The 54,414-nt window shown below is 67.8% G+C and carries 50 protein-coding genes; 30 read left to right on the top strand and 20 right to left on the bottom strand.

Annotated features, from left to right (window positions below; genetic code table 11):
• The first annotated feature begins 286 nt into the window (after window positions 1-286).
• The gene (locus FHW79_RS29980) at window positions 287-565 is read left to right on the top strand and encodes a GapR family DNA-binding domain-containing protein (RefSeq protein WP_183182303.1); all 279 of its coding nucleotides are present in this window, start codon (window positions 287-289) and stop codon (window positions 563-565) included.
• A 74-nt stretch (window positions 566-639) separates the two neighbouring features.
• On the opposite strand, the gene FHW79_RS29975 is transcribed toward FHW79_RS29980, so the two are convergent.
• The 4 genes from FHW79_RS29975 to FHW79_RS29960 are packed head-to-tail and all read right to left on the bottom strand — an operon-like array spanning window position 640 to window position 5,268.
• Entirely contained in the window at window positions 640-1,998 is a 1,359-nt protein-coding gene (locus FHW79_RS29975; RefSeq protein ID WP_183182302.1) for a type IV secretion system protein, read from the bottom strand.
• A gap of 26 nt (window positions 1,999-2,024) precedes the next feature.
• Window positions 2,025-4,163, bottom strand: coding sequence for an ATP-dependent helicase (locus tag FHW79_RS29970; RefSeq protein ID WP_183182301.1), 2,139 nt, complete (start codon window positions 4,161-4,163; stop codon window positions 2,025-2,027).
• Complete coding sequence (locus FHW79_RS29965; protein WP_183182300.1) at window positions 4,163-4,681, bottom strand: peptidoglycan-binding domain-containing protein; 519 nt, start codon at window positions 4,679-4,681, stop codon at window positions 4,163-4,165. The genes FHW79_RS29970 and FHW79_RS29965 overlap by 1 nt, the downstream gene beginning before the upstream one ends.
• Complete coding sequence (locus tag FHW79_RS29960; protein ID WP_183182299.1) at window positions 4,678-5,268, bottom strand: hypothetical protein; 591 nt, start codon at window positions 5,266-5,268, stop codon at window positions 4,678-4,680. The genes FHW79_RS29965 and FHW79_RS29960 overlap by 4 nt, the downstream gene beginning before the upstream one ends.
• 385 nt (window positions 5,269-5,653) lie before the next feature.
• Between FHW79_RS29960 and FHW79_RS29955 the strand changes: the two genes are divergently transcribed.
• Window positions 5,654-7,786 carry a hypothetical protein gene (locus FHW79_RS29955; RefSeq protein WP_183182298.1) on the top strand — a complete coding sequence of 711 codons (2,133 nt, stop codon included), beginning with the start codon at window positions 5,654-5,656 and terminating at the stop codon, window positions 7,784-7,786.
• 97 nt (window positions 7,787-7,883) lie between these two features.
• Here the strand turns inward: FHW79_RS29955 and FHW79_RS29950 are convergent, their stop codons facing one another.
• Window positions 7,884-8,222 (bottom strand): hypothetical protein, encoded by a 339-nt coding sequence (locus FHW79_RS29950; protein WP_183182297.1) that lies wholly within the window; start codon window positions 8,220-8,222, stop codon window positions 7,884-7,886.
• A gap of 68 nt (window positions 8,223-8,290) precedes the next feature.
• Between FHW79_RS29950 and FHW79_RS29945 the strand changes: the two genes are divergently transcribed.
• The 10 genes from FHW79_RS29945 to FHW79_RS29900 are packed head-to-tail and all read left to right on the top strand — an operon-like array spanning window position 8,291 to window position 20,071.
• Window positions 8,291-8,707, top strand: a complete 417-nt coding sequence (locus FHW79_RS29945) for a hypothetical protein (protein ID WP_211108547.1) — start codon at window positions 8,291-8,293, stop codon at window positions 8,705-8,707.
• A gap of 14 nt (window positions 8,708-8,721) precedes the next feature.
• The gene (locus FHW79_RS29940) at window positions 8,722-9,051 is read left to right on the top strand and encodes a hypothetical protein (RefSeq protein ID WP_183182295.1); all 330 of its coding nucleotides are present in this window, start codon (window positions 8,722-8,724) and stop codon (window positions 9,049-9,051) included.
• A 37-nt stretch (window positions 9,052-9,088) separates the two neighbouring features.
• On the top strand, window positions 9,089-11,704 hold the full coding sequence (locus FHW79_RS29935; protein ID WP_183182294.1) for a hypothetical protein: 2,616 nt from the start codon (window positions 9,089-9,091) through the stop codon (window positions 11,702-11,704).
• Window positions 11,697-12,743: a hypothetical protein gene (locus FHW79_RS29930; RefSeq protein ID WP_183182293.1), complete on the top strand. Its 1,047-nt coding sequence runs from the start codon at window positions 11,697-11,699 to the stop codon at window positions 12,741-12,743. Before FHW79_RS29935 ends, FHW79_RS29930 begins: the two co-directional genes overlap by 8 nt.
• A 26-nt stretch (window positions 12,744-12,769) precedes the next feature.
• Window positions 12,770-12,985 (top strand): hypothetical protein, encoded by a 216-nt coding sequence (locus FHW79_RS29925; protein WP_183182292.1) that lies wholly within the window; start codon window positions 12,770-12,772, stop codon window positions 12,983-12,985.
• Window positions 12,986-12,987: 2 nt separating this feature from the next.
• On the top strand, window positions 12,988-13,707 hold the full coding sequence (locus tag FHW79_RS29920) for a VirB8/TrbF family protein (RefSeq protein WP_183182291.1): 720 nt from the start codon (window positions 12,988-12,990) through the stop codon (window positions 13,705-13,707).
• Window positions 13,704-14,876: a hypothetical protein gene (locus tag FHW79_RS29915; protein ID WP_183182290.1), complete on the top strand. Its 1,173-nt coding sequence runs from the start codon at window positions 13,704-13,706 to the stop codon at window positions 14,874-14,876. The genes FHW79_RS29920 and FHW79_RS29915 overlap by 4 nt, the downstream gene beginning before the upstream one ends.
• Before the next feature lie 10 nt (window positions 14,877-14,886).
• Window positions 14,887-16,599, top strand: a complete 1,713-nt coding sequence (locus FHW79_RS29910; protein ID WP_183182289.1) for a TrbI/VirB10 family protein — start codon at window positions 14,887-14,889, stop codon at window positions 16,597-16,599.
• Window positions 16,600-17,592 carry an ATPase, T2SS/T4P/T4SS family gene (locus FHW79_RS29905; RefSeq protein ID WP_183182288.1) on the top strand — a complete coding sequence of 331 codons (993 nt, stop codon included), beginning with the start codon at window positions 16,600-16,602 and terminating at the stop codon, window positions 17,590-17,592.
• Between the two features lie 49 nt (window positions 17,593-17,641).
• Window positions 17,642-20,071: a type IV secretory system conjugative DNA transfer family protein gene (locus tag FHW79_RS29900; protein WP_183182287.1), complete on the top strand. Its 2,430-nt coding sequence runs from the start codon at window positions 17,642-17,644 to the stop codon at window positions 20,069-20,071.
• Window positions 20,072-20,331: 260 nt separating this feature from the next.
• Here FHW79_RS29900 and FHW79_RS29895 read toward each other — a convergent pair whose 3' ends face one another.
• The 4 genes from FHW79_RS29895 to FHW79_RS29880 all read right to left on the bottom strand — a co-directional run bounded on the left by FHW79_RS29895 (window position 20,332) and on the right by FHW79_RS29880 (window position 22,250).
• Entirely contained in the window at window positions 20,332-20,589 is a 258-nt protein-coding gene (locus tag FHW79_RS29895) for a hypothetical protein (RefSeq protein WP_183182286.1), read from the bottom strand.
• Between the two features lie 31 nt (window positions 20,590-20,620).
• A complete protein-coding gene (locus tag FHW79_RS29890) occupies window positions 20,621-21,310 on the bottom strand; it encodes a hypothetical protein (protein ID WP_183182285.1) in 690 nt (229 codons plus the stop codon).
• 14 nt (window positions 21,311-21,324) lie between these two features.
• The gene (locus tag FHW79_RS29885; RefSeq protein ID WP_183182284.1) at window positions 21,325-21,528 is read right to left on the bottom strand and encodes a hypothetical protein; all 204 of its coding nucleotides are present in this window, start codon (window positions 21,526-21,528) and stop codon (window positions 21,325-21,327) included.
• A gap of 410 nt (window positions 21,529-21,938) precedes the next feature.
• The gene (locus tag FHW79_RS29880; RefSeq protein ID WP_183182283.1) at window positions 21,939-22,250 is read right to left on the bottom strand and encodes a hypothetical protein; all 312 of its coding nucleotides are present in this window, start codon (window positions 22,248-22,250) and stop codon (window positions 21,939-21,941) included.
• A gap of 521 nt (window positions 22,251-22,771) precedes the next feature.
• Here FHW79_RS29880 and FHW79_RS29875 point away from each other — a divergent pair.
• Together FHW79_RS29875 and FHW79_RS29870 are read left to right on the top strand one after the other, a co-directional pair.
• Window positions 22,772-23,803: an AAA family ATPase gene (locus FHW79_RS29875; RefSeq protein ID WP_183182282.1), complete on the top strand. Its 1,032-nt coding sequence runs from the start codon at window positions 22,772-22,774 to the stop codon at window positions 23,801-23,803.
• A gap of 4 nt (window positions 23,804-23,807) precedes the next feature.
• Window positions 23,808-24,725, top strand: a complete 918-nt coding sequence (locus FHW79_RS29870) for a ParB/RepB/Spo0J family partition protein (protein WP_183182281.1) — start codon at window positions 23,808-23,810, stop codon at window positions 24,723-24,725.
• A gap of 232 nt (window positions 24,726-24,957) precedes the next feature.
• Here the strand turns inward: FHW79_RS29870 and FHW79_RS29865 are convergent, their stop codons facing one another.
• The 4 genes from FHW79_RS29865 to FHW79_RS29855 all read right to left on the bottom strand — a co-directional run bounded on the left by FHW79_RS29865 (window position 24,958) and on the right by FHW79_RS29855 (window position 29,280).
• Window positions 24,958-25,266: a helix-turn-helix transcriptional regulator gene (locus FHW79_RS29865; RefSeq protein WP_183182280.1), complete on the bottom strand. Its 309-nt coding sequence runs from the start codon at window positions 25,264-25,266 to the stop codon at window positions 24,958-24,960.
• Window positions 25,267-26,250: 984 nt separating this feature from the next.
• Entirely contained in the window at window positions 26,251-27,189 is a 939-nt protein-coding gene (locus tag FHW79_RS29860) for a replication protein RepA (RefSeq protein WP_183182279.1), read from the bottom strand.
• A gap of 754 nt (window positions 27,190-27,943) precedes the next feature.
• Window positions 27,944-28,078, bottom strand: a complete 135-nt coding sequence (locus FHW79_RS33435; RefSeq protein WP_282184050.1) for a hypothetical protein — start codon at window positions 28,076-28,078, stop codon at window positions 27,944-27,946.
• The gene (locus tag FHW79_RS29855; RefSeq protein ID WP_183182278.1) at window positions 28,075-29,280 is read right to left on the bottom strand and encodes a hypothetical protein; all 1,206 of its coding nucleotides are present in this window, start codon (window positions 29,278-29,280) and stop codon (window positions 28,075-28,077) included. Before FHW79_RS29855 ends, FHW79_RS33435 begins: the two co-directional genes overlap by 4 nt.
• 524 nt (window positions 29,281-29,804) lie before the next feature.
• On the opposite strand from FHW79_RS29855, the gene FHW79_RS29850 reads away from it, so the two are divergent.
• Window positions 29,805-30,713 (top strand): recombinase family protein, encoded by a 909-nt coding sequence (locus FHW79_RS29850; protein ID WP_174436327.1) that lies wholly within the window; start codon window positions 29,805-29,807, stop codon window positions 30,711-30,713.
• Window positions 30,714-30,991: 278 nt separating this feature from the next.
• On the opposite strand, the gene FHW79_RS29845 is transcribed toward FHW79_RS29850, so the two are convergent.
• A complete protein-coding gene (locus FHW79_RS29845; RefSeq protein WP_174436333.1) occupies window positions 30,992-32,770 on the bottom strand; it encodes an SLC13 family permease in 1,779 nt (592 codons plus the stop codon).
• Window positions 32,771-33,331: 561 nt separating this feature from the next.
• On the opposite strand from FHW79_RS29845, the gene FHW79_RS29840 reads away from it, so the two are divergent.
• Window positions 33,332-37,963 carry a chemotaxis protein CheB gene (locus FHW79_RS29840; protein ID WP_247884677.1) on the top strand — a complete coding sequence of 1,544 codons (4,632 nt, stop codon included), beginning with the start codon at window positions 33,332-33,334 and terminating at the stop codon, window positions 37,961-37,963.
• Window positions 37,964-37,992: 29 nt separating this feature from the next.
• On the opposite strand, the gene FHW79_RS29835 is transcribed toward FHW79_RS29840, so the two are convergent.
• Window positions 37,993-38,505 (bottom strand): OsmC family protein, encoded by a 513-nt coding sequence (locus tag FHW79_RS29835; RefSeq protein WP_174436326.1) that lies wholly within the window; start codon window positions 38,503-38,505, stop codon window positions 37,993-37,995.
• Window positions 38,506-38,651: 146 nt separating this feature from the next.
• Here FHW79_RS29835 and FHW79_RS29830 point away from each other — a divergent pair, with 146 nt between their 5' ends.
• From FHW79_RS29830 to FHW79_RS29795, 8 genes are all read left to right on the top strand, one after another.
• Entirely contained in the window at window positions 38,652-39,581 is a 930-nt protein-coding gene (locus FHW79_RS29830) for a LysR family transcriptional regulator (RefSeq protein WP_174436325.1), read from the top strand.
• A 218-nt stretch (window positions 39,582-39,799) separates the two neighbouring features.
• Window positions 39,800-40,213: a DUF2382 domain-containing protein gene (locus FHW79_RS29825; protein WP_174436324.1), complete on the top strand. Its 414-nt coding sequence runs from the start codon at window positions 39,800-39,802 to the stop codon at window positions 40,211-40,213.
• A gap of 55 nt (window positions 40,214-40,268) precedes the next feature.
• Window positions 40,269-41,108, top strand: a complete 840-nt coding sequence (locus FHW79_RS29820; RefSeq protein WP_174436323.1) for a YsnF/AvaK domain-containing protein — start codon at window positions 40,269-40,271, stop codon at window positions 41,106-41,108.
• 79 nt (window positions 41,109-41,187) lie between these two features.
• On the top strand, window positions 41,188-42,117 hold the full coding sequence (locus FHW79_RS29815; protein ID WP_174436322.1) for a hypothetical protein: 930 nt from the start codon (window positions 41,188-41,190) through the stop codon (window positions 42,115-42,117).
• Between the two features lie 373 nt (window positions 42,118-42,490).
• Window positions 42,491-43,069, top strand: coding sequence for a phasin family protein (locus tag FHW79_RS29810; protein WP_174436321.1), 579 nt, complete (start codon window positions 42,491-42,493; stop codon window positions 43,067-43,069).
• 80 nt (window positions 43,070-43,149) lie between these two features.
• A complete protein-coding gene (locus tag FHW79_RS29805; RefSeq protein WP_174436320.1) occupies window positions 43,150-43,548 on the top strand; it encodes a YsnF/AvaK domain-containing protein in 399 nt (132 codons plus the stop codon).
• Between the two features lie 37 nt (window positions 43,549-43,585).
• Window positions 43,586-44,347, top strand: coding sequence for a YsnF/AvaK domain-containing protein (locus FHW79_RS29800; protein ID WP_174436319.1), 762 nt, complete (start codon window positions 43,586-43,588; stop codon window positions 44,345-44,347).
• Window positions 44,348-44,860: 513 nt separating this feature from the next.
• Complete coding sequence (locus FHW79_RS29795) at window positions 44,861-45,136, top strand: hypothetical protein (RefSeq protein ID WP_174436318.1); 276 nt, start codon at window positions 44,861-44,863, stop codon at window positions 45,134-45,136.
• Between the two features lie 60 nt (window positions 45,137-45,196).
• Here FHW79_RS29795 and FHW79_RS29790 read toward each other — a convergent pair whose 3' ends face one another.
• Window positions 45,197-45,790: an exopolysaccharide biosynthesis protein gene (locus FHW79_RS29790; protein ID WP_183182277.1), complete on the bottom strand. Its 594-nt coding sequence runs from the start codon at window positions 45,788-45,790 to the stop codon at window positions 45,197-45,199.
• Window positions 45,791-45,880: 90 nt separating this feature from the next.
• Between FHW79_RS29790 and FHW79_RS29785 the strand changes: the two genes are divergently transcribed.
• Window positions 45,881-46,036 carry a hypothetical protein gene (locus FHW79_RS29785; RefSeq protein WP_174436316.1) on the top strand — a complete coding sequence of 52 codons (156 nt, stop codon included), beginning with the start codon at window positions 45,881-45,883 and terminating at the stop codon, window positions 46,034-46,036.
• 179 nt (window positions 46,037-46,215) lie between these two features.
• On the top strand, window positions 46,216-48,111 hold the full coding sequence (phaC, locus tag FHW79_RS29780; RefSeq protein WP_211105293.1) for a class I poly(R)-hydroxyalkanoic acid synthase: 1,896 nt from the start codon (window positions 46,216-46,218) through the stop codon (window positions 48,109-48,111).
• Between the two features lie 35 nt (window positions 48,112-48,146).
• Here the strand turns inward: phaC and FHW79_RS29775 are convergent, their stop codons facing one another.
• The gene (locus tag FHW79_RS29775; RefSeq protein WP_174436314.1) at window positions 48,147-48,557 is read right to left on the bottom strand and encodes a hypothetical protein; all 411 of its coding nucleotides are present in this window, start codon (window positions 48,555-48,557) and stop codon (window positions 48,147-48,149) included.
• 219 nt (window positions 48,558-48,776) lie between these two features.
• Window positions 48,777-50,612: a YbaL family putative K(+) efflux transporter gene (ybaL, locus tag FHW79_RS29770; RefSeq protein WP_174442002.1), complete on the bottom strand. Its 1,836-nt coding sequence runs from the start codon at window positions 50,610-50,612 to the stop codon at window positions 48,777-48,779.
• A gap of 104 nt (window positions 50,613-50,716) precedes the next feature.
• Between ybaL and FHW79_RS29765 the strand changes: the two genes are divergently transcribed.
• Window positions 50,717-50,896: a hypothetical protein gene (locus tag FHW79_RS29765; RefSeq protein WP_183182276.1), complete on the top strand. Its 180-nt coding sequence runs from the start codon at window positions 50,717-50,719 to the stop codon at window positions 50,894-50,896.
• Window positions 50,897-51,009: 113 nt separating this feature from the next.
• A complete protein-coding gene (locus FHW79_RS29760; RefSeq protein ID WP_174436311.1) occupies window positions 51,010-51,312 on the top strand; it encodes a hypothetical protein in 303 nt (100 codons plus the stop codon).
• Window positions 51,313-51,351: 39 nt separating this feature from the next.
• On the opposite strand, the gene FHW79_RS29755 is transcribed toward FHW79_RS29760, so the two are convergent.
• Window positions 51,352-51,594, bottom strand: coding sequence for a hypothetical protein (locus FHW79_RS29755; RefSeq protein ID WP_183182275.1), 243 nt, complete (start codon window positions 51,592-51,594; stop codon window positions 51,352-51,354).
• Window positions 51,595-51,987: 393 nt separating this feature from the next.
• Window positions 51,988-52,506: a DUF2147 domain-containing protein gene (locus tag FHW79_RS29750; RefSeq protein ID WP_174436308.1), complete on the bottom strand. Its 519-nt coding sequence runs from the start codon at window positions 52,504-52,506 to the stop codon at window positions 51,988-51,990.
• Between the two features lie 675 nt (window positions 52,507-53,181).
• Between FHW79_RS29750 and FHW79_RS29745 the strand changes: the two genes are divergently transcribed.
• Complete coding sequence (locus FHW79_RS29745; protein WP_174436307.1) at window positions 53,182-53,601, top strand: CBS domain-containing protein; 420 nt, start codon at window positions 53,182-53,184, stop codon at window positions 53,599-53,601.
• 57 nt (window positions 53,602-53,658) lie between these two features.
• Window positions 53,659-54,036 carry a hypothetical protein gene (locus FHW79_RS29740; protein WP_174436306.1) on the top strand — a complete coding sequence of 126 codons (378 nt, stop codon included), beginning with the start codon at window positions 53,659-53,661 and terminating at the stop codon, window positions 54,034-54,036.
• Window positions 54,037-54,414: the final 378 nt, after the last annotated feature.

The raw sequence follows: 54,414 nt of genomic DNA, 5'->3' as shown, positions 1-54,414 counted from the left end.
GAACGGCTATCCCGCCAGCCGTGTCGCCGACCTGCTCCCGTGGAACTGGAAGCCGGCCGTCAACGCCTGATCCGGTGCGATCACGCTCCGCTTACTTTAATGGAGCCCCACCATGGGACGCGGACGCCCGATCATCGGCACCCCGGAGGAAGCTGCGGAGCGTCGACGCCGGCAGACGGCCGACAGGGTTCGGCGTCTCCGGGAGCGTCGCCGGGCTGAAACCATCACCGCGGCTCCAGCGACGGCACCGATCCCAGCCGCACCACCGGCCAGCCCAGCCCGTGACATGGTCGGGGAGCGCCTGCAGCAGCTGGTCGAGAGCATCGAGCAGTTGGAGCGGGAGTTGGCCGGATTGCGGACGCGCAATCCCGCGCTCAAGGATGCCTACGCCGCTGAGCGGCGGTCGGTCCAAGAGGATCTACGGCGGGTGTGGGGAGAGGCGGAGACGGCGGGCTTCAGCGTCGAGGCGCTACGCGAGGTCATCCGGCTCCGCGCCATCCCGCCAGCCCGGCGGGCCGAACTGGAGGCCTCCGTCAGCGTCTACCGGCAGGCGCTTGGGATGTGATCCGGGCGGACAGCACGCTCAATTTCTCACCTATAGCCGGCAACGGCGTTCTCACTTATGCCGGAAACGGACACTTACTCGTCCTTGCCGCGCTTGGCCAAGCTCTGATTCAGGGCGTTGATTCCCAACGAAAGCTGGTTGAGGGAGTCGATCATGCGTGTCTGCTGCACCTGCTCACGCACCCCGCCGCTTCCGAACGTGTTGGCCAGAGACTGCGCGGCCCCGCCCAAACCGGTTCGGCCGAAAGCCAGGCCGGCGACCCGGCCGGCGGTTCCGGCCATCCAGCTGGCGCTGTTGCGCCCCCACCCCATCATCTTGGCGGCGGCGAACTGCCCGGCTCCGACTACCGCCGCCGCGGTCGCCGCGCTGTCCGAGGCGCCGGACAGGTTCGCCGCGATCTTCGGCGCCAGCAGGTGCAGCAGCACCGACATCAGCCCGATCAGGAAAGCGGCCCAATAGGACTTGGTGCACACGAAATGGTCGGCAAAGCAGAGCTTGTCCGCCGCCATGTCGGCCGCTGACTGCGCCTGCGCCGCGGCATTTTCCGCCGTCTTCTTGTCGCAGTTGGCCTCGATTTGCTTCAGCGTTCCGCTCCACAGGGAAAAGGGGTTCCGACCGCTCGCCTGCTCCTTAGCAACGGCATCGGCGACGCAGGTGCTGCTGCTCACGCCGATCGCGTATGCCTGGTAAGCGGCGACGTTGCCGGCGTACTTGCTCAAGACAGAGCCGGTGAATCCCATTGCCATGCCGGCGAAGATGATCGTCAGCGCACCGGTCAGCAGAAGCTTCAGACCGGACCATAGGATGCCGCGGGTGGCGTCGAAGACCAGGAAGAGCAGGATGACCGGTGCGGTGCCGCTGAGCGCCAGGAAGTAGAACATCGCCTGGAGCAGGAAGGCGCCGAACACGCCCAGCACGAAAAGATAGGGAAGCGCGAGAAGCCCCCACGCCGCCATGTCGGCCAGACCGGCGATCGCGTCGAGGCCGGAGAGCCGCGCCCAGTTTTCGGCGGCCGTGCGGATCGGGCTGAAGCCGACGCACTCCACCCCGTACCACAATGCGGCGTAGGTGCCGCCGCCGCCGGCCGAGGGGGCGCCGCCGCACAGCTCCACGCCCTTTCCGATGATCGTCTGGGCGACGCTGAGGGCGGTCGTCTGCATGCCCACGATGACGGTTTCGAACATCCAGGTCGCCCCGCCCCGGCTGAGGAAAAAGCCGATGCCGATCAGAACGGCGATGAGCTTGAGCGACCGTTTCAGAAACTCCCGCGTCGCCTCCTCGTAGAGCATGAACTGGAGCATGGTCCACACCACCAGATAGGTGGCGAGCAGGCGCGCGAACGCGTTGGCCGGGCCGACGAGCGCATCGAAGGAGGTGCGGGCAAAGCCCCCCGTGCCGGTGCCGAACCCCAGGGTGTAGAGCTCGGTGAACATACCGCAGAACAAGCAGGCTTCCGGATTCACGGCAGCTCCTCCGCCGGCTGGGGGCACAGGGCGCGCACCTGATCGAAAGGATCGGCGGCGGTCGCTGTCGGCGCGTCTGGAGCCACCGCCACCACCGGCGCCCGGGCGGGAGCCGGGCTCGGCTCCGCCGCCGCCGGCCGCCGCGGCTCCGTCGCTTCATCTCCAGGGTGCGGACCGGCGCCAAGGGTTTCATGCACGAACCGGCTCGGGCGGCCGCGGAAGCACACGACGGCGCGGCGGCGCGCGCGCGTGAGCATGACGAAGCAGACGCGCCGCTCATCCTCGACCTGCGCCTCCGTGGCGTTGTCTCCTGGGAAGGCGCCGTCGCTGACGTCGAACAGGTAGGCCTCATCCTCCTCCAGCCCCTTGGAGGCATGACCGGTCATGATGCGGACGCCTCCGTCGCGCGGCTCGAGAGCGGCCTCGACGGCGTCAATCCACGCGCCGAGCGATGCCCAGCCGCGGGCGCCGGAGAGCACCGCCCGGCCGTCCGGCGAGCGGGCGACGGGCGCTTGACGCAGACGCATGCCGAGGCGCTCCCAGAACGCGGCCAGGCGCTGCGCCACGTCGCCCCCCGCCGCGTCGTCGCGCAACGCCGCGAACGCGAGGCGCACGTCGGCCAGCGAGCGCCGCGCCGCCGTGTCGTCGCCGGCAGCGTCCGCCAGGCGATCCAACGCATCTCCGGAACCACGCGCTTGGCGGGCGCGGTCAACGATCGCCGCCGCGAACCCGGGCAGTCGTTGCGCAAGCCGCGCCGCGTCAGCGAAGGCTTCAGGATCGAGGGCGGCTCCCGCCGCGGCCAATGCGAGGTCGAGCGCGTCGCTCACCAGGGGCGCGGTGTTGGCCACAGCGATGCCATGGGCCGCCAGGACGCCGGCGGCGAGGGCTCCGGCGCGGTTGGAGCGGGCCAGCAGCAGACGGCGGGCGGGGCCGCGCGCCTGGATGTCGCGCGCAATCTGCGTCGCCAACCCCGGCAGCGTCTCCGCCGACAGCGTCGCGACCTCGCCGGCGCCGTTGCGCTCCGTCGCCTGGAGCGTCTTTGCGCGGCGCAGCCGGTTGTGCGCGATGAGCCGCGATGCCGCGTCGACGATGGCGCCGCCGCTGCGGTAGTTGACGTCGAGCTCGACGACGGTGACCGTGGGATACCAGTCTTCAAAGCGCGTGATGTGCGCGGGATCGGCGAGGCGCCAGGGGTACAGTGTCTGGTCATCGTCGCCGATGCAGCACAGGTTGGCACCGCTCCCCTCGCCGGCGAGCAGGCGGATCAACGCCCACTGCGCCGGATCGCTGTCCTGAAACTCATCCACCATGACCAGACGGAAGCGGTCGCGCCAGTAGGCGCGCAGGTCGGCGTGTTCGCTCAACAGGCGGACAGCGAGCGTGCACTGGTCGGCGTAATCGACCGCGTCCTCGTCCCGCATGGCGCTGACGTACCGGCCGTAAACGGCCGCGGCGATTCGCCAAGCGAGCGCGTCGGCGTCGGCGGCTTCCTCCTCGTTCGCGCCCGGTGCCGCGCCGGCGTTTCCGGCCATGCGCGCGGCCACCTCCGGCCAAGCGTCCAACGCCGCGTCGCTGGCCACGCCGAGCACCTTGAACGCGGCGATCCGTTCGAGCAGGGCCTCGGCGTCGACCTCCCCGGCCGCGTCGTCCAGATCCATCGCCCCGACGAGTTCGGCGACGATCTCGCGGGCCAGTGCCGGTGCGACGCGGGCGTTGATGAAGCCCAGCCGGTCCTGGTCGCGGCGCACGATCATCCAACCGAGGCTGTTGAGGGTGGTGACGGTGATCGCCTCGGCGGCGCGACGGCCGACCAGGGCGGCGACGCGCTCGCGCATTTCGCCGGCGGCGTCGACGGTGAAGGTCGTGGCGAGGATGGCGTGCGCCGGCGTGTGGCCCGACGCGACGGCCCAGGCCATGCGGGTGACGATCGTCCGCGTCTTGCCGGTGCCAGGCCCGGCGAGCGCCAGCACCGGGCCATCCAGCGTGCGGGCGAGGCGCATCTGGGCGTCGTTGAGGCCCACCAGCGCGGGGGGCACCCACCGTCGGCTGCGGCGGCCCAGCAGGCTCACCGGTTCGCGGCGGCGGCGGCTGGGGTAGAGATCGGCAAGCGCATAGCGACGACGGCTGTGGCTCATCAGGGTCTTCCGCGCACGGGGTCAGGATCGGCCGCCGCCTCGCCCGACGCGACCGGCGCGGATCGCGCGCGCGCCGCGGCGGTGAGCGTCTTCACGGTGAGCGGGTCGAGCCATCCGGTCGCCGTCAAGCCGCGATCGCGCTGGAAACGCTTGACGCTGCCGCGCGTGATCACGCCAAGACCGGCCACGTCCACGGGATAGCCGAGGGTCTCCAGGTCGGCGACCGCGGCGGCTTCCGTGTAGCGGTCGTTGACCGGCGGCAACAGGCGGTAACCGAGCCGCCGGATCGTCGCGGCGAAGCGCGCCAACAGCGGACTGTCGATCCACCCTCGCTCTGCGGCGACCGCGGTGGCCACCGCGAAACCGACCACCAGGCCGACGAGCATGAGGACGTTGAGGACCGTCGTCACGGTGCCGCTCCACCGGAGAAGCACGCCTTCGACCGCCGCGTCGCCATTCATCAGCGCGAGCCCGGCGGCGGCGGCGAGAGCGAAGACGATCAGCCGCAACAGGATCATGCGGGAGTCGCAGCCGGAGCGGCCAGCAGGGAGCGGACGTCGATGCGCCGCTCACGCAGCCTCACCAGCAGCTCCACGACGTCGGGGCCGCGCAGGCCGGCCGCGGTGATCGCGGCCACGGCGCTCTCGTCGAAGCCGGCGGTCGCGGCCGCGACCCCGAGCGCCGCGGCGGGATGGCCCTGGCCGCCCGCCGTCAGGCGATCGACAATGGCGTCGCCGTGCAGGCCCAGAGCGCGAATGGCTTCGAGGCGCCCGCTGGTGAGCCCGAGTTGCATCGCCTCCTCGCCCAGCGCCTCGTATTCGCGACGCAACAGCGCCTTGACGGCGGTGTGCTGCGCCCGCCGCGCGCTGTCGATGCTCCGTTTGACCGCTTTGGCCTGCTCCGCAATCTTCGCGCTTTCCGCGGCGAGGGCGCGCCGGTCGGCGATGATCTTGGCGAAGGCCGCCTCCTCGTCCGTCGCGTTGCGGCCGGGCTTGTAGTCGGCGTCGAGAAGGTGATGGTAGCGCGCCGGCAGCGCCGCACGGAGCTCGGCTTCGCCGGAAAAGCTCTCCGATGGATCGTCCAGCGCAGCCTCGTTCTCGGTCATCTCAACGTCTCAACGGTTGTGGGTTCGCAAGCCCCGGCGGCACAAGACCTCCACGGCACCCCCTATCAATAGCAACAGACCGCAATCACCTCAACCGGCACATTTTCTCATGCGGCGGTGAGCAGTGCGATACTCAATCAAATCCGTATGAATGCAACAAATTCACCGCAGGCCGCCGCGCCGATCTCTGAAAGGGGATATTAGCTCAGAAAGATTCAAAAGGCGCAATTATCCATTTGCAGGCGCACCCGCTCAGGTTAAGGATAATGGCGCGAGGTATCCAGCACCGCGCCATTGGTCGCACGAGCGGCGGGGTGGTGAAGGCTTGAGGCGGTCATGGTCGCCTCCACCCGGCAGGCAGGGCGACGGAAACGGAGCGGCGTCGATGCGCACGGAGCGCGTGAACGAATGGGACGAGGACTGGCGCCTCGGGCGCCTCGCCGAAGACAACGACGGTGAGGTGCTGAAGGCGTTGAAGGGGCGGATGTTCGCGTCCATCCCACGGCGTGGCTACGCCGCGTCGGCGCACCGGTCGTCACGTCCGGTTTCCGGCGACGGCCGCACGGTCTGCTACGTCCGTGTCGAGAGCCGACGCAAGGGCGTTCGTGGCGACCGCGAGGCGGCGCTTCAGGCCGCGCGAGCGCAGCACGCCGGTCATCGCGTTTATGTGTTCCCGCCGCGGGGCGAGGGGGCGGCGGCGCGCGGCGCCGGCGCGATCTGGGACCGCCGGGTCGGCGCGCATTACATGCGGCCGGGGACCGCCCCGGACGCGTGGGTGTCCGACGGCGCCGAGCGGGCCTGGACCGCCCGCGAACGGTCAGCCCGTGGGCGCTCCGGGGATGGACTTGCCATGGCTCATCTCCGCTACGTCGAGCGCGGCGGGGACGACGAAGCCGAGGACCTCGTGTCCGACGAGGAGGGCGTTCTCGTCGTTTCCAACGTCGGCGCGTCGCTCGGGGAGCGGGCGGCCTTTTGGGAGAGTTACGAGCGGGATTTGGTCCGCCAGGGTCAGATCAGCCACCTGCGCGTGGTGGCGGAATTGCCGCATCGTCTCGACGCGCCGGCCTTGCGGCGGACCGTCGAGCGCATGGCGGCGGAGTTCACCCGCCGCGGCCTGCCCCACGTCGGGGTCGTGCATCGGGCATCCGGGCACGGCGACGCGCGCAACGTTCACGTCCATTGGCTTCTTGCCGACCGGGCGGGGACGGTCGGGCCGGACGGCTGGCGGTTTCCGGAACGCAAGGATCGCGCGCTGCGCGGTCCCGCCTTCGTGGCGTGGCTGCGCGAATTGCACGCCGACGCCGTGAACGGTGAGCTGTCCGCGCTGGACGCGGTTCGGTCCCGGCCGGAGCGCGGTTCAGCGCCCCCGGAGGAGGAGGTTGCCTGGCGGCGGTGGTACGCCGGCGCTTACGTCGATCTCGGCATCGACCGCACCAGCCAGATCCACCTTGGCCCCCATGACGCCGCCCTGGAGCGGGCGGGCGTGCCGACCTGGAAAGGCGTGTGGAACGGCGCTCTTGAGGCGCGCTACGAGGCGTTGCGCGCGGCCTCTGAGGACTTGGTGCTGGTGCGAGACCGGGAATACGCCGCCGATGCGGCGGCCCGCGCACTGGCCGCATCGCTCGGCCAGGGGCCGCTGGAACGCGAAGCGGCCTGGGAGGTGCTGGGCGCCGCCTCGGCCGCAGCGGAGGACGCGCAGGCGCTGCATCGCGCCGTGGCGGCGCAACGCGACGCCGAGGCCGCGTGGCGTCGTGGCGAGCGCGCGCGCCGCCGCTTGGCTTGGGCGGAGCGGACGTTGGCCGACGAAAGAGACCCGGTCAAAGCCCGCGCGCTGCGCGCCGCGGCGGCGGAAGCTCGCAGTGCGCTGAACGCCCTGGTTCCCGCCGGCGCGGCGGCGGCGCGGGACGCCGCCCGCGTCCACCGGACCGTGCTGGCCGCGCGCACCGGAACCTCACGCGGCCTTCTCGACCGGTCCATCGCCCGGCACGCGCGCGAGCGCCTGCTTGGCGCCTACCAACGGGCGGAGGAGCGCGAGCGGCGCCTCCGGCGCCTCCCCGCGGTGCGCGACCGCCTCGCGGCCGCCGTCACGCGAGTCACCGCCCTTGGTTTGCAGGCCGACCGGGTGTCCTGGCTCGGAGCCGACGGCGACGCCATCGTCCGCGCGGCAGCGCCTCATGCGGCCGCGGACGCGGTGGCGTGGGCGGGTGACCGCCTGCGCGCGGCCGGAGTGCTCGTCGGTGACACCGCCACGGTCGCCGACGCGGTGCGGGCGGTCGGTGACGTCCTCCGCTTGGAGCGTCTGCTCGCGTCCCTGGAGCTCGAGCGGCAGCGCGCGCGGCGGCGCGATCCGGCGTCCGAGCGACGGCGGGCGGAAGAGGCGATCCGTGCCGACGCCGAAGCGCTCAGCCTCGCCGTCCAACGCGGGTTGATCGGCATCGACACGCGCGGCCACGGGCCGGACCAGGGGGCTGAGGGTGCGTTCATCCCTCCCCGCCCTCGCGGCGGGGTCGAACGCTGACATGGCTGACGTACGCAGTAACGTGTTTCTAAGAGCGATGCAAAACGGCAGTGGTGCGTGGTGTTGCACATCACCGCATTGTCGCTTTACGCTGCGCCTACCTTCGCGAAGGTTGCGGAAGAATTGGCGATCGTTCAGTGTAAGTGGGGCATAGCTGGTCGAAGGCCGCCAGGCACAGGAGAGCGCTGACGATTTGCCACTGAGTGGTGGCGTGGCGCTGCGCGAGATCGGTCACCCGACGGTTCAGATCAGCGGTCACGCTCAAGCTTTTCGGCTTGCGTCCGCCGGCGTCAATCACGGCGCCGATCTCCCGCAAGGCGGCGTCGATGGCTGCGGGCTGCAGATGATAGCGGCGGTGTGCGAGGTCGAGATCGGAGGCGTGGGGGTGCAGAAGGACCGGCAGGTCGAGCACCTTCTTGTAGCGCAGATCGGGCATGGCTTCCGCCGCTGATGTGGGGTCAAACGCTTAAGGGCCGGACGGCCTGGGGAACGGAGTGGCGACGGATGATCACGATCCGAGGCAATGGGGTCAAGTCGGTGTGCACGAGGCAACGCGAGGTCGGTGTGCTTGGTGGGAGTTCCGTGGCGCGCTTGGCCGTCGCGGCGGTGCTCAGCGTGGCGGTGTACCTGGCGCTGCTCGGCAGCATCGACGTGGCCGGCCTGGGCGCGGCCTGGGCCGCCGCGCAGGACCCGTTCACCTACGCCGCGGAGAAGGGCAAATCGGCGGGCGCCGGTTTCATGATGCTCATTCGCATCCTCATGGTCCTCGCCGTCATCGGCATCTGCGTCTACGCGGCGTGGAAGGGCGGCAAGGTGTCTCCGGTGTGGGTTATCGCCATCCTGCTGGCCGGCGTCATCGCGGTGAAGGCCGACGTCGTCGTGAAGTGGTTCGGCGACAACAACCCCTTTGAACAGCTGTAGCCGCCGGAGGGGCCGTGAACGACCGCCACCTGATCCTTCCGCTCATCGCCTACCCGCGCCAGGTTCTGGGCGTGCCGCCCAATCTGGCGTTCTGGGCCGTCATCGCGTTGACCACCTTGGCGGTGCTCGTCGGCCTGTGGACGGGCGACGTGCTGCAGATCGAAGTCTACCTCCTCTACCTGCCAACGCATTTCTGGCTGCGCCGCGCGTACCGCGCCGACCCTTTCGTGGCGAGCGTGTGGCGCGCCCGTGTGTGGACGCGCCACCCTTGGGGCGTCGGCGCGTCGCTGCGGCGCACCCAGAACCGGGTGGCCCTCTCGGCGGGCGTGAGCCGCTTTTCCTGACGGCGGTGGCACCGGCGCAGACGCAGACAGGTGATGGATGACCGGGTGGGATGAGGTGAATCCGGCCGCACTGGCGGACATGCCCTGGCGTGACTACGCGTCGCTCGTGGGTGGAGCGGCGCATTGGTGGTCCGCCGCGGCCGCCACGGGCCTGTCGGTGGCGAGCGCGGCGCTGCTCGCCGGGTTCGGCGTGCCGGCGCTGAACCGCGTGCTGCTGAAGCGCATCGACGAAACACGGCTCGGCGATCTGCTTCCCTTCGACGAGCCGATGCACGGCGGCCTGCGCATGCGCGACGGCGCGCTGACCGTCGCGATCCGCGTGGCCGGCCTCGACCTCACCGCGGCTGGGCTTGAAGAGATCGAAGCCAAGAGGGCGCGGCGGCGGCAATGGTTTGCCGAACTCGACCCCGGCATCACCTACCGCGTGTTCCAGATCCGCCGGCGCATCGCGTGGCGGCGTCCGGAGGGCGAGGCGCCGACCCGGCGGGCGCGCCGCCTCGTCGAAACCTGGTTCGCCCAGTTCGAAGAGAGCTTCGTGCTCGACTCCACGGTCGTCCTGGAGGTGGCCGGGGCGACGCAACGCGCCCGCGAGCGCTTGGAACGGGCCGTCGACCAGACCCTGAGCATCCTGGAGCCGTTCGGGCCGGTGCGCCTCGACCTTGACGGCGAAAGCGATCCCCTTCTCGAGTTTTGGGGACAGCGCATCAACCCGGCGAACGTCGGTCGCCTCGTCGTCGGGCAGCGCCGCTCCGACCGCATCACCCGCACCGACGCCGCCCGTCTCGGCTACAGCGACACGCAGATCGCCGACCTGGCCCGCGCCGGGGCCTTCGGCAGCGGTCTGGCCAGCCGGCTCGCCGGGGGCTGGGTCGAAACCTATCCCGACGGGCTGATCCGGTTCGGCGCCGGAGCCGGTGACGAGGTGTACGCCTTCGTGGTCGCCGTGCCGATGTGGGGCGACGGCACCGCTGAGGCGATGAACCGCGACCTCCTGAGGGTGCGCGGCGAGCTGACGGTGATGCACCGCATCCAGCCCATCCCGGCCGACGACGCGCAGTCCATGGTGAAGATGGCCGCGAACAACGCCCGCTCCAACGAGGACGACGAGCTCACCGTGGTCGAGCAGAAGGCGATCGCCGACGAGCGCCTGTCGCCGATCTCGGTGAACAAGGAAGGCATCGCCGCCTACGAGACCTGGATACTCTGCTACGGGCGCTCGCGCTCGGAAGCGATGACCACGGTCCGCCAGGTCACGCAGATCATGCGCGACTACCAGATGCGGCCGCTGGTGTGTTCGAAGGACGAAGCCGAGCACCTCTACTTCAGCCAGTTTCCCACCTACAACCAGGCGCTGCGCCCCTGCCACTTCTTCACCGGCAACCTCAGCGACCTCATTCTGTTCGAGAACGTCTCGGAAGGCCACGCGCGCTGCGACTGGGGGGCACAGCCGGTGTTGCCCCTGCGCACCCAGTTCGGGACGACCTTCGGGTTCGTCCCCCACGCCAGCGAGGCCAAGGAAGCGCTTGGCCACATGCTGGTCATCGGCCAGCCGGGGTCGGGCAAGACCAAGTTCCTGCAACTGCTGGCCGCGGCCGCCCTGCGCTACGCCGGCATGCAGGTGATGTGGTTCGACCGCGACTTCGCCTCGGCCGCCTGGGCGCTCGCCGTCGACGCCGACTATTTCGACTTCGTCGACGCCCACGGCGGGCTGAAGACGGCCAAGCTCAACCCCCTGTCCGACCTCGACGCCTCGGACCCGGCGGACCAGCAGCACCTGCGGGTGTGGCTGTCGCTGCTCTGCGAGGCCGATGACGACGAGGCGATGGCCGCCTTCGGCTCCTTCGTCCGCTACAACGAAATGACCCCGGTGCAGGCACGCACGCTGGAGGCCATCGGTTCGATCGCCTTCCCGCCGCAGTCCGCCGTCCGGCAGGCCCTCCAGCGCTGGATCGACCCCAAGCAGCTCGGCGGCATCTGGCAGACGTCGCGCGACGGCTTGGCGATGACCAAGCGCGTCAACGTCTTCAACATGACCAGCATCCTGGAGGACGCGCGCCTGGCCGCGCCGGTCGTCGCCTACCTGTGGTACCGGCATCGCCGGTCCGTGCGCGCCGCCGGCGGCGCGCCGAGCATGGTGGTGGTGGACGAATCGCGGCCGCTGATCACCTCCTCGGCGGTCATGCGCAAGGAGCTCATGCGCGAGCTGCGGGAAGGGCGGCGCCGGCGGGAGTCGGTCTGCATGGTCTTCCAGGAGCCGACGGCCATCGCGGCGATCGGCGACGCCGACTTCACCGCGGCGATGCGCGGCAGCTTCGGCACCCAGATCATCTTCCCGATCAGCGGCTCCAAGGAGATCGACTGGGCCGCGTTCGACCTGACGCCGACCGAGCGCGCCTTCGCGATGGGCCTCACCCGCCCCGACTGCCGCTATCCGGCGCTGGTGCGCAAGCCGGCCTCAGGCATTTCCGTCATCGTCGACCTCGACCAGTCGGGGCTCGGCGAGGACGAACTGTTTCTCCGCGGCGGCCAGGATTTCGCTTTGGCCGCGCATGAGGCGCGCCGCGTGGCGCCGGCCGACCCGGCGTCCGAGTATCTGATGCGGGCCCATCGCGTCGCGGCCAAGGTTCAACGAGTGGAGGCGGAGCATGTCTGAGCGGCGACCACGGGGCTACACCTCGATCAGCTACGGCTTCCGCCCGCCGATGGCCGCTCCGCCGCGGGCAAGCCTGTCGCGGCGGGTCCTGACGGTCGCCGCGGCGGCGTGGCTGGCCATCGTGCCGATCGGGCTGATGACGAGCCAGCCGGCGCGCGCCCTGTTTGGGGTCGGCGACGTGGTCTTCGATCCGGCGAACTTCGCGGAATCGGTCAAGGGCGTGGTTCAGGCGGCGCAGACGGTGGCGCAGGTCACCCAGCTCGTGACCGTCGCGACGCGCATCGTCAACGCCTTCGGCGAAGGCGGACCGATCGCGGGCCTGCTGGCCCTGGGCGGCGTGGCCAGCGACTACGGCCTGCTCGACGGCGTTTCCATGGGCCAGGAAACCAAGGATGCGCTAAACGCCGCGGGGAGCGCCTTGAAAGCGGGTGGCAATCTCTACAACGAGATCGGCAAGCTCTCCAAAGCGACCGACCGTCTCGATCGGGCACTAGGCCAGGCCGGCTCCTGGTCGGACTCGCGCCCGCGCTTTCCCGGCTGGGACATCATCCCGACGCTCGGGCACTACTCGACGACCACGGCATCGCGCGGTTTCACCTACGAGTTCCTCTCCGCCTGGGCGGCGCACGATCCCGCCACCGCGCGCATCGTCGAAAGCCGCGGCCGCATCGAGCGGGAGGTCGGCGCGCTCGAGCTGCACTCGACGTCGATCTTCAACGGCTTCGCCGCCTCCAAGGCGGCGGACCGGAACCGCGAGCTGCTCCAGCAGGCGCAGAGCGCGAAGAACGGGCGCGAGCAGGGGGCGGCGCAACTGGCCGCGACCATGGCGTTGCTGGAGGAAACCCAGCGGCTGAACGCCCAGATGGCGGTGATCGGCCGCTTCCAGGCGGCCCAGTACCTGGGCGGCCGCAACCTGAGCAAGCGCCCCGGCGGCGGCGAGGACGCGCTGTGGATGGCTCCGGGGACGGCGCCTACCACGGGCGATGGCTTGGCCCAAGCCATTCTGCCCCCCACCGACACCGCGGGGGCCACGCCATGAGGCGGCCGCGGTTGGGCCGTCGGCACGTGGCGCGGCACGCTGCCCCCGTCGTGGCGGTCGCCACCGCCCTTCTGCTGTCCGGCTGCGGGTCGAGTGAGCTCCCCGCCCCGCGCGGGATCGGCCGGCACCCCAACGACCTGAAGGCAGCCCCCTGCGCCTGCGCCGAGCTGCCGCTTCCCGGCGACGACGCGGCGTCACGCCGACGGTTTCTCGACACCCTGCACCGTGCCCTGGAGGCTTGACCATGCTGCGGCTGTTTAACCGCGCCCGGGTCGCCCCGATCGAGGTCGAGGCGGTGGCCCGTCCAATGGGCGGCACCTATCCGGGCGCCTACGACAGCGGGCATTCCTGGCGCAACTGGCATCCAACGGCGCGCCTGATCGCCGTCGTCGCCGGCGTCGAAGCCGGCGTGATCGTGGCGCTCGCCGCGGCGATCGTCGCGATCCTCCCGCTCAAGACCATCGAACCGTTCCTCGTGACGATTCACCCCGAGACCAAGTTCGCCGTGGAGGTCGCCCGCTTGCACGAGCGCGCCGACGCCCTGGTCGAAATGCAGGCGGCGTGGGTGCGGCGCTGGATCGACTACCGCTTTGCCGTGATTCCGGACAACGCGAGCATGGGCCCCCGCGTCCTCTGGCTGCGCGAGCGTTCGGCCAAGGGCGTCTACGAGGAATTCGAGAACGATCGTGCCAAGGTGAAGGCCGCCATCGACGCCGGCATCCAGCGCGATGTCGTCGGGCTCAGCGTCTCGCAGACCAGCAGCGATTACTGGGTGGCCGAGTTCACCCTCCAGGACACGGAAAAGGGCATCACGGTGCCGCGTGGTCGGTGGCGCATGCTGCTGCGCACCACGCTCGCGGCACCCCAGAGCGCCACGTTGTCGGACGCGTCGCGGCAGATCGACGCCGGGGCCTTCCTCCTCGGTTTCTCGGTCGTGTCGGCGTCGTTGAGCGAGGTGCGATGATGACCCGGATGATAGGCCGGCGACAGGATCGCCAACGCCGTCTGGCCGTGCTGCTCGGCGGCATCCTCGCCCTGTTCGCTCCGGTCGTCCAGCACGCCGGCGCGGCACCGATCCAGGATGAGCTCGAGCACGGCGCGCCGGGCGGTTCGACGGGGGCCGGCGTCCGCACCGCCGCGCCGCTGTACACCCCGCAAGGGGCCACCCTGCCGGGCGGCGGCGGACGGACCGGCAGCACGGCGGCGGGCGCCGCGCCGGTGACGCGGTCGACCGCCGCAGGCGCCAGCCCCTCGGAAGCCGCCGCGCCGCCCGAGCTCAATCCCTATGAATCGCTCGACGACACCCACGAGGCGTGGCGCCAGCCGGTCGCCGCGCCGGGGCAGGTCGCGCCGGGGGTGCGCGTGCTGCGCATGCGCGACAACAAGATCGGCGTCATTCACATCCGCGCGTTCAAGCAGACCCTGATCCGGCTGCCGCCCTGCGAGGAGATCACGCTGGCCAGCGTCGGTGAGTCGCGCGGCTTCACCACCCAGGTGCAGGCGATCGCCGCCGGCAGTCCGGCGCAGGCCCGGGCAAGCGGCATTCCGCTCAACGAGGCCGAGCTCTCGACCATCGTGTCGGGCTCCGACACCAGCCTGCACATCCGCACCCGTAGCGGGCGGCTGTACGCCTTCCAGGTCTTCGCCGAGAAGCTGGATTACGCGAACGTTTCCGATTTGACGGTCATCGTCGAGCACGACGCGGCCTGCCAGCCGGATGGCGCCGCGGCCGCGGCGAACGACGCAGCGCCAGGGGATTTCGTGCGGCGCATTCCGTTCAACGCGGCCGCGATGCGCTTCGACGCCTATCGGGCCTTCGGTCCCGATCCGTCGGTGGCGTGGCTGGCCCCGGAGCACATCGCCTTCGACGGCGCGTGGCTGTTCATCGATTACGGCCGGCGCGCCGACCAGATGTCCAAACCGATCGCGCTCAACGTCGTGGACGGGGTCCCCTCCCCCGCCCAGCAGGAGTGGATCGGTCCCGACTCCTCCATGCTGGTCGTGAAGTCGCCGGCCGACACGGTGATGCTGCAGTCCGGTGCGACCTGGTTGTGCGTGCGGCGCATCGCCGAGGACAGCCCGCCGCCGCCGCCAAGCGTGTTCGTCGTCGACCCGGCGCTCGACAAACGGTGACGGAGGCCCCATGCCCGTGAACGCGAAAGGCGTGTTGTGGATCGGCGGGGGCGCGCTCGTCCTTCTGGGGATCGGCGCGTCCCTGTTCCTGGACGACGCCCCCCCGCCCTCCCCGCCCCCGCCGCCGCCGATGCTGGCCACCGGCCCGGCGAGCGCGCCCGGCTTCCAGACGAGCGTGCCGGCGCCCTCTCCGTCCGTCCCGGCGCCGGCGCCGGCTCCGCCGCCGGCGAGCGAACCGGGGCGTCTCCAGGTTGTCCCTGATGCCGTTCATTTTGAGGCGGTTGTGGGCGGCGCGGCGCGCGCGACGGTGCGCGTGACGAACACCGGCGGATCGCGGCTGGCGCTGACGGTCGGCTTGAACGGCGATGGCGCCTACGCGATCGACGGAGGCTGCCCGGAGGCGCTCGACCCGGCGCAGAGCTGTCTGCTCGGCTTGGTGTACCGGCCGGCGGCCGGCGGGGCGGCGGCGGGGCAGCTGCTCGTGCAGCCGGCCACCGGCGACCCTCTCGCCGTGCCCCTGGAGGGGCTGGCCACGCCCCCTGCCCCGCCGCCCGCGGTGTCGGCGCCGCCCGACACCAGCCTGCGCGACCGGATGCGCGAGCAGCGGATCGCCGGCGTTCCGCAGCTCGGGCCGGCGCCGGCCCGCGACGCACCGCGGGCGGCGCAGGAGGCGTACGAGACCCGCCAGCAGCGGTTCCGCACGGTCAACACCGCGCCCGAGCCGGCCGTCAGCCAGCCGACCTACGCGGGCTACCCGTCCTACACCTCGAGCCTGCCGGTGGACAGTTGCCGGGTGGTCGGAGCCGACAGCGTCATCGAGGCGCATCTGCTGACCTACATCGACGCCTCGCAATGCGGCGAGGTGCGCGCCGTCGTCGACCGCCACGTCTACAACTCCGGGGGCAACGGGAGCTGCCGCACGGTGCTGATCCCGGCGGGCAGCTCGCTCATCGGCGAATGCACCGCGGTGGGCGGCAGCCAGGAGCGCGTCGATCTGCGGTGGCGTCGCATCATCCGCGCCGGGGACCGCGCCCACATTCTGATCGAGGAGGCGGCCAGCGACGCGCTCGGGCGCAAGGGTCTGCCCGGCCACGTCGACCGCGGCACCGACCGGGCCTTGCTGGCCACCGTGCTCGGCGCCGCGGTGAACGCGGCCACCGGCGGGCTGATCGGCGCGCTCGACCGTTCAACCATCACCTCGGCGATCGACATCACCACCGGGCTGGCCACCAGCACGCAATCCAACCGCAGCGCCGCCGGCGAAGCGGCGGTGGCGTTCGGACGCTCCATGGCCGACGGCGTCAACGAGTTGGTCGGGCGTGAGCTGGAGCGCCTGCGGGCGCAGAACCAGGTCGTCGTCCCGCCGGGAACCAAGGTGCTGATCATCCCGACCACCGACCTGTGGATTCGCTCACCAGAGGAAGGGCCGTTGGTGATGGGCGAAACGGGGCGCGGTGGTGTCGGCGAACGCCTCAACCCACAGTTCCAGCCCGCCGCTCAGCCGACGGGGGGCCAGCGGATGCCCCCCCCGCCCTCCTACGCCCCGTCCGCCTACCCGCCGTCCGCCGGTGGTGCCTACGGCGCGGCCTCCGGGTACGAGGCGTCGCGCGGGGGCGTCGTGCAACAGACCAACGGCGCTCTGCAGCCGGGCCAGACCAGCCCCCTCGGAAGCCCGCACTCCGGCGTGGCGGTGCAGCGGGTGGCCCCCGGAAGGACCTGGTAAGTGGAGCATTGGACCCTCGACAACCACCCGTCGATCCGGGAGCTGGTGCGCCCGTTGACGCCGCTGATCCGCGACCAGAAGGTCACTGAGATCAGCATCAACGGCTTCGGCGAGATCTGGATCGAGCGGGTTGGCCTGGGCTACGCCGCCGAGACGGCGCCCTGGTGCACCGCCGATTGGGCCTGGATGTTCTGCCTCGGGCTGGCCAACGTGTCCGGCCACTCCTTCCCGACCAACCGGGACGACGTCCGCGCCAAACCGATCCTCTCGCTCGTGCTGCCGGGCCGCCATCGGCTGCACGCCATCCTCGGCCATACCGTGCCGTCCGGGATCGCCTTGTCGATCCGACTCTACCGCGTCGACGAGAAGCGCACTCTCGCCGACTTCGGCTTGGCCGACGGCGTGGCCACCCGCCTGTGCCGGACGATCGCGGCGGGGGCCACCGTCCTGGTGTCGGGCGCGGTCGGGTCGGGAAAGTCGTCTTTGCTGCGCCTTTTGGCTCGGGAGATCCCGCGGCATCGCCGTGTCGTCGTCATCGGCGACCTCGACGAGCTGGAGCTGCCGCACCCCAACCAGATCGCTCTGATGCGCAGCCGGTTCGCCCAGTCGGTGATGGCTCCGGATTTCGGCGACTTGATCGACAGCGTTCTGCGGCTCAACGGTTCGGTCACCGTGCTCAACGAGCTGAGCTACGACAACGCCGTGCCGGCGATGCGACTGCTCAACACGGGGGCCTTGGGCGGTTTCCTGACCACGCTGCATTCGAACTCGCCGCTGGACGCCCTGGAGGCGTGGCGGCGCAACATCGCGATGCGCGAGGGCAGCCAAGGCAGCGCGGAGATCGTCGCGTTTCTGGCGCGGACTGTGGATGTCGTGGTGCACGTCGCCAAGACCGGCGTTGACCGCCGCGAGGTGACCGGCATCGCCTGGAAGGACCCGGCGACCGGCGAGTTGGATGTGCCGTGGCGGCGGGTCACCGCCGGCGCGATGTGAGAGGCGCCGCAGGGTTTCGGCCCGGCAGGACGGTAGGAGGAGCGGCGCGATGCGGGAATGGCTCGATGAGGAACCCGGGCGGCGGAAATGGGTGTGGTGGCAGGTCGGGGCGCTGTGCGCCGGCTTCGCCGTCGGCGCTCTCCTCATGGTGCTGAGCTGGCCGCTGGCCCAGCTCTACGACCCTTGGATCGCCACGCCGGACGGCTGGATGCGCGACTGGCGCCACTGGGCGCCGGGCTTCGGCATCCGTTGGGTGGAAGCGGCCTTTTCCTTCGTGGTCGGCGTCTGGGGCTCGCTGGACGGCTGGTGGCCGCATCTGGTCGAGCGGTTCTGGAATCAACCCATGGAGGGACGCGGCGCGTGGCCGTGGCTTTATCACCGGTGGACCGGAGAGGTGTGGGCCGGCCCGGCGCCCGAGTGGCTGGTCAGCTGGGCGGCCGGGGTGGCGACGTTTCTGGTGCTGGCGCGGGTTTGCCCGCACGACCCGCGCTACGTCTCCAAGGGCGCCGCGAAATGGGCGACGCTGCGGGATCTCCGGCTGGACCGGCTGTTTTGCCGCACCGGTCTGGTGCTGACGCTGTACGCCGGCTCGCCGGTCAGCACGACGATGCGGGGTGCCGCCGTGCGGAACTGGGAGTGGTTGTCCGCGCTGGTCGTGGCGCCGCCCGGAACGGGCAAGAGCGTTCTGCTCACCACGAACCTTCTGGCCGATTGGCCGGACGACGCCGAGCTGCCGGGCCCGTCGATCGTCGTCAACGACCCCAAGGGCGAGCTGTTCGAGACGACGGGCGCTTGGCGTTCGCAGCTCGGCCCGGTGTTCCGTCTGGCCTGGGGCGACAACCAGGGCCACCGCTACAATTTCCTGTCGGTCCGCGCCATGCCGTTCGGCATGACCCTGGCCCGGCTGCGCCGGGATCTGCTGACCGCGCTTGATGAGCATTACGACGACGCACGCACGGTGTTCAACCGGGTGCTGCGCGAGGTCGAGCGCGGCGACGGCTGGCAGGAGCGCCTCGTCGTCGAGCCCGGGCGTGTCGGCGCGCTGCGCGTCGGCGCGGCCGCGGCGGCCGGCCGTCTCTTCGCCGTCCGTGTCGCCGATTTCGAGGAGGCGCAGGGGCTGGTCGGCAAGCTGGAAACCTTCGTCGACCGCACCTGCGCCACGCTGATTCCGGAAACCATCGAGGCGCACTGGCGCAACACCGGCCGCGCCGCGCTCACCGGCTTCATCCTGTACGAGCTGCACCGCGCCGAGCTGGAGGCGCGCGAGGCGACCTTCAGCGACCTGCTCTTCTGGCTCGAGGGGGCCCTGGAGGTCGACAAGGACGGGTTCAGCGACCTGCAGCAGACCCGACCGGTCACCGATGGCGACGGCGTGCACCACCCCGGCGCGGTGGCTCTGCCCGACAACATCGGGTCGCAGCAGAACCCGACCGGCGGCGACGCCGCCGACGGCGACCGCACGGCCAAGCTGCTCGAGGACGCCATCGCGTTCGGCCGCAGCAACGGGTTCAGCCCGCGCTGCCTGCAGGAACTGAACGGCCTGCTTATGAAGCCCGACCGCGAGCGCGGTTCGGTCATCTCCACGGCCGGAAGCGCCATCGCGGTCTTCAAGAACGCGGTGGTGCGCTCGCGCACGCGGACCTCCGACTTCGGCCTGTCGGATCTGCGCGGCATGCTGCGCACGCGCTCCGACACCCTCGGCAAGCCGATCACCGTCTACATCACCGTGTCCATCGAGGACGCCGAATACTACGGGCGTCTGACCGGCCTGTTCTTCGACCAGGCCGCCGACTTCCTGCTCTCCACCCCGGTCAAGGAGGTGAAGGAGCGGCGTCCGGTGCTGTTTCTTGCCGACGAGTTCTGGACGATGCCGCCGCTCGCGAGCCTGCCGAAGATCCCGGCTTTCGGCCGCGGGCAGCGGGTCGCCCTGGTTCTGGTCGGGCAGAACACCGCCCAGATCGTCACGCGCTACGGCAGCGGCGGCGAAAGCATCAAGCGCTCGCTGACCGGTTCGATGTCTTACTTCGTCTGGTTCACCCAGACCGACCGGCAAGCCGCCGACGAGGTTCAGAAGTCGATCGGCGACACCACCTTCGTGGAGGATTCGGGTTCCCAGCAGGTGGGCTTCGGCCAGGGCGTGAACCTGTTTGCCTACAACCGGCAGCGCAAGCTGGCCGGCAAGCCGCTGTTCCGCGCCGACGACATCATGTCGATGCAGAAGCTCGACCCGCAGAAGAAGCGGTGGGGGAGGATGATGGTGCAGTTCTCCGGCGCCATGAATCGGCCGGTTTACGGCCGGCCTCCGGTGTGGTTCCGGGACCGCAAGCTCGCGAAGCGTGCGGCGATGGCCAAGCAGATCAAGAGCGTGCTGTACGCGCCCCGCGCGCAGACGCCGCCGACGCCCGCCCCTGCCCCGCAGACGCGAGGCTTGCGAGCGGTGCCGCGCCGCCTCGCGGGCTTGCTGAGCCGCTTCCGCTGAAGGCTCCAAGGCGCCGGGACGCGGGTTCACCAGCGCGCCGAACCCGAAGCGTCATCACGGAAGTTCTGACGTCAGAACTTCGCGGTCACCCCGGCCTGGACGATGCCGGTGTGGCAACGTGGAGCACGGCCACCGCCGGATCTTCAGCGCGGTAGGGAAAAAGTTCTGACGTCAGAACTTGAAGGCCCGGCGTACAGCGTGGATGGCCTCTTACGCCAAAGCGATTGCCCGAGGCCGGTCGCACCCGTCCGATCTGAGACTTAGGCGTTCGCCTGGGCGGCATCGGGCGTGCGGGCCTCCAGGGAGACGACCGGACGAGACATGAGCCGAAAGGCAATGCCGATCAGCGCGACGGGAACCGCGAAGAACAGCCGACTGTGCGCCAACGTGCGTGCAAGTTCCAAACGACCAGCCGGGTCTGAGGGCAGGTTAGCAACGACACGGGGATAATTTTCAAGAGCGCTGAGCACGCCGGCGAAGACGGAAGCTATCAGAAAGAGGGCAGCGGCGTAGTTCACTCTGGTCAGGATACGGGCGGTGGGCTTCGCCCTACAAATTGATTGGGCGCACTATCTGGATCTCAGCAGCTTTGTAGCGCGCAGTTGGATTCAGGATTATATCCGGAACCTTCCTTTGCTCCTTACGGAGCCGGCAGTCTTCGCTGCTGGTGATCGTGATCATCGGCCATTGGGCCAAGCGTTTGGCGACCATCTCATACGTAAGGCTATCCCACCTCGCCGCTTCTTTCATCCACGTCCAAACAACCTTTAAAGGTTCCATATGGTCGTTGACAGTCTCGCCCATCCACGTGTCCAGGGCCTCGTCCGGCGGCATCTCAGCGGATCGCTGGTGAAGCAGGTTGATTGCTCCGTTGCTCACGCGTCCTTTTCTTAGGTTATACAATTTTATGGCGCGCGAGTCGAGGTCCGCATCTACGGTGAAGTGGTTGGATAATGTGCGCAGGGTGAAAGTCACCGCCATATCGCGCGAGCGCTTTCCCTCGGCGGCTTCGGACATCAGGAACGCCACACGCCGCTGCAGATGTCGAGTATGCTCGTCCGCATCCGAAGGCGCGCGAAGCGGTGCGATCTGCCGCCCGATATCCAGAAGTTCCGCGACCCCTTCCGGGATACCATGGAGTTCACCGGTGAAGAACCAAGCGCGATCGACCGATCGCCACTCCCCAATGATCCAACCTCTGCCGTCCCGGCGAACCCAGTAGAAGCCATTCGACCGCATCGCCAATATCCTCGTTACTCGACCACCGAAAAAGCTGGATGGGCGTTGCGGGTGAAATCGGTCGGTGCGGGATCACCACCACGAAGCGTGCCCGCGCTATAGGGGCCGAACCAACCAGCTATGAGTGAGTGTGCTTCATCGTGGGTGATGGTCAGCGTCTGATTGCCCTTCAGAAGCTCGATCCCAGTCGGCGTTGGACGATAGGCGAGGTGGGCCACTGCGGTGCTCCTGCTGCTGGTCGCTCTGCCGCCTTAAGCCCCGCCGTCGGTTGACGTGCGGTGCCGGCTGGCCGCTGAAGGCTCCCTATCGAGCCCCAGCGTGGGGCTTGGATCGGCTGAAGCGTGAGGTTGATCAGGTGGCGGGTCATGGCATCGCCGGTGGCGCTGTAGGCCAAAGCGTGCCCGCCCCTCGTTTCAGCGGGGCGGTCGGCAAAGGTCAAAGTGGTTCCGGTCGCCGTATTGAGCGGGCAAACGGGTTCCGTGTTCCAATCGGCGGGATTCGCCATGCTTTGCTCTCCTGTTGCTCCTACCGCCTCAAGCCCCGTCGCGTGGCCGCGATCGAGGCTGAGCTGGTAAGCGGGGCCGCTCGTCTATGCGCCGACCGTGCGCGACGGGTGTCCCGGCAGCAATCAGCCCCTTGGTCGGCTGCTTTCTATGACGGAGCGGATGAGCGCCGAAACCAGCATCACGATGCTAATGGCAAGACAGAAGCTGTAGATGGTCCACGAACCGAATAGCTGCGGGCCAGCCGGCAACAGGAATGGCAGGGCGGGGTCTTGAGGATAGCGTGCACGGTCAAAGGCGTGGACTTTCTCGTCCAGTTCGGAACCAATCGCAACGCCAACCAGGGCGAGCAGCGCAAGCAGGCTCGCGATGCCCATGATGACGGTCGAACGGCGAAGCTGATTGGTCAAGATGGCAAGCCTCTGGCTGTGACGCATGGAGCGTTGTTCCTCCTACTTGAGACTGGGGGCTATTTGTCATCACGGAACCGCCCCCTGTATCACATCTTGGAGCATACCTCATCAGAAGCGCCTCACCAAACGTTGTTACCCGTTCAAGATGAATACACGAACGTGCGGAATGCTCCTTCGTAAGTATGGGCTGAGCGACCAACTCGTCTCGGTCGATCTCCCTTGATGACGGCGGCCCTTCCACCGGGCAGATAGCGGAGAGGCGTCGCCTTGGATACGGAGGATTATGTTGCGGAGGGAGTACCCGCGGACTGCGAATGCCTCCTCCTCCGCGGGTGTGGCAGCACTGCTCACACCATCAAGCACATCCACATGACCGCCGCTGGCCCTGTCGAGCAGCCGGTCAGCTAACGAAAGGAACCCGGCCCATGGCGGTCCAGGAACGATGCAGCAGCAACACCGCAGGCATCAACCGTCAACTTGGCAGTTGACGGGTTGATGGATGGTGTGAGAAGGTACCCTCACAACAACAACCCAGAGACCTCCACATGGACGGCGAACGGATGCGCGAGTTGCGTCAGCAACTCCGGCTGAGCCAGGCTGACCTCAAGGATCGGCTGAACGAGCGGCTCGGCCGCAGCTACGACAAGCACAAGGTGTCGCGCTGGGAAAACGGTCGGGAGCCCATTCCGGACGACGTCGCCGGCACTCTCACAGCCATGGTGTCCGATCACCCGCGTGACGCCCGCGCGATCGTCGTCGCCAACCAGAAAGGCGGGGTCGGCAAAACCACGAGTGCTCTCAACCTGGCCTGCGCGCTCGCGCAGAAGGGACGGCGCGTGCTCCTGGTCGATATGGACCCCCAGGCCACCGCGACGGTGGCGCTCCTCGCCGAGCATCACGTGACGGCCTACAAAATGGACCGCACGATGGCGACCGTCATACTGCGCGACCAGCCCATCGCGGACATCATCATCGGCCAGGGGAGTGACGATTTTCCCTCCTACCATGCTCCCTTCGACCTCGCGGGCAGCCACATCGCGCTTTCCGAAACCGACCAGAGACGGGAGGCTGGGTTCGACGTCGCGCTTCGCGAAGCGCTCGAGGCGGTCCGTAGCGTCTATGACGACATCATCATCGATGCTCCACCCAACCTCGGCACGCTGACCGTTATGGCGCTGACCGCGGCGCAGGAGGTGATCATTCCGGTGCGGACGGAGCCCTACGACACGATGGGCGTCGGCTTGATCCTGGGAACCATCAACAAAGTTCAGCGCCGCCTGAATCCGGGTCTTCGGCTTGCCGGCGTGCTGCCCACACAATTCAACCGCCGCAAGTCCGTGGATCAGGAGGTTGTTGCCCACCTCGTTCAAGCCATGGACGACAAGGTTCCGGTTCTGGAGCCGGTCACGAACAGCGCGGCCTTCGGGCACGCCGCGCGCAACGGTCGCATCGCGATCGAGATGACGCCGACGGCGAGCGGGGTTGTCGCGTACCGGCGTCTGGCCGACGCGCTCGCGAGCGGCGCACCGCTCCCACGCGCCGACATCAGCGCCGTGATGATGGGCGAGGGGGCCTGAACGGATGTCGCCGCGAAAAGGCAAAGGGCTGTCGCCCATTCTTGGCGCCGCGAGCAGCATGATCGGGGACGCCGCCAGCAGCCTGGTCACCGACGGCACGGGCTTCCGGCACTCGTTTGAAGTGCCCGTTTCCGCGGTGAAGCCGGACCCCAACCAGCCGCGCAAGACCTTCCATCCCGACAGCATCGCCGAACTGGCGACGACGATGGCCGAGCAGGGGCAGTTGTCGCCGATCCTGGTGCAACGTGACCCGGACGCGCGCGGCCGGTGGATCATCGTCGCCGGCGAGCGTCGGTGGCGGGCTGCCCAGCACAACGGTTGGACCACCATTCTCGCCAGCGAAAGCCCAGGCGACGCCGCTGTGGTGAGCCTGATCGAGAACCTGCAACGGGTGGATCTGTCGCCCGTTGAGGAGGCGCGCGGCGTCAAGCGCCTCATGGACGATATGTCCTGGTCGCAGAAGCAGGCGGCGGAAAAGCTCGGCAAGCGCACGAGTGAGATCAGTGCGGTCCTGCGCATACTGTCGCTGCCAGAAAGCCTGCTCGACAAAGTTCTGACGTCAGAACTGAGCATAGCCAAGAACGTCCTGGTCGAGCTTGCCCGCGTCGAGGACGACGCTCTGCGGCAAAGGCTGATCGGGCTTGCTTGGTCCGGCGGCCTCACCGTGAAGGCGATCCGGAGTGCGCTCCAGCCTGGAGGCGAGGGGCAGGGGCGGGAGGAAGAGCCCTCGGACGACGGCGTGCCCTCCGACCGCGGCGCGTCCGAGGCTGTGGCGGCAAGGTCGTTCAACTTCAAAAGCCTGGACCGTCTGGTCCGCGGATTGAGGCAGTCTCGGGAAAGCGGACGCCGCCTGGAGGATGAGGATCGCGACCGCCTGCGACGTCTTCGTCAGGAGATCGACGACATTCTGGGCGGCCCGTAAGGGCGAGCGAGCGATCGAACGACGGCAGGGCAGGGCAGGAGATGAGAGCACGTCCGGCGCCTCTGCTGCCCGGCGTGCCTCCTGCCATATGCTACCTCCGTCATAATGTCTGCGGCATACCGCGATTCAGGCGCGGTGCGCCCGTTGACAGCCTTGGGGTCTGCCGACCAGAGCCGTGCCAGCCTTGTCATCACGTTGACCTGCTGTTGAGAGACGCAAGCGGCCGTGTGTTTCAGGCAACTGTCTGGGCATCGGGGTTGTCTGGCCTCGGACGGAACTCAATCACCAGATCAACCCCGGCGGCATCGGCGTAGGCGCGGAGCATGGACAGCTTGGGGTCTTGTCTGCCGCTCTCCAGGCGGGCGACGGCGGATTGGGTCGTGCGCAGGCGTTCGGCCATCTGTTCCTGAGTGAGGCGGCCGTACTTACGCATCGAAATCAGCATTTCGGACAACTCGAACTCCGGGGCCAAAGCCTCGTATTCCTTGCGAAACTCGGGATCTTCCATCAATTTCGTTTTCAGGTCAGATAGCTTCGTCATGTCGTCACCTGTTATGCACGCTGGCGGGCAATTTCCGGAGCCGCGGCAGGGGCTGCGTCTTCTTTACGAAAGCGCGCGGGATGACCACGCAACGGCCGGTCACTGCAATTTATAGCGTACACGCTATGTTGTCAGCCCCTCGCGTGGAGGTTTTGCAGGTTGCCTTCCAAGCACTTCATGTACTGCGCACCGACGCAACGTGTCCGATGACAGTTTTGGAGCCTGCGGACGGCTTGACGGGCATTGTTTCGGCCCCCCGTTAACTCCGACCACCTTGACCAATCCATGGCTGGGAGGAGTTTGGTGGGGTTAGTCAATGCGACAGCGTCTGGTCCTATCATCGCGTGGCACGTAGGGGTGGAGGTTCTGACGTCAGAACTTAGGCGAGCGCGGTTCGGCTCCGGGCGATGGCTCGATCGATCTCCGTCATCAGCGCCGCCCAGATGGCGGCGGGAACGGTCACCTCCAGTTCGGGCAGCGCGTCGTCGACGGCAGGGAAGGGGAGGGGAGGGGGCCACGTAATCTTCCGACCGACGTAGGGTGAGGAACAAGCCGGAGCTGTTTGCGTCGGTAGGAGGAACGCGGTGCGTTCGGTCGCAAAAGTACGGGTTTCTGACGGTGATGGCGCCACTCTTGGTGTTGGCGTTGACCGCACGGTCATGATGACCCACGGGCGTCGCGTGGGGACAGGCTTGCCGCGCCCTTCGCGTTGGGCGCTGAGTTGTCGGACAGTCTCGGTCGCGAAAGTACGGGTTAGGAAGGGCCAAGGCGGCTGGCAGGTCCTGATGAGCGTGGTCGCGAAAGTACGGTGGGCGGTTTGCCGTACTTTCGCGACCACGCATGTGCGGCGTAGCTTGGAGTTCACTGCAAGCGCCGTCCGATGGAGCGCGGTTTCCAATCGAACTGGGGGCCGCAAGGCGCCCGACCGTACTTTCGCGACCGGTTGGTCTCGCAGCTTGGTCTGGTGAAGAGTCCGGAATTGGTTCAGCGGCCGACGAGCATTTTCCGCTCGGGTATCGGCGGCGCTGAGGGATACAGCGTCACTCCCTGGTCGGTCATGTCGACCTTCGCCTCGGGATACACCGCCATTGCAATGGTCAAAGCTTCGACCAGTCGCGGTTTGAAGTGTTTGAGGTTTCGGTATGAGAAGCCGAACTGTTGGAACAGCGCGGCCCAGCTGATAGGCGTCGGGCCTGTGAGTACGTGGAGGCGGTAGGCAAGCCAGATATAGAGGTCAATGGCCATGCTCTTGTTGGCGATGAGCTTGATCGCCGGCTCCCAGACAGGCACGGGATGCTCGCGCAGAGCTTTGTAGAAGGTGTCGGAAAGACGGACCTTCTCGGTCCAAAGCGCGAGCTGCTTGCTGTTGCGTTCAGCATCAGCAAAGGTAATCCCGCCTTTGATGATGCTGTCCTTCGCGTAAGTCGCCTTCCGGCCGTCGTCGTCCCAGACGAACGTCAAATTGCAGGCCGAAATCCGGTTGGCTTGTTCGCGAACGTCTCGATACTGCTTTCCGCCGTCGGAAATCCCCATGCGGGTCAGCCATTGATACATGGAGTTTCCGAGTTCGATCTCGGGTGACCCGGTCTGCACAGCCTGGGTCTGGAGGTAGAGCATGATCATACGTGCTCGCGCGCCGTACGGAACTCCGTAGAGCTTATCACCGCCGCCAGGCGTCGGCAGGCGACCAGGCTCGATGATCAGCCGTACACCGTGGCCTTGGCGTCGCCAGACTTCGTTATCGGCGAGCGCCCCGTGGGGCAGTGAAGTCAAGCAGAAGCCGGCGTAGGTGATGCCCATGGCGCGGCTTTCGGTCGCCAGGGCAGCTGCCGCAGTGTCGATCACCTTACGATCGGTCGTTGGAAGCATTTCGCGGGCGCGATCCACTCCAAACCGGGCGATCAAGTTGTGAACGTCGGCCATAGCTGCTGTCCTTGCTGAGCGTTGGAGTGATGATTGCTGCCGGCGCTCGGCTGGTCAACCCGTACTTTTGCGGCTAGGCTATTTGTAGAATGTTTTGTTTATCTATTAGTTGCTTGGTCGCGAAAGTACGGTTGAAAACCCGAGTCGGCCGCTTCGTTGGTCGCAAAAATACGGTGGATGGACGCTAAGGTACGGGTGACGCTGGGGATAACTCGCCGTGGGTGGAGGTCGTCGTCGCGAAAGTACGGGAGGAAGAGTTGGGTCTCGGGTGCGAATCGGGGCGACAGGTCGGGCAGCAGCGTGCGTGGTGGTTCGGCTCGCTGCTGCAGGTTTGTGGTCGCAAAAGTACGGAGATCGCTTCCCGTACTTTTGCGACCTGCAGGTTGGTTGAGGAAAGCTGGCTGGCGGGCTATGGCCGCCGGCTGCGAACAGAAGACGCTCGTCGCCCTGACCGGTCACGACAAGTCGGTGATCTCCCGACAGTTGCGCGGCTATTGGGAGTCCGGCATTTGGGAGTCCGGCATTCCCAAGCACGTCCGCGCGACGATCATCGCTTGGGAGTTGATGACGCCAGAGCAGCGGGCCGAGTGGCTGCGACGCGTCGAGGAAGACGGTGACGGATCTGCTGGACCTGTCGGGGCAGACGGTTGAGCCGAACGTCGAGAACGAGCACCAGTACAGCATCAAGGCCGGCCGTCGGCGGGAGCGGACCCACTGCCCGCATTGAGGATTGGTCGCCCTGCGTCCCAACGGGTTACGCGAGGTCCGCATCCACGACCTGCCCATGCACGGCAAGCGCGACGGCATCTGGTTCGACCGGCAGCGCTCCAAAACGATGAAGAGCGTTGATCATTCTGTCGCCGTCGGAGTGTCCGATGGGTGTGGTCACGTCGTCCTCATTGCCTTGAGCAGGGCCTGGCTCCGGGCGATGGCCTGATCCGTCTCCGTCATCAGCGCTGCCCACTCGGCGGCGCTGATGGCCACCTCCAGTTCGGGAAGATGTGTCGGTGGCGGCAGGGGAGGGCGGGGCGCACTCCCGTCATCGCTTCCGTCGTGGGCCAGTACGTCGTCAAGCGCTTGCCGATGCCGCCCGACGGGGCGAGGACCGGCGGTGTGGAGCCGGACGGGGGCGAGCGTCGTCAGGCCGTAGAGGCGGCGGCTGCGCCGCCCGGTCAGTTCGGCGACGGCGCCGAGGCTGGTCAGCTCCTGGCAGATGACTCCGGTCTGGTGCAGCGACAGCCCGAGCAGGCCGGCGAGTCGGGCGGGGCCCGTCAATGGCTGAGCGGCGATGAGGTCGAGAGCGCGGGCGATCCCGGCGCCGGTGCGCACGGCGCGTCGGCCGGGTTGGTCGGCGCGGTCGGCCAGGGCTTCGCGCGCCGACCGCCAAGCCCGCTCCAATCGGTGCAGCAGTTCCAGCCCGTCATCGGCTTCCCGACCGAGGGCCTCGACGAAGGCGGCCAGCCAGGCCGATCCGCGGCGTTCCGCGTGGAGAACGCCGAGCGCGGCCGCCCCGGTGAGGCCGGCGAGCGGTCGCCGGGTGAGCCCGCGGCTGGCCAGCAGGTGAGGAATGGCGGCGCGCGCCGGGCCGCGCGCGCCGCCGGCCTCCAACCAGCGCCACAGCCCGCTGCCGGCGGCGATCACGGCGGGAACCCCGCCCTCCCTGGACAGCGCCCCGAGCGCCTCGCGGACCGCACCGCCCGCGCTGTCCTTGCCGCCGTCCAGCGGGGCCGCGTGCCAGGCGTGGAGGTCCAGCGCGTGCGCGAGAGCCAGCACCTGGGCGGCGCGCTCGGCCGGGCGCAGGCCGGCGGCGAAGGCGACGGGGCGCAGGCCGGCGCCGAGCGCGGCCAGGCGGTGCGGGTCGACGAGATGGCCGTCGACGCGGGATTCGCGGACCACGGCGGCGAGCCGCTGGTGCAGCGTCCAGGCGGGGGCCAGCGGGTGCCCGTGCAGCGCCTGGTCGAGGGCGCCGACGCGGCGGGCGGTGTCCTCGACGGCGCGCAGCAGGCCCCAGCCGAGCGCCCCGAAACCGGGTGGCGCCGACGACCGCCGGCGGGACGGTTGGTGGAGGGGGCGGTGGCTGGGCAGGGGCATCGCGCGGTCCGTGATCGACGAGCAAACGAGGGGATAATAGCCCTATTCATCAGTGTCGAAAAATGCCGTTTGCGCGCGACATGGTAACGTCGGATAAGGGCACTTATGCGACGTTTCTTGACGCGACCTTGTCGTTGTCGGGTGGATCAGTTTAGAAGCCGGCTTTCCGCGGATTCCGCCCTGTCCTGGCCGGCGTTTTGCAGACCAGATCCGTTTAGAAGAGAGTGGATCGGTTTAGAACCGGACCGCCGCCGCCGAGATCGGCCACTCCAAGCGCGTCAGGGGCTCAGTTCTGGCGGGATCGCCAAGCCATTCCGCCAATATCCGCAGCCCGGTTTTGCGGCCCGCGGTCCGGCGCCCTGATCCACGTCGCAGATCTCCTTTGGGACGCTCCCGATCACGGGCGACCAGCCGCCCGGTCGCTGTAAAGGAATTGGCGCGCCCTGAAACGGTCGTTTACTCTCATTCTCCCAGACTTTACAAAGGGGGCCTCCGGAGGTCTTTTTCCGGCTTGGGAGAAGGGAATGGCCCTCATCGGCTACGCGCGCGTCTCGACCGACGAGCAGACCACGGCCGGTCAGCTGGACGCGCTGCGCGCCGCCGGCTGCACGGAGATTTTCGAGGAGAAGGCATCGGGCGCGTCCCGGGCCCGGCCGGAGCTGGCGCGGGCGCTTGCCCGCATCGCCCGCGGCGACACGCTGGTCATCTGGAAACTCGACCGGCTCGGCCGCTCGCTGGCCCACCTGCTGGAGGTGATCGAGGATCTGCGCGGTCGCGGCTGCCACTTCCGTTGCTTGACCAGCCCGATCGACACCGCCAGCCCGCACGGCACGCTGGTGCTGCAGATGCTCGGCGCCGTGGCCGAGTACGAGCGCTCGCTGATCCGCGAACGCACGCGGTCCGGGCTGGCGGCGGCCAAGGCACGCGGCCGGGTCGGCGGCAATCCCAAGCTGAAGCAGGGCGACACAGCGACCGCGCAGCGCCTCGCCGACCGGCAGCGCCAGCTCTACCTGCTGGAGCTGACCCGCACGGCGGAGGAGTGGCTGCCCGTCGTGCGGCGCCTCCGGCCGTCCCGCTCCTGGGCGGCGGTGACCCGCGCCGTCAATGCCAAACTGCCGCCGGCCCGGCACTGGACGGCCGAACGGCTGCGCCGTGCCATCCGCGCCTTCGTCGCCGAGGGGCTGGCCGACCGGGCGCTATTGGACAAGGTGCCGTCGGTGCGCGGGGATGACCGGCTCATGGTGCTGGTCGCCGGCATCGCCCGCGCGAACCCCAAACTGTCGCTGCGGGCCATCGGCGCCCAACTGGAGGCGATGCGGGAGACCACGCCGCGGGGTGGGCGCACCTGGGCGGCGGCCTCGGTCAAGAGCCTGCTGGACCGCGCGCGGGCGCAAGGGTTGCTGGAGCGCGAGCATCGCGTGGCGGTGAAATAGCCCACGCATCGGATCATGATCCCGACCGGGAGTGCGTCCGTGCCTTGTTTGTGGTGCGCAGCATCGTGCGACGGCCCCCGTGATCCCGCCGGACTGAGTGAGCAAGACATCGCGCCGACCCGCCAGGTTGCCGCCACGCCAGTGTGATCCGGCCAGACCAGCTTCCGACGAACCGGGCGCGTTTCACCTTGAAGCGGCTCATGGCCGCGTCATTTCCTGAACGACCGTTTGAATTGGAGCGCGCCTTTCGGCGCGGGTGGATGGCAATGCCACCACCGTCACCTCAACCGCCAGACCAGCGGAATGAGAACGGACCCGACGACGACGACGATCACCGAGAGCGGCAGGCCGAGCCGCCAGTAATCACCGAAGCGGTAGCCGCCGGGACCCATGACCAGCGTGTTGCATTGGTGCCCGATCGGGGTAAGGAAGTCACAGGCGGCACCGACGGCCACGGCCATCAGCAGGGGATCGGGATTCATGCCGAGCCTCTGCGCCAGGCTCACCGCTATCGGTGCCATGATCAGTGCCGTCGCCGCGTTGTTGAGGAAAGGCGTCAGTGTCATCGCCGTCACCAGGACGAGCGTGACCACCCCGGCCGGAGGCAAGGCCCCGGCGATCACGGCGAGTCCTTCGGCAACCAGATCCGCCGTGCCCGTGCGGTCGAACGCGTCGCTGATCGGGATCAGACAGGCGAGCAGGACCAGGATCGGCAGTTCGATCGCCTGATAGGCCTCCCGCAAAGTCAGGACACCGAACAGCACGATCAGCACCGCGGCCCCAAAGAAGGCCGCCATCACCGGAATCAGGTCGAGCGCAACCGTCCCCACGGCGAGCGCGAGCAGCACGAGCGGCAGGTACTCCTGGCGCCGCCGCTCCAGCCCTGTCGCCCGGTCGACGAGCGGCAGGCAGCCAAGACCGCGCAAGGTCTCCGGCATGGCGTCCACGCTTCCCGCCAGGACGAGGACGTCGCCGGCCTGGAAGCGGAGATTGCGGAGGCGCGTGGCGATCAGGTCGCCGTGGCGGCTGATGCCGAGAAGGTTCACGCCGTGCCTCTGGCGCAACCCCAACTCCGCCGGCGAGTGGGCGATCAGAGGCGAGTTCGTCATCACGACGGCCTCGACCACGCCGATGTCGCTGGCCGGCAGTCCTTTGGACAACCCCTTGCCGGCCCCTTCGAGACGCAGGCCCGCGTCGCTCATGATCGCCTTCAGAGTGTGTGGGTCGCTTTGCAGGACAAGAATATCGTCGGCGAACAGCGTCCAATGCCCCGCGGGGACGTAACGCCTTTCCAATTCGCGAATGATGGCGATCACGCTGACGCCACCCTCGCCGAGGGCCTCCAGATCGGCCACCGTTTTCCCAACCAGAGGCGACGTGACCGGCAGGCGCACCTCCGAAAGATAGGGATCGACGTTGAAGGCCGCCGCCGCCGGCTTCGCCCCCTGGCGTCCGCCCGGCAACAGCCGCCAGCCGATCACCAGGAAGGCAAAGCCCATCATCACGATGCCGAGGCCGACCGGCGCGAAATCGAACATGGCGAATGGCGTGCCGGTAAGTTCGGCGCGCACGCGCGAGACGAGGATGTTGGGGGATGTGCCGATCAGCGTCACGAGGCCCCCGATCAGCGATCCGAACGCCATCGGCATAAGGAGCTTGGAGGCCGGGGTGCCGCTGCGCCGGGCGATCTGCATGGCGATCGGCAGAAAGATCGCCAAGGCACCGATGTTCTTCATGAAGGCGGATAGGACGGCGACACTGCCCGTCAGAACCGCCACCTGCATTCCGGTCGTCCGCATGTGGGGCTCCAGATTCCTGACGGCCCGTCCGATCACGCCCGACTTGCCGACCCCTGCACTGACGACGAGCGCCGACGCGACGATCACCACCACCGGATCGCTGAACCCGGCGAAGGCCCGGTCCGGCGGGACAACGCCGCCCGCCATCGCGACGAGAAGTCCGAGCAGCGCCGCCAGATCGTAGCGCAGCCGGTTCCAGACGAACAACGTCACCAGCCCGATGAGGATCGTGACGGCCAGAACCTGATCAAGGGTCAAAGGCGGCCTCGCTTCGCTGGAACCGGTTTCGGGCGACGGCCCCGTCCGCCGGCGGCGCTTGCGATGCAGCCGGTGGCCGTGCCAGGAATGTGACCAAGGGAGATGGTCATGCCACAACAGTCCACGGCGGATTGCGTACCATATAAAGGCGGCGGGCGCGTCACCGTATCGGTTGGGAGCAACGGCGGCATGCCAAGTGTCCATCGAGGCCAGGGCCGATGATCGCCCTTCCGGTTCGGGTAAAAAACGTCACGTCGGTGCGGGACGCTCCCGTGGAAATCTTGCCAACCATTGGACGTCTCGCCAATGCTTCATGGATCGAGAAATAATTCCCAAGAAAGTCGACCGATGCCTCGGAAATACGACGTACGCTTGTTGACTTTCCTAGCGAAGACGCGCTGAATTCTAATATCTCTGCGATGCTGGCTCTTTAACCCGTTTGTCGACGGCTCCCGCCGGCTTGGATACCGACAGCCGATCGATGCGTCGTTCGAATCGCAAGCTGGAAACGCACAATGCCGAGGTCTTGGGGCGCGGGTCCCGTTCGGCGGACTTGAGGGCATGATGACCGCTCCCAACGACCTCACCGGGCAGGACGACGCGCAAACCGGTCCTGGGATAACCACGCCGGTCAAGCGTTCGGGCGGACCGGTCGCCGTCGTCGGGATCGGCGCGTCGGCGGGCGGGTTGAAAGCCATCACCGCCCTGCTGCAGGCCGTCCCGGAGGCGAGCGGGCTTGCCCTTGTCGTCCTTCAGCACCGCACGCCGAACAACGAACGGCTGATGGTCGATCTGCTGGAGAAGGCCACGCCGTTGCCGGTCCGCACGGCCGAAGACGGAATGCCGGTCGAGGCGGACCACATCTACGTCGCCCCGGCGGGCCGCATGCTGTCCATGACACGGGGACGCTTCGCCCTCGGCACGGCGGCGAACGAAGCGGCCGCGCTGCCGATCGACGTCTTCTTCCGGTCCCTGGCCGCCGAATGGGCGCAGGGCGCCATCTGCGTCGTGCTGTCCGGGTCGGGGGCTGACGGCACGACCGGGTTGAAGGCGATCAAGGAGTGCGGCGGTCTGGTCGTCGTCCAGGACCCCGCGACGGCGGCGTTCGAGGGCATGCCGAGCAGCGCGATCGCGACCGGTCTGGCCGATTACGTGCTGCCTCCGGAGCGGATGGCCGAGGCGCTGCTCCGCTACGTCCGCCAGCCCTACGTCCGCGACGGCGGCGGGGACGACGACGATTCCCGATCCGAAATCCCCCAATCCGACGGGGAGGACTTCGACCACATTCTCGAACTGATGCGGGCGCGGAGCCGCCACGACTACCGGGCCTACAAGACGCGCACGCTGGTGCGCCGCATCGAACGGCGCATGGGCATCCACCAGATCGACAGCATGCGCCACTACCGCGAGTTCCTGGGAACCCATCCCGGCGAGGTCGAGCAGCTGTCGCGCGACATCCTGATCAGCGTGACCCGCTTCTTCCGCGATCCGGAAGCCTTCGACGTCCTCAACGAGGTCATTCTCGGCCCGCTGGTGCGAAGCCGCAGCTCCGACCGGCCGATCCGGGTCTGGGTCCCCGGCTGCGCTACCGGCGAGGAGGTCTACTCCATCGCCATGCTTCTGATGGAAGCCTGCGCGGCGGCGAACCGATCCTGCGACGTCAAGGTGTTCGGCACCGACATCGACGTGCACGCGCTGGACGTCGCACGAACCGGCGTCTACCCGGAAACCATCGCGGTCGATGTCTCGGCGGAACGGCTGGCCCGCTTCTTCACCCGCGTCGATGCCGGTTACAAGGTCAACCGGACGCTGCGGGAAACGGTCACCTTCGCCGTTCAGAACATGATCAGCGATCCGCCCTTTTCCAATCTCGACCTGATCAGTTGCCGCAACGTCCTGATCTACATCGACCCGAAGGTCCAGCGGTCGATCCTCGACCTGTTTCATTTCGGCCTGGACGACGGCGGCGGCCTCTTCCTGGGATCGGCCGAGACCATCGGTCACCGCACCGACCTGTTCGCGCCGCTGTCCAAGAAATGGCGCCTGTACCGCAAGCTCGGCAACGGCCGCCGGTACAGCCCAGCCCTGCCGCGGACCGTCGGCGTGCCGGTGGGGACGATCCCGGTGCCGCCCGTCACGGCGCGGGTCAGCCCGGCCGAGATCACCCGGCACGCGCTGCTGCTCGCCTATGCGCCCGCGGCCGTGCTGATCGACCAGCAGCACCGCATCCTCTACCTGTACGGCCCGACCAGCGATTTCCTCGACCTGCCGACCGGGGAGATGCCGCAGGACCTGATGGCCATGATGCGCGGCGACCTGCGCCTGAAGGTGCGCGGCGCCGTGAAGCGCGCCCTGGAGTCGGGGCAGCGGGTGACCGTCAGCAGGGTCCGGCAGACGCGGGGCGGCGTGCTGTCCCTGCTCACCGTCACCGTGGCCCCGGTCCGCCCGCCGCAGGCGCGGGAGGACCTGCTGCTGGTCACCTTCGTCCGGGACGCGGTGATGGAGCCGGCATCCCCGGCCGGCGGCGGGGGCGCCGACGACCTGCAGGCGTCCGTCGAAGCCTCCGTCGTCGAGCAGCTCGAACACGAGCTGAGGGTGACCCGCGAGGACCTGAGCGCCACCATTCTGGAGTTGGAGGCGTCGAACGAGGCCCTGCGCGTGGCCAACGAGGAGATCCTGTCGATCAACGAGGAGCTGCAATCCTCCAACGAGGAGATGGAAACCTCGAAGGAGGAGCTGCAGTCGCTGAACGAGGAACTCGGCACGCTCAACAGCCAGCTCCACGAGAAGGTCGACGAGCTGGAATCGGCGACCAACGACCTGACCAACCTGCTGACCAGCACCGACATCGCCACGCTGTTCCTGTCGCCCGATCTGCGGATCAAGCGCTTCACGGCCCCGGCGACGCGCCTGTTCTCGCTCATCCCGACGGACATCGGGCGGCCGATCACCGACGTGTCGCGCCATTTCAACGATCCGGAACTGATGGACGATGTCCGCAAGGTCCTCGACACCCTGTCGCCCCTGGAACGCGAGGTGCGGACCGAGAGCGGCAACACGCTGCTGCGCCGGGTCCATCCCTACCGCACGCAGGACAACCGGATCGAGGGGACGGTCATCACCTTCAGCGACGTCACGGCGCTGAAGCGCACCGCCGCCATCCTCGCCGGGCGGGTCCGGCAGCAGAAGCTGGTCGCCGACCTGGGCCGCAAGGCGTTGGGCGACGAGGCCATAGGCGCCCTGCTGCAGGCCGCCTCCAGCCTGATCGCCGAAACGTTCGGCGCCGACAGCGTCGGCATCTTCGTCACCTCGGGGGGTGGCGGGACGTTGAGGATGCTGGAGGGCTGCGGCTGGGACCAGTCCGGGACCGCGCCCCGCGGGGAGGTGCCGGGCGATCCCTCGTCGCACCTCGGCCAGATCCTGCGGTCCGGCCAGCCTTTCGTCGTCGGCGATTTCGCCACCGACCGGCGGGTGTCCGGCGGTCCACCCGCCCCCGGAATCGCCAGCGGCGTCGGCGTCGCCTTCGGCGGCGACGGCACGACGGCGCCGGCCGTCCTGGCGCTGTACAGCCGTCAGCCGAACCGGTTCGACGAAGACGACGTGGAGTTCGTGCAGGCCGTCGCCACCATCCTGGGCCTCGCCATGGAGCGGGCGGCCATCCAGGATACGGTGCGGACCGCCCGCGACTTCGCCGAATCCATCGTCGACACCGTGCGCGAGGCCCTGCTGGTGCTCGACGCCGGCCTGACGGTGGCGGCCGCCAGCCAGGCTTACTACCGCATGTTCGCCACCACGCCGGAGGCGACGCTGGGGCATCCGATGGGTGCGTTGGCCGACGGGCTGTTCCGGGACGCCGCGCTGGAAAGACGCCTGAAGGCGATGATCGCCGACGGCTCCACCATCGAGGCGCTGGAGATCACCGCCGGACACGACACCGAGGGGCCGCGCGCGCTGGAGATCAACGCCCGCCCGCTGAGCCGTTCGGAGCGCCCGCTCATCCTGCTGGGCATCGAGGACGTGACCGGACGCAACCGCGCCCGGCAGGCGCTGGACGCCGCCAAGGCGGTGGCGGAGCAGGCGAGCGCCGGCAAGACCCGTTTCCTGGCCGCCGCCAGCCACGACCTGCGCCAGCCCGTGCAGGCCGCGGTGCTGTTCCACCACCTGCTGTCCGGCCAGGATCTCCCGCCGGCCTCGGCGCGGCTGCTGACCAGCCTGGGCAACACCCTGACCGCCCTTCACCTGATGCTGGAGGAGATCCTGCACGTGTCGCGTCTGGACGCCGGCGTGGTCGACGTCCAGGCGAAGCCGTTCCGGCTGCGCACGCTGATCGGCCGCCTGGTCGAGGAGTTCGGGCCGCTCGCCGACGCCGCGGGACTGACGCTGCGTTCGGTCGACACCGGCGTCACCGTCCGCAGCGACCCGAAGCTGCTGGGCCGCATCCTCCAGAACCTCCTCGCCAACGCCGTGAAGTACACGGACCGCGGGCGCATCCTCATCGGATGCCGCCGTGCCGGCGGCGCGGTGCGCGTCCAGGTCTGGGACACCGGGCGGGGAATCCCCGAAGGGCAGCTCAAGGCGATCTTCGAGGAGTTCCATCAGGTCGGCAATCTCGGCCGCGACCGCCGCCAGGGGCTTGGCCTCGGCCTGTCGATCGTGGACCGTCTCGCCCTTCTGCTCCACCACCCGATCGGCGTGCGATCGGATCCGGGCCGGGGATCGGTCTTCGAAATCGTCGTTCCCCTCGCCGACGACGCCGAAGCGATGGAGGAGGCCGCCACCGAACCGCCGCTCGACGGCGCCGGGCGGCGTGTGCTGGTGATCGACGACGACCCCGTGGTGCTCGACAGCATCCGGCAGTATCTCGAACGGTATGAGTTCGACGTGTTCGGCGCGGTGGACCGGGCGGCGGCATTGGTGCTGTTCACCCGGCAGCGCCCGCCCGATCTGGTCATCGCCGACTACCGTCTCGCCGGTGCGGAAACCGGGGCGGATGCCATCAGGCATCTGAGGGACGCTTTCGGACTCGCCGTGCCGGGGATCATCCTGACCGGCGACACCTCGCCGGAACGCATCCGGGAGGCCAGCCGCAGCGGCTTCTCCCTGCTGCACAAGCCGATCGCCCCGCCGGATCTCGCGGCGGCCGTGCGGAATGCGTTGGCGGACGACGCAGCGGACGGCGACGCCACCCCCTGACGGCCCCGGAAGCTCAAGCCCGAAGACGTTCAGGCCGGACGCGTGTCGGGGGCGTCGTCGGCCAGGGCGCCGTCGGCCAGGGCGATGTCCAGATGCACGGGGTTGTGCAGGGTGTTGGCGACCGGCGACCACAGCGTCGCGTGCCTGACCAGAGCGGCCAGCACGTCGCGCGGGGCATCGGCGTCCAGGTGGACGGTCACGCGGATCGCCTCGAAGCCGATCGGCCCCGGTTCGGCGTTGCCAAGGGTCCATCCGGCCGTGCTGTCGATCTCCGCCTCGACCACCAGCTCCAGCCGGTGCACCGGGATGTGGCGCGCGACGGCGTCGGCGTGAATGCCGGCGGACAGACAGGAGCCGAGGGCGGCCAACAGCGCCTCCGACGGGGTCGGGGTGCCGCCGCCCCCGACCGGCGGGCCATCCGGAAGATCGCGGATGTGGTTCCGTTGCTGGAAGCGATCCTCGGCGACGGTCCGGCACCGCAGCGTCCGAACGGCGTCCGGATGTCTCTTTTCCCCGTCGGTCCGGGAGGGGGGCTTGGGCATCGCAGCGTCCTTTCTTCTCGTCGCGCCGGGTTTCCCGCCGCGCCGGGTGCCGGATTGGCCCGTTGAGCGGTTGATGCGGTTGTGCGGTGAGACCATCTCGGCCGGCACCGGCGGGCGGGACGGCGAACACGCCTGGCGGTGGGTCCATGCTCGATTGGGACGACCTGAGATTCTTTCTGGCCCTGGCGCGCACCGGCAGCCTTTCGGCGGCGGCACGGGACCTGCGGGTCGCCCAATCGACGGTCGGCCGCCGGCTGGCCTCGCTGGAGGCGAGCCTCGGCGTCCGTCTGCTGAACCGCACGCCGGACGGGTATCTGCCGACGCTGGCCGGCGAGGAGGTCCGTGTCCAGGCGGAGCGGCTCGAAGCGGAGGCGCTCACCCTGGAACGCAACGTCGGGGGACGCGACACCCGTCTGGCCGGTCTGGTCCGCGTCACCTGCGCCGAAACCGTCGCCACCCAGATCCTGGCGCCCTGCGTCGCGGCGCTGCACGCGGACCATCCGGAGATGATGGTCGAGCTGATCTCCAGCCCCCGCGAACTCAGCCTCGCCATGCGCGAAGCGGACATCGCCGTCCGCCTGACCCGCTCGGAACTGCACGACCTGATCGTCCGGAAGATCGGCAGCCTGGACTTCGGCCTCTACGCGGGGCCGGCCTACCTGGATCGCCAGGGTGAGCCGGACTATCAGGCCGGTTGTCCGGGGCATCACCTGATCACCCAGACCGACGACATCCAGGAGGCGGCGCAGACCAGCTGGCTGGCCGATCTCGCCCCCCGCGCCCGTGTCGCGATGCTGACCAACAGCCACGAGGCCGCAGTGCTGGCTGCCGCGCAGGGCGGTGGGCTGGCCTGTCTGGCGCGGTTCCGCGCCGATCGGGAAAACGGCCTGAGGCGCCTGACGCCGCCATCGCCGCCTCCAGGCGTCGCGATCTGGCTCGTCGTGCACCGCGACAACCGCCATACGCCCCGGATCAGAACCGTCCTGACGCACATCAGCGGTCACATTCAAAAACTTGCCCAGACATTGTCTCCGGATGTGGTGGATAAGTCATCGAGTGAGAAGGCGAGCCGGTAGTACAAGAAGCAACCTGTTTGCCCCGGTGTCGGCACCAATGCGGATCTGCATAGTCGGTCACCGGAATTGGATGCACCTGAGAGAACAACTTCTCAGATCGGAAGCTGTTTCTTCTCATACGGCTGTCGACCGGTCCGTCGTTGAGTGAATGGGCTCCGGCGTCAAGGCTGTACCAGCCTCCGCGAGACACCCTCATCATCGCTTTACAGGGCCTTTGCATGTCGTCCGCCCCAACCCCGCCCCGCGACCCGGTGGTGCCTCTGCACGCCGAGGACGTGGTGGTCACACGCCGCGACACCGTTGGCGATACGGTTCAGGTCGCCGTCACCACCCGCGAAAACGAGCGGCTGGTGGAGGAGGAGCTGACCCATGAGCGGGTCGCCATCGAGCGCGTGGCCATAGGCCGCGTGGTCGATCGCGTGCCGCCCATCCGCAAGGACGGTGACCTCACGATCATTCCGGTCGTGGAGGAGGAGGCCGTCATCGTCATCGAACGCCGGCTCGTCCTCCGCGAGGAAATCCACATGCGGCGGGTCCGCGTCACCGAGCGTCACCGGGAAACGGTGACTCTGCGCCGCCAGGACGCCGACATCAGCCGCATTCCGCCGGATCGGCGCGACGACTCCGGCTGATGGGCGACGGCTCAGAGAACAAGCCCACTCACCCCCCCCCCCAGGAGAGACAGACATGACGGACGAAACCATCGTCGCCATTTTCGACACGGACGCCCAGGCTGATGCCGCCGTGCGTGACCTCAAGGCGGCCAACGTTCCGGCGGATGCGATCAGCCGGCACGCCCGCAAGGCACCGGGAACCGCCGCGGCGATTCCCGCCCAGGAGACGGGCTTCTGGGCCAGCCTGTTCGGCGGCGACCCGGATCATGACAACGCCGTCTATGACCGCAGCCTGGACAGCGGTTCGACCGTCGTGACCGTCAGGACTCCGGCGCAGCACGCCACGATGGTGAGCGAAATCCTGGAGAGGCACGGCCCGGCCGACATCGACGAGCGGGCGTCCGCCTACGGACTGTCGGGAACGACGACGAGCACCGCAACGTCACCGGTCACGGCCGCACCGGTGACCCCCACACGGGAAGGCGCCGCCGGAATGGCCGCGGTCAATGAGGGCAGCAACGCGGTCGGCAGTGGGAGCGGCAGCATCCAACTGTCCGAGGAGCAGTTGCAGGTCGGCAAGCGCGCGGTGAACCGCGGCACGACCCGCGTCCGCCGCTTCGTGGTCGAAACGCCGGTCGAGGAGCAGGTCAGCCTGCGCGACGAGACGGTGACGGTCGAGCGCCGCGCGGTGACCGGCGACCATCCGGTCGGGGAGGCGGACTTCACCGAGAAGACGATCGAGATGACCGAGACGGACGAGGAGGCCGTTGTCGGCAAGACCGCCCGGGTCACCGAAGAGGTGGTGCTGCGCAAGGACGCGACGGAGCGCGTCGAGACGGTGAGGGACACCGTGCGCCGCGAGGATGTCGAAATCGAGAAAATTTCGACCGCTCCGCCCGTCGCCAAAACTTGATCCGAACCCTGCTCCCCCTGCCAACCTGCGTTCGGGGTCCTGTGAGGGGCTTCGAACGCCCTCTTCCGGAGCGACCACAATGTCAACGGACACCTATGCCGCCCCGCCGCTTCGCGGTTCGGGCGTGCTCGAGACCACCACCACGACGGAGGGGCACTCGCACATCCACCGCCGCATCTCATGGGCGGCGATCTTCGGGGGCGTGATCCTGGCCCTCGCCATCCAGCTCGTGCTCAGCCTGCTGGGCGCCGGCATCGGCCTGGGCACGGTCGAAACCAACGCGGGAAGCACCCCGAGCGCCAGCAGCCTTGGCATCGGAGCGGGCATCTGGTGGGTCATCAGCAGTTGCCTCGCCATTGCCGCGGGCGGGTATGTCGCGGCCTGGCTGGCCGGTGTCGAGATCCGGTTCGACGGGATGCTGCACGGCTTGGTCACCTGGGGGATCACCACCCTCGTGACGTTCTGGCTGCTGACCTCGGCCATCGGCGGGATCATCGGTGGCGGCTTCTCGGCCCTGGGCAGCGTGACCTCGGCGGCGGGCAGCGGACTCGGTGACGCGGCCAAGCCGCTTGCCCAGGCGGCGGGAGTATCCCCCGACATGGTTCGGCAACAGGCCGAAGCGTATCTGCAGCCGGCGAACCCCGATCCGGCCACGATGAGCCCGCAGGACGCCCAGAAGGTGATCGCGACCGAACTGGTCACCTATGCGGGCGGCGGCGGCGAGGCGGCGGCGGCCAAGGAGCGGATCATCACCATCATGGCGGCCCAGATGAAGGTCAGCCACGACGAAGCCGCCCAGCGTTTCGAAGACGGTCAAGCCAAGCTGCAGCAGGCCCGCGACAAGGCCGTGCAGACCGCCAAGGACACGGCGGACGCCAGTGCGTCGGCGGCGTCCCGGACCTCCTTCGCCGGCTTTGCCGTCCTGCTGCTCGGCGCCGTTGCCGCGGCGGTCGGCGGCTCCCTGGCCGTGCAGCGCCGGCTGCGGGTGACCCAGCGCGTCGTTCGATAAAACCGACCGGCAATGATGACCGGCCACCGCCGTTAACGGCGGCGTGGAGCCCGAAATCGCGGCGCGTGGCGGGCTCCCTTCTTTCTTGACCGGCTTCGTCCCGCTCGGACCAGAAAAAGGATCAACGTATTTTCCCAGGTCCGTCGCAGTCATGAGAAAATGAAAAATTCAGGTTGCGTGCGCCTTGTAATTATCAGAAATCCTGTCAATGCACATTCTCTTAATATCGATAATTCTGGTTCCAATTGGTATATTCCTTTTCAAGATCCTTGTTATTGTGCGATGCGTCATAATATAGATGCAGGACACAACAGGTCGAGCCCACCTGCTCCCTGGCCCCCAATCAATCATTGATCAGTTATTGGAGTTCAACATGGCCGACGGCACGTCCCCCGTTCACACGATCCGCAGCGCCAGCGACGAGGCAGCCGCGAAGACGGAAAGCCCCAAAACCCACAGCATCCGCAGCGCCAGCGACGAGGGGGCGACGAGGTCCGGCAAGCCCGAGGCCAGGCAGCCCCACGACCAGTCGGCCCGCTCTTTCGAAGGCCGGAAGGCACAAGCCGGCGGCGGCTCCGCCGAACGGGCGACCGAGCGGGCGGCCCAGCAATTCGCCGCCGGTGGCGAACTGGCTGGCCGCATGGTTCAGGACGCGGCCCATCCTGCCGAACAGAACCTCACGGCCGCCATGGGGTTCGGCAACGCCATGACCTCGCGCTATGAGGCGGCGTGCTCCGAGATCGTCCGGTACATGCAGCAAGCGGCCCAGCGCCAGAGCGAGATGATGACCGACATGCTCCGGGCGCGCAGCCCGAGCGACATCCTGCTCGCCGGGAACCGCTACATGCTTGGCGGGCTGCAAGCCTTCCTCGACGCCAACGGCCGCATCGCCCGGGCTTCGGCCCATACGGCAGACGAGGCGGATCGCAAGCGGAACCGGCACCCGGTCTGACGCGCCCGGCAGCCGTCCAACCATCCGCCGATCGTTCGGGGGACGGTGATGCCACCCCATCCAGCGGCAGGAGGACCCCCGTGAAGGCGCCCATCAACGAACAGAACACGCTTCCGGTGGTCGAGGAGCAGGTGAGCATCCGCAAGCGTGAGCGGGTCACGGAAACGCTCCAGGCCCACACCGTCACCCACGAGCATGAGCAGCCGGTCGAAGCCGACCTGTCGGTGCAGACCATCCGGATCGAGCGGGTGCCGTGCGACCGGTTCGTCGATCACCCGATCGCCGACCGCCAGGAGGGCGACACGACCATCATCTCGGTCGTCGAGGAGGTCGCGACCGTGACCTTGCGGCTGAAGCTGGTGGAGGAGGTGCGCATCACCCGCGACACCGCCACCCGCCGGTTCGACGACACGGTCACGGTTCGCCGCCAAGACATCATCATCGAACGGATGCACCCCCCGCCCGACACCGAGGTCTGACCGGCCTCGCCATCATCTGACTTCAACGGAGACCATCATGAGCACCATCGTCGTAGGACTGTACAAGGAGCCGCGCGCCGCCCAGAAGGCCTTCCAGGCCCTCATTGCGGCCGGTTGCCGGGAGAAGGACATCGACACCTTCGACGGAGCCGGCAACGCCGACAAGGCGACACAGGAGTTGCTGGGCCACGGCTTCACCAAGGACATCGCGCAGCGGTACGCCGCCGCGATCAAGCAGGGCCACACCCTGGTGGCGGCCGACATCGCCGATCAGGACGCGGATGCCGCGGAGGCCATTCTTGACGAGAACGGCGCCATCGACCTGCCCGACGCCTCCTCGCATCAGTCGAAAAAAACGGCGAAGGCGGACAGCGGAAAGACGGATAAAGGAACGGTGGGCAGCGGCACGGACATGGAGGAGGAGACCGTTCCCGTGGTCGAAGAGCAGGTGGAGATCGGCAAGCGCCGTGTCAGCAAAGGCGGGGTGCAGGTCACGACGGAGGTGACCGAGACGCCGGTTCGGGAGACCGTCCGGCTGCGCGAGGAAAAGGTGGATGTCGAACGTCACAAGGCCGACCGGGCTCTCGGCGCCCGTGAGGCGGACGCCGCCTTCGAGGAGAAGACCGTCGAGATGACGGCCACCTCCGAGACGCCGGAGGTGACCAAGGAGGCGCGCGTGGTCGAGGAAGTCGTGCTGTCCAAGAAGGCGACCGAGCACGACAAGACCGTGGAAGCCTCGGCGCGGCGCACCGATGTGAAGGTCAAGCCCACCGGCGACCGCCCCGCCACCAAGCGCTGACCCCAAGCGCCAATTGTTGCCAGCGAACGCCTGCTCCCCGAAGGAGCAGGCGCCTTGGGCCGGCTCAATCCGGTGGGGTGAAGCCGACTGGCCCCAGCTGCGGTCACCGCTCCCGTCGCCGAATTTCAGAAAAATTGCCGCGTTTCCGAGTCTGTCTGCAGAAACAAAGTGGCATGTCCCGAATTTTCGTCCGCAATCTCACCAAAGCTTCGCGGCATTGCTTATATGAAAATACCGAAGCGGCGACTTAGGAAAATTTCATCGCTGCGGATCGGAGGACATGATGATTGACGATCTCATTAATAATATTTTGCATGAAGACCAGAAATCGGTCGCGATTCCGGACGGCGCTGCGAGGGGCGAGGGCCGTCCGGCGGTTCCCTCCATCGAACGGCGGTCCAGGGCGGACGACAACGGGTCTTGGAACGCCGCCATGTCGGAAGGTTGGCCCTCGTCGCCTCCCGCATCTCCTCCCCCTTCGCACCACGCCGATCAAGCCCCAGGAGACGTCCGATGCTCACACGCACCAGCCGCAGAACGGTGACCTTCTCGCACCCCTTCCTATTGGAGGGGATCGACGGCGTGCAGCCGGCGGGAGCCTACATTGTTGAAACCGACGAGGAGCTGGTCGACGGCTTGTCCTTCCCAGCCTATCGGCGTGTCGCGACGGTGATCCTGCTTCCGGTGCGCGCCGGCGGAATGACCCTCGCCCAGGCCATCACGGTCGCCCCCCTGGACTTGGAACGAGCCGAGCAGGCCGACGCGGCCATGGCTGAGACGACCGCATAGGGGACGCCGCGGGCATGATGCGCGGGATGATCCTTCGGCCCGGTCGGGAGCGGGGATCTCCTACAGCACGCTCGGCAGCCAACCGGCCGCGCTCATCGCCTGCCAGGCCGCTCCCGCGGCGATCACGGACAGAAGGAGCGTGCCGACCAGCGCGACGCAGAGCAGCGCGCCGTCCTCCTCCAGATAGGCGAAGGCGATCAGAACGATGAGCAGCGCCGGGGGAAGGTTGCTCAAGGGGACAGGGATGAGGAGGCTCGCGCCGAGCAGCAGGACGACACCGCCGACCACCCGCTTGGTTGCCGTGAACGGGGTGGCCCAGCGCGGGCGGATGAAGCGTTCCAGGTAGCGCAACACCGGGACGGTCCGGCCGATGATCGCGGCCAGCCGGCGGGTCTCGACATGGCGGCTGGCGATGCGGCGGGGAAAGGCGGGACCGGGACGATCCAGGATCATCTGGAACGCGACGATGGTGAGCAGCACGCCGGCCATGGCCGACACGCCCGGAAGCACGCCGACGAGCGCGAGGAGAAGGAGGATGACACCGAAGGAACGGAGGCCGAGCCTTCCGATGAGCCAGTCCAGCGTCACATGCTCCGCGGGCGCTTCGCCGAGAACCCCGTTCAGCACCACGGATGTGGGCGCACGCGCGATCATGAGAATGCCCCTTGGACGGTCGACCCCTCGGGAGATGGGGACGGGCAAGCGGCTCGGAAGGGTGAAACGTGCGGGGTGGGGGGAGAGGCCATGAACCAATCACAGGCGGGCCTGTTCATCGCCGCCGCCTCGGTCATCGCGGTTTCCGTCGCCCTGTACCGGCGCGGCCGCCTCAGCGAGGCCGGGTTGGGCGGCGTGCTGATCGGCATCGCCGCCGTGGTGGCGTGGATGCTCGCCAGTCCGTGACGGGTTCCCCGGGCGTTGGACCGGGCGTTGGGCCAAACGAACGAAAGGCTTTTCCCATGGGCACTGACAGAGGAACGGAACATCGCCGCCGACGCGACCAATCCCGTGGAGACGGCGAAGCCACAAAGCGGAAGACCGGCACGGACGACAATCACGACCGGCTGTCCATGAGACCCGACATGGCGCTGGGACTCTGGACATCCTGGCTGGAGGCCAACGTCGGGGCCGTCCGCGATTGGAGCGGAGCCGTCAGGCCATGGTGGCAGGTTTCGCCCAACGATCTCACCGGCACCCTGCTGGACGCCGGAACCCGGCGGCTCAACGACGTCCTCGCCAACGACCCGGTGCTTCGGTCCATCGATGGCCTGTGGAACGCCAATCCCTTCCGCACCATCGTGCCGGTCGACTGGGCGGAGGTCGCCCACGCGCTCCGGACCGTGTGGATGCAGTCGCTCAGCCGCCCGGACAGGACCTTCCGCAGGGCCGCCGATGCCCAGGCGGGCGTCTGGACGTCCGCGATGGAGGCCTGGAACGACGCAGGCCGCCGCTGGTGGGGGCTGGCCGACGGCAAAGGGACGGACACCGCCGGATCGGGTTCGGCGCCCCACGGCGACAAGCGCTTCGCCGCACCGGAATGGCACACCAACCCGGCCTACCGGACGCTCAAGGAGGTGTACCTGCTGGCCTCCGACTGGCTGCTGGAGCAGGGCGAGCAGGCCGACGGCCTCGACGACGCCGAACGGCGGCGGCTGACCTTCCATCTCCGCCAGTTCGTCGACGCCATGAGCCCGACGCTTTTGCTGTTCTCCAACCCGGCCGCCTTGCGCCGGGTGTTGGAAACCGGTGGCGTCAGCCTGGCCGACGGCGCGCGCAACCTGCTCTCGGACCTGCGGGAGGGCCGCCTCAGCATGGTGGACGCCACCGCCTTCGAACCGGGGCGCAATCTGGCGACGACCCCCGGCAAGATCGTCCACCGCAACCGGCTGATCGAGCTGATCCAGTATCAGCCGGCGGGCGGGGCGGTGCATGCGGTGCCGCTCCTCATCCTGCCGCCGTGGATCAACAAGTACTACATCCTCGACCTCCAGCCGAAGAACTCGATGGTGCGCCATCTGGTCGAGCAAGGTTTCACGGTGTTCGTGGTCTCGTGGAAGAACCCGGACGCCTCGATGGACGGTGTCGGCTTCGAGGACTACATGGACCTCGGCCCGCTGGAGGCCGCCGACGTGGTGCGCGACATCACCGGGGCCACCTCCATCAATGTGATGGGCTACTGCATCGGCGGCACGCTGCTCGCCATTACGCTCGCCTGGCTGGCGGCGAAGCGCGACACCCGGTTTAACGCCGCCACCTTCATGGTGTCGCTCCAGGATTTCTCCCATGTCGGCGACACCGCGGTGTTCATGGGCGAACCGGCGGTGGACTTCATCGAACAGCAGATGATGGAGCGCGGCTACCTCGACAGCCGGGAGATGAGCAACATGTTCAACCTCCTGCGCTCCAACGACCTGATCTGGTCGAACGTCGTCAACAACTACCTGATGGGCAACAAGCCCCCGGCCTTCGATCTTCTGTATTGGAACAGCGACGGCACCCGCATGGCGCGGGCGGCGCACAGCTGGTACCTGCGCAACACCTATGTCGAGAACAACCTGATCGCTCCGGGCAAGGTCAGGCTCAAGGGCGAGGCCATCGACCTCGGGCGCATCCCTCAGGACGTCTACGCGGTCGGCGCGGAGAAGGACCACATCGTGCCCTGGGACTCCGCGTGGCGCGTCACGCAGCTGCTCAAGGGGAGCAAGGTGCGCTACGTGCTGGCGTCCAGCGGGCACATCGCCGGCATCATCAACCCGCCCGGCGGCAAGGGCACCTACTGGACCAACGATGCCGGAGAGCCCGGCGCGACCGCACAGGCGTGGCGCGGGAAGGCCACCGCGCACAGCGGCAGCTGGTGGACGGACTGGACGTCATGGTTGGCTGAACGGTCGGGTCGAAAGGGAAAGCCGCCGGCGCTGGGCAGCGCGACGCACCCGGCGCTCGCCGACGCGCCCGGAACCTATGTCCTGGAAAAGTAAGCCCGCCCCGCTTCCCCGCGGGCGCGGACGGGTGGTCAGGACCAGAAGCTCATCATCCCCCAGGCGACGAGCGCCGCCGTGAGCAGAAGCAAAAACCAGGGGGTGGCGATGCCCGTGCGGCGGTTCCGGTCGACGACCTCGCCGTTCGGGGCCGTGGCCGACCCCCCTTCCGGCAGTAGCCTCACCAAGCGATCCGCCGTCGCGACGGCGTCCGGGGCTTCGGGTTGTTGGGCCGGAAGTCGGCGGAGGATGACGGCCAACGCCGATGCCGCGGCGTCCCTCGGCAGCGCCGCCAGGCGGGCCGCCTCGGCCCAAGGATCAATGCCGAGCCGCGCGAGCGCGGACAGAACGCTGAGGCGGCTTCCGTTCTCCTCGTCCCACAGCGGGGCGGACAGGAACTCGTTCAGATCGGATTGGTGCAGGGTGTATTCAGGGCGCAACGGCATATCAACCTCCCATTAATTTTATGTTCTGCTCCTGTATATGGCGGCCACTTGGGAAAAATCAGCGGCGCACTGATGAGATTTGTTGAATGATAGGTTTTTAAAGAAATCTCATGGCAGGGATTTTTATAAGGTTCGTCTTCTTGAATGAGGGGCATGGCGTTTATTTTCTCAGCGGTGGATTCGCTCAAAACTCCAAATTTCCCTCCGCTTCGATGTCTGTCAATCGGGTGGCGGGGCCTCGTCGCGGTGCTGGCGCAGTTCCGGCGCCTCGCGCCAAGGCTCGCCGTGCCGCCGCTCGTAGACGCCGCCCTCGCCCGCGACCCGAACCCCCTGGACCACGGCCCGCGCCTTGTCGTCCGAGGAACCGAAACTGCGCAGGGCGTAGTCCATCAGCCCGAAGGCGAGTTCACGCTCCCCCATGATCGCCAGACCCACGCCTTGCCTTTCCAGGTGGGCGACCTCCGCCTCGCTGTGGGTCCGCACCGCCGTGTCGATGGAGGGGTTGATCCGGCGCGCGAGATCGAGGACGCGCCGTGTCTGGTAGCCCTGGGGTGTGGCGACGACGATGAGCCGCGCCCGTCGGGTGCCGGCGGCCTCCAGGACGCCCGGCGTCGTCGCGTCCCCATAGACCGCCGGCACGCCGCGTTTGCGCAACGCCTCGACCCGCCGGCGGCTCTGGTCGATGACCACGATCGGCAGGTTCTGGCTTTTCAAGCCCTTGCCGACGACGCTGCCGACCCGTCCGTAACCGACGATGACCGCATGGTCCCGCGGGCCTTCGTGGGCCGGAGGCAGCACGGACAGTCTGTCGTTTCTCTGGCGTTCGAGACGGCCCAGCATGCCCGGCCTCCGGCGCAGCCAGCCGGAGAGACGGTCGAGGCCGGCGAACACCAACGGGTTGAGCGTGATCGAGAGCAGTGCGCCCGCGAGGATCAGGTCGCGCCCCTCCGGCGGCAGCAGCCCGAGCGTCACCCCGAGGCCGGCCAGGATGAACGAGAACTCGCCGACCTGCGCCAGACTGGCCGACACGGTGAGCGCGGTCGAGGCCGGATAGCCGAACGCCATCACGATGCCGAACGCCACCAGCGTCTTGCCGAGGACGATGACCAGGATGACGGCGAGCACGGCCAACGGCTCATGGACCAGGATCATCGGGTCGAACAGCATGCCGACCGAGACGAAGAACAGCACCGCGAAGGCGTCCTGAAGCGGCAACGCGTCGGCCGCGGCCTGATGGCTGAAATCGCTTTCGCTCAGGACGACGCCGGCGAAGAAGGCTCCCAGCGCGAAGGAGACGCCGAACAGCTCGGACGAGCCGAAGGCGATGCCGAGCGCGGTCGCCAGCACCGAGAGCGTGAACAGCTCGCGCGAGCCGGTCCGGGCGACCTGCATCAGAAGCCACGGGATGGCGCGCGTACCGACCACCAGCACGAGGGCCAGGAACACCGCGACCTTGCCCAGCGTCAGCGCCAGGGTCGCGGCCAGGACGCCGCCGCCGGCTTCGTCCGCCGCGCCGCGCGGCGTACCGCCGAGCACGCCCGCCAGAGCCGGCAACAGCACCAGCGCCAGCACCATGGCGAGATCCTCGACGATGAGCCAGCCGACGGCGATCCGTCCGTTCGGCGAATCCAGGATGTTGCGCTCCTCAAGGGCGCGCAGCAGCACCACGGTGCTGGCGACCGACAGCGCCAACCCGAACACCAGGCCCGCGCCGAACGGCCAGCCCCAGATGTGCGCGACGCCGATGCCGAGCGCCGTCGCCATCACGATCTGGCCGAGGGCGCCGGGGATCGCGATGGCGCGGACGGCGAGCAGATCCTTGATCGAGAAATGGAGGCCGACCCCGAACATCAGGAGGATGACGCCGATCTCGGCAAGCTGGGATGCCAGCCCCTCGTCGGCAACGAAGCCGGGCGTGAAGGGGCCGGCCGCGACACCGGCCAGCAGATAGCCGACAAGGGGAGGCAACCGGAGCTTGCTGGCGAGAAGGCCGCCCAGGAAGGCGAGAACCAAGCCCACGACGATGGTGGCGATGAATGTCGTCTCGTGCGGCATGGCGATCCTTGTCCGGCCCCGGGCGGTGCGATGCATGGCCGTACGGACGGCAGGTGTTCGTCTGCGCCGTCGCCTGTGCCCTCGCGCGTCTCCATGTCCATTGGATGATGATAGAATATGGGCTTCGCTTTGATTTCGATGGCTGGATGGTCATCGACACCACGGTGGTGAACGGCGAACTGGTCTGTGAGGCGGTTCAGCGTGGTTTGTCCTTCGCCGAGGCGGAGTATCTGGCGGAGTGTCTGATGCGGTACGTGACCGATCTTCACGCCAATCGGAACTGAAGACGCCGGGCGGCTGACAAAATGCGCGGGGTCCGGTGCGCACCCTCGCAAGATGGAGGGCGGAGCGCCACATAAGGGAGGGCCGCGGCTCGAACGTTGCCCTTGAGGACACCATGAAGCCCGCCGTCATAGCCCTTTTTCTTTCCTTCGCCATTGGCGTCGTCTCCGCCGCGGCCGGTGAGCGCACCCCCACGCACCTCTTCGCCCCCGGGGATCACGTCGATGCCGCCGGCGTCGTCCGCGACCGGGGAAACCGGCCCATCGGGCGTATCGAGGCGGACATTGATGGAAGCCATGTGCTGCGCGACAACGCCGGACGCCACATCGGCAGCGTCGAGCGCGGCTTCTCCGATGGTGAGCTGGTCATCCGAGACGGCGAGGGACGCCGCCAGGGCACGCTCGAACGCCGGCGGTGACACGGGCCACCTCACGGCCTGCACCGGTTGATCGCCGGATCAGTAGAACACCCCGTCGTCCAGATCCTTTCTGAACGGTCCGCACCAGGCGGAGGGGAGCGACGAATAGTAGACCCGGCAGGTTCGGGTCGGCGCATAGGTCACCGTGATGGTGTGGAACTGGACCGTGCCGCCCCTGACGACCTGGGCCTCGACGCGGTCCTTCATTCTGAAATCGTCCGGGCGGAGCGTGACGTGGGCAACGCACCGTTCGAAGGCTTCCCTCTCGACATTCCTGAGCATGGCGATTCCTCCGGTTCAGGCCACGGGCGGTTCAGGCCACGGGCCCATGAATCAAGACGAAGAGAACGACCGCCAGCACGACGGCGACCGGGATCACCAGCGGCGGCACAAAATACCCCATTGCAGCGCTCCAAAAGGTTGTAGAGCCGGGGGGTGTGGGCGTTTGAAGGATCATGGTCATGCTCCGTATGGTCGGCAGACCGCATCGGGTATGCCCTGGCGGCGTCCTCATCGCCATTGCACCTCCAAACGAGGCTGATCAAGGGACTGCGATGGGCTTCATGGAAGACGTGGTGCTGAAATGAGCTTCGCACCGTGGCAATTCCGGCATATGAACCCATGAGCCACGGAAGAAGGATGAGGGGTGGATAGCGCCCTGTTAAAGAGTAAATCCTATCGGCCGCTGCGACAGTTGTATTCTATATCGTTTGCGGACGAGTTTCTCACCCGTGTCCAAGTTTGGCTTCTGCCGAAGATCGGCAGGCCGATATAGGCGTGAACTTTCAATGTCTGATCCGACAAAGCGGTGATGGTGCCGCGGTAGGTCCGGCCATCCTGCGGGTTGTAGACTGACCCGTCCCACGTATCGGCGCCGGTGGATCTGAGGCCGGTTATGACAACAAGCCCACATATCCGTTGTGCATGCCTGGCAGGATCGGGATTGTTCCGGTCCAGTCGAAGCGATCCACCCGGTTCCGTCGAACTCTCCAACCAGACAATTCGGCCGCAAAGCTGACCAGCGCATTCAGAAATTTTGAGGGCGGCGTCCTTGTCCTCCGTCAGCCAGACACCGTGCAGGTCTGTGGCCGAAACCGCCCCCGACATCGTGGCAAGCACCAGAAATCCTGCCTGCAACGTCACTGAGGACGAAAGAAGCAGAATGCTCAACGCATGGTTCAATGTGCCGATCACCTTCAGCGCCTCTCAGGAACTGGTTGCGCGACGTTGCAGGTTGATGGCGCCTGGATTGCGTTCGGGAGTCTTGCCCCAGTACGGGCCGGGCAACGACGGCATCCATCCAGCAGGCCGCCCGCATCAATCGTTCAAGGCTGATTGCCGCCCTTTTGTACCGGGAATGAGCGGTCGGATGCTCCCGCTTGCTCCATAGTGAGCGCTTGTGCATCACCAATGTTGCCAACAGTCGCATTGGCATCACATCTCGGTTCGAGACAAAGATCCGAGAGCCATTCCAAGCGGGGCTGCACCCTGGACTTCGGACAACTTTGGGAACGGCGGAGCGGGTATGTATTCATAAGCCTGACTCGTTGGAAACGCCGCCTTTTTCAAATTCACAGTGGTCACAGCATCGACGCCGTCGCCCCATGCCGGGGTGAATGGTATTGCGCCGCGTTACAATGCAATAAAGTCATTTGGACTATACTTTGGAGAAGACCCCTGTATTTTTCCTGGAAATTTGGTTGAAGCACCCCATATCGTTTTTAACTATTTCAGAAGCGCCAAGAAATTGCTGGTGGTTTCCGCCGGAACAGGCCCGCTCGTCCGAAATCCGATGGTCCTGTGAGGCCCCATGGCCGCTATGCCTGTCCATTGAACCCTGCCCATCAAACGCCGTGGAGAAGTCCCGCCATGCCGCGCCGAATCTTCGAAGCGATGCCCGCCACTGACGCGGTGATCCTGCCTCCCTCGGCCACGGTCCACGCCGCGGCGGTGGCGATGAAGGAGCGGCGGCAGTGCGTGGTGCTCGCCATGACCGCCGGCCGGCTGGACGGCATCCTCACCGAGCAGGACGTGGTTCGCCGCGTCGTCGCCGAGCGGCGGGATGCGGAGCGCGTCACCGTAGCCGAAGTCATGACCCGGCATCCGGACACGATCCCCGCCACGGACCTCGCGCTCGCGGGCCTTCAGATGATGGAGGACGGAGGGTACCGGCATTTGCCGGTCGTCCATGACGGGCAGGTCGTCGGGTTGATTTCCTGCGTCGATTTCGTCGGGTCGGAGAAGAGTGAGTTGGAGGCCGAACGCCGATGCTGGGAACGGCTCGGGTGATGGCTCCCGGTCGGACCCGTGCGATGCAGGGTGCTTCCGCATCGAAGGAGGGTGATCATGGATTCGCGCTTCATGGTTTTCGCGGGACCTGCACCCGAGGGTGCCGATGTTCTGCGTGAGCGCCTGCCTTGGACGGTCGCCGAACGACGCTGGCAGGAGCATCGTCGTGTTTTCCGGGACGCCACAACTTTGTTGCCTTCCGGCCAGGCAGCCCTGCGGTGCGGCGCTCAACCGACCCGGTTCAAGGATCCGGCTAGCGGAGGAACCGGAAACCTAGGCACCCCCTTGGGTGTCCAGGTCGGGTCTGCATCGGCCCTGGTGGAAGTGAACGCAACAGAGAAAGATTGCCGATGCAGTTCCAACAACTCCGGGAAAAATCCATCCGCCTTCAGGCAATGGCTTGCCGGGCCAGGATCAGATCTGAAGAACTCCTGAGCGCGGCTGTAGAGGCTCGCATCCGTGCCGATGAAGCAATGGCCAATGGGCGGCAAGCTCGCGACGCCGCACATGAAATCCGCCGAATGAGAGCGGATGCCGCAGGCCGGCCATCGTCGTGAAAAGTCTACCGAAACGGACGCCCAGGAAAAAGCGGCGGATTTTCTGAAGTTGGCCCTTCGCTGAGCTTCCGGTTCCGCTGCGACTCGGCCCCCGTTCACCGAGCCCCCTCGGGCAGGTGCATCCTGGTCCCGACCACACCCGCAGAGAGGACAACATCATGGTAAGCGTTGCGTGACGACACCTCCGACGTGATCCTGGTTCATGAAATATTCCGCTGGTCACAGATCAGCGGGGAAAGAGGATGTCGGGCCAGGA

Source organism: Azospirillum sp. OGB3, from assembly GCF_014192915.1.
Classification (GTDB): domain Bacteria; phylum Pseudomonadota; class Alphaproteobacteria; order Azospirillales; family Azospirillaceae; genus Azospirillum.
The sequence above is the reverse complement of the archived record's forward strand: the minus strand, read 5'-3'. Positions and strand labels throughout refer to the sequence as shown.

What these genes read in the sequence shown, in the direction of transcription:
- FHW79_RS29920 (WP_183182291.1), top strand. Translation starts at nt 12,988, where the DNA reads ATGCTGCGGCTGTTTAACCGCGCCCGGGTCGCCCCGATCGAGGTCGAG.
- FHW79_RS29825 (WP_174436324.1), top strand. Translation starts at nt 39,800, where the DNA reads ATGTCGTCCGCCCCAACCCCGCCCCGCGACCCGGTGGTGCCTCTGCAC.
- FHW79_RS29840 (WP_247884677.1), top strand. Translation starts at nt 33,332, where the DNA reads ATGATGACCGCTCCCAACGACCTCACCGGGCAGGACGACGCGCAAACC.
- FHW79_RS29745 (WP_174436307.1), top strand. Translation starts at nt 53,182, where the DNA reads ATGCCGCGCCGAATCTTCGAAGCGATGCCCGCCACTGACGCGGTGATC.
- FHW79_RS29965 (WP_183182300.1), bottom strand. Translation starts at nt 4,681, where the DNA reads ATGATCCTGTTGCGGCTGATCGTCTTCGCTCTCGCCGCCGCCGCCGGG.
- FHW79_RS29820 (WP_174436323.1), top strand. Translation starts at nt 40,269, where the DNA reads ATGACGGACGAAACCATCGTCGCCATTTTCGACACGGACGCCCAGGCT.
- FHW79_RS29870 (WP_183182281.1), top strand. Translation starts at nt 23,808, where the DNA reads ATGTCGCCGCGAAAAGGCAAAGGGCTGTCGCCCATTCTTGGCGCCGCG.
- FHW79_RS29960 (WP_183182299.1), bottom strand. Translation starts at nt 5,268, where the DNA reads ATGACCGAGAACGAGGCTGCGCTGGACGATCCATCGGAGAGCTTTTCC.
- FHW79_RS29740 (WP_174436306.1), top strand. Translation starts at nt 53,659, where the DNA reads ATGGATTCGCGCTTCATGGTTTTCGCGGGACCTGCACCCGAGGGTGCC.
- FHW79_RS29850 (WP_174436327.1), top strand. Translation starts at nt 29,805, where the DNA reads ATGGCCCTCATCGGCTACGCGCGCGTCTCGACCGACGAGCAGACCACG.
- FHW79_RS29860 (WP_183182279.1), bottom strand. Translation starts at nt 27,189, where the DNA reads ATGGCCGACGTTCACAACTTGATCGCCCGGTTTGGAGTGGATCGCGCC.
- FHW79_RS29785 (WP_174436316.1), top strand. Translation starts at nt 45,881, where the DNA reads ATGAACCAATCACAGGCGGGCCTGTTCATCGCCGCCGCCTCGGTCATC.
- FHW79_RS29955 (WP_183182298.1), top strand. Translation starts at nt 5,654, where the DNA reads ATGCGCACGGAGCGCGTGAACGAATGGGACGAGGACTGGCGCCTCGGG.
- FHW79_RS29910 (WP_183182289.1), top strand. Translation starts at nt 14,887, where the DNA reads ATGCCCGTGAACGCGAAAGGCGTGTTGTGGATCGGCGGGGGCGCGCTC.
- FHW79_RS29900 (WP_183182287.1), top strand. Translation starts at nt 17,642, where the DNA reads ATGCGGGAATGGCTCGATGAGGAACCCGGGCGGCGGAAATGGGTGTGG.
- FHW79_RS29880 (WP_183182283.1), bottom strand. Translation starts at nt 22,250, where the DNA reads ATGCGTCACAGCCAGAGGCTTGCCATCTTGACCAATCAGCTTCGCCGT.
- FHW79_RS29795 (WP_174436318.1), top strand. Translation starts at nt 44,861, where the DNA reads ATGCTCACACGCACCAGCCGCAGAACGGTGACCTTCTCGCACCCCTTC.
- FHW79_RS29760 (WP_174436311.1), top strand. Translation starts at nt 51,010, where the DNA reads ATGAAGCCCGCCGTCATAGCCCTTTTTCTTTCCTTCGCCATTGGCGTC.
- FHW79_RS29755 (WP_183182275.1), bottom strand. Translation starts at nt 51,594, where the DNA reads ATGCTCAGGAATGTCGAGAGGGAAGCCTTCGAACGGTGCGTTGCCCAC.
- FHW79_RS29765 (WP_183182276.1), top strand. Translation starts at nt 50,717, where the DNA reads ATGATGATAGAATATGGGCTTCGCTTTGATTTCGATGGCTGGATGGTC.
- ybaL (WP_174442002.1), bottom strand. Translation starts at nt 50,612, where the DNA reads ATGCCGCACGAGACGACATTCATCGCCACCATCGTCGTGGGCTTGGTT.
- FHW79_RS29935 (WP_183182294.1), top strand. Translation starts at nt 9,089, where the DNA reads ATGACCGGGTGGGATGAGGTGAATCCGGCCGCACTGGCGGACATGCCC.
- FHW79_RS29815 (WP_174436322.1), top strand. Translation starts at nt 41,188, where the DNA reads ATGTCAACGGACACCTATGCCGCCCCGCCGCTTCGCGGTTCGGGCGTG.
- FHW79_RS29945 (WP_211108547.1), top strand. Translation starts at nt 8,291, where the DNA reads ATGATCACGATCCGAGGCAATGGGGTCAAGTCGGTGTGCACGAGGCAA.
- FHW79_RS29915 (WP_183182290.1), top strand. Translation starts at nt 13,704, where the DNA reads ATGATGACCCGGATGATAGGCCGGCGACAGGATCGCCAACGCCGTCTG.
- FHW79_RS29980 (WP_183182303.1), top strand. Translation starts at nt 287, where the DNA reads ATGGTCGGGGAGCGCCTGCAGCAGCTGGTCGAGAGCATCGAGCAGTTG.
- FHW79_RS29930 (WP_183182293.1), top strand. Translation starts at nt 11,697, where the DNA reads ATGTCTGAGCGGCGACCACGGGGCTACACCTCGATCAGCTACGGCTTC.
- FHW79_RS29800 (WP_174436319.1), top strand. Translation starts at nt 43,586, where the DNA reads ATGAGCACCATCGTCGTAGGACTGTACAAGGAGCCGCGCGCCGCCCAG.
- FHW79_RS29855 (WP_183182278.1), bottom strand. Translation starts at nt 29,280, where the DNA reads ATGCCCCTGCCCAGCCACCGCCCCCTCCACCAACCGTCCCGCCGGCGG.
- FHW79_RS29830 (WP_174436325.1), top strand. Translation starts at nt 38,652, where the DNA reads ATGCTCGATTGGGACGACCTGAGATTCTTTCTGGCCCTGGCGCGCACC.
- FHW79_RS29810 (WP_174436321.1), top strand. Translation starts at nt 42,491, where the DNA reads ATGGCCGACGGCACGTCCCCCGTTCACACGATCCGCAGCGCCAGCGAC.
- FHW79_RS29865 (WP_183182280.1), bottom strand. Translation starts at nt 25,266, where the DNA reads ATGACGAAGCTATCTGACCTGAAAACGAAATTGATGGAAGATCCCGAG.
- phaC (WP_211105293.1), top strand. Translation starts at nt 46,216, where the DNA reads ATGGCGCTGGGACTCTGGACATCCTGGCTGGAGGCCAACGTCGGGGCC.
- FHW79_RS29875 (WP_183182282.1), top strand. Translation starts at nt 22,772, where the DNA reads ATGGACGGCGAACGGATGCGCGAGTTGCGTCAGCAACTCCGGCTGAGC.
- FHW79_RS29775 (WP_174436314.1), bottom strand. Translation starts at nt 48,557, where the DNA reads ATGCCGTTGCGCCCTGAATACACCCTGCACCAATCCGATCTGAACGAG.
- FHW79_RS29890 (WP_183182285.1), bottom strand. Translation starts at nt 21,310, where the DNA reads ATGCGGTCGAATGGCTTCTACTGGGTTCGCCGGGACGGCAGAGGTTGG.
- FHW79_RS29950 (WP_183182297.1), bottom strand. Translation starts at nt 8,222, where the DNA reads ATGCCCGATCTGCGCTACAAGAAGGTGCTCGACCTGCCGGTCCTTCTG.
- FHW79_RS29790 (WP_183182277.1), bottom strand. Translation starts at nt 45,790, where the DNA reads ATGATCGCGCGTGCGCCCACATCCGTGGTGCTGAACGGGGTTCTCGGC.
- FHW79_RS29975 (WP_183182302.1), bottom strand. Translation starts at nt 1,998, where the DNA reads ATGTTCACCGAGCTCTACACCCTGGGGTTCGGCACCGGCACGGGGGGC.
- FHW79_RS29835 (WP_174436326.1), bottom strand. Translation starts at nt 38,505, where the DNA reads ATGCCCAAGCCCCCCTCCCGGACCGACGGGGAAAAGAGACATCCGGAC.
- FHW79_RS29970 (WP_183182301.1), bottom strand. Translation starts at nt 4,163, where the DNA reads ATGAGCCACAGCCGTCGTCGCTATGCGCTTGCCGATCTCTACCCCAGC.